This is a genomic window from Acidimicrobiales bacterium, assembly GCA_035546775.1.
Taxonomy (GTDB): Bacteria; Actinomycetota; Acidimicrobiia; order Acidimicrobiales; family JACCXE01; genus JACCXE01.
Map to the genome: position 1 here is coordinate 341649 of DASZWD010000030.1, position 57671 is coordinate 399319.

Consider the following 57671-nt stretch of genomic DNA (forward strand, 5'->3'; position numbering starts at 1 on the left):
GTGAGCGCTTCGGCCTCGTCGAGCACCGCGAGGTCGGCCTGGGTCCACTGCTCCTCGCTTACGCGCGCCGCCGCTTTGCGGGCCAGGAGGTCGCGTTCGTCGGCCGAAAGCACACCGGCGGTGGCCTGCATCAGCGTGCGCTGGTTGCCGTACAGGCGCCGGACGACGTCGGTGGCGCTCACGGTCGGCCAGATCTTGTCGAGCACCGCCTTGAGCCCGGCGCTGCGGCGCACGTCGTGGGTGAACGGACCCCAGTCGGCGAGTTTCGTCGTGGGCTTGGCGAGGTGCGTCTGCCACGCCAGGTCGACGAGTTGGTTACGCAACACGTCGCGGCTCTGGTTGACCGACCGGGCGCTCGCCCGCGAGACCTCGACCAGCGCGGCGACGTCGTCGGCGGGCAGCGTCACCGCGCCGAATCCCGACGCGAAGGTGACGTCGTCTTTGGGGACGCTGACGCGGGCGAACACGGCGCGGCGGACGACCTCGACCATCCGCGGCTCGCCTTTCAGGCGCGCGACAGCGGCCGATTCGGTGGCCCGCACGCGGTACCGAGCCGCGACGAGGCCGGGCAGGGTGAGCTGCACCGCGGCGGTCTCGCCAAGCGAGGGCAGGACCTGGCTGATGTAGCGCAGGAACAAAGGATTCGGCCCGAGGATGAGCAGGCGCTCGCCGCGCAACAGGTCGCGGTGCTCGTAGAGGAGGAACGCGGCGCGGTGGAGACCAACGGCCGTCTTGCCCGTGCCCGGTCCACCCTGCACCACGACGCACTGCTCGAGCGGGGCGCGGATGATCACGTCCTGCTCGGCCGCGATGGTGGCGACGATGTCGCGCATCTCGCCCGTACGCGACTTCTCGATCTCGGCGAGCAACGGGTCGGGCACGTAGGCGCCGGCACCGGCGTCAACGGCGTTGGTGGCGGTGAAATCCTCGTCGAAGATGTCGAGCAGCGCCGGGCCGTCGAGGATGAACCGGCGACGCAGGCGCAGGCCCATCGGGTCGGCGACCGTGGCACGGTAGAAGCCGGTGGCGACGGGCGCCCGCCAGTCGGTTACCACCGCGTCGCCGTTCTCGTCTTCGACGTGGCGGCGCCCGATGTAGTGGCGCTCGTCGTCGCGCCGGTCGAGCCGGCCGAAGCACAGCGCCGTGGGACGGTCGGCCAGCGCGTCGACGCGGCGCTGTTTCTCGGCGTCCCACGCGGCGGCAATATCAGGGTCGACGCCGCCCTCAGTGACGTTGCCGCCTTGGTAGCCCAGCTCCTTGAGATAGATCGCCCGATCCCGCATTCGAGCGAGGTTCATTTGTGCAAAATCGAGGAACGCTTGCTCGGCATGGAGCTCAGGGTGACGGACAAACGAGTCAGTGTTTGCAGGGGCCATTGCCCGGACGGTAACCCGTGAGGAGCAGGATTTCAAGAAAAAGAGGCGCGCCTAATAGGCCTCAATTTTTCCCGTTATGTTTATCCTACGAGCGCCTCATTTGGCGCTTTTGCAGACTGTACCTACCGGCGTTTTGGTGTGCAAGTGACTAAGGTGCCCGGGCGGAGTGCCGGGAAGTCTGGTCGGCGTCGAAAAGGAGCGCGCCACCGTTAACGTCAACCCGTCCCACGCCCGTCAGGGCCTGCTCGTCTCGTTGGCGTCGATCGCGTGGACGGTGATCGCCAGCACGGCCGAGATCGTCCTCGGACTACAGCACCACGTGCTCACCCTGGTGGTGTTCGGCCTTGCCGGCGCGCTCGACGCCGTGGGGTCCTCCGCGCTCGCCGTGCACTTCCGCCACGCGCTGCGCCACGACGTGCTGGCCGAACGGCACGAGCGTCGCGCCATGATCATCGTCAACACCGGACTCGTCGCGCTGGGCGTGGTCACCTCCGTTGAGAGCATTCGCCGGCTCGCCACCGGACACGTCGGTTCGTCGACCGGTCTCGGCGTCGCCGTCGCCGCCGCGGCCGTCGTCGTGCTGGGTGTCTTGGCGAGTATCAAGGTGCGCGTCGCGCGCGACGTCGGCAGCCCCGCGCTCGCGTCCGACGGCTACCTATCGGCTACCGGGGCTCTCCTCGCGGTCGTCGCCGTCGTCGGAGCAACCGTCGGGACGCGCGCGGGCCTCACGTGGGTCGACCCGGCGGCGGCGATGGCGATCGCTCTCGTGGCGGCCGGCGTCGGCGCGGTCGAGATGCGCCGCGGCCTCGCCGACTGACGCCCTGTGACGACCCCGGCGCGCTGGCATTAGGTCGAAAGGTTGTGGACGATCGCCCGTTCGATCTCATGGAGCATGTCGCCGTCCCACACCTTCTCGCCCTGCCGATCGGTCACGTAGAAGGCGTCGACGACGCGCACGCCGAGGGTCTGCACCTTCGCGGAGCGCACGTCGAGGTCGAGCTCGACCAGCGCGCTGGCGATGGCGTAGAGCACGCCGATGCGGTCGCCCGTCTCCACGTCGATCACGGTCGCGCTCGGTGACGCGCCGTTGTCGATGGTGACCGACGACCCGCGCGCCAGCGGGTTGTAGACCTGCCGCCCGTAGGTGCGGGCGCGCTCGGCGACGCGCGCGTGGACAGCCAAGCGCCCGTCGAGGGCGCGTTCGATATCCGCGATGATCCGGGGCCACGGCGTCTCCTCGCGGTACGGGTCGTTGACGCGGAACTCTTCGAGGGCGCGGCCGTCTTCGGTCGAGTACACGCCGGCGGTGAGCACGTCGATGCCGTGCATGGCGAGCACCCCCGTCACGCGGCTGAACAACCCGGGCCGGTCGTTCGCCATGATCGTCAGCACGCCGTCGGCCGCCTCGATGCGCTGCCCCGGCGCCGCCAAGGCCGCGAGTTGCTCGGGTGACGGGAACGTGCGCGCCGGCACCACGATCATGTCGCCGCCCGCCAGCACCGTCCCGGCGCGCTCGACGAGTTGCGACAGCAGGTGCGCCTTCCACGGACTCCACGCCGCCGGGCCGGTGGCGATCGAGTCGGCCTCCGTCAGTGCGGCGAGCAACTCGAGGCGTTCGATCGAGCCGACTGCTTCGGCGACGCGCTCGATCGTCGCTGGGTCGTCGAGGTCGCGCCGGGTGGCGACATCGGGCAGCAGCAGGTGCTGCTCGACCAGGAACACCAGCGTCTCGGTGTCGGCGGCGTCGAAGGCGAGCCGCGGCGCCAGTTGGCGCACGAGTGCCATGCCCGCCTCCGTGTGGTCCCCCGGCAGCCCCTTGCCGAGGTCGTGCATGAACGCACCCATGACCAGCAGGTCGGGCCGCTTCACGCGATTGACGAGCGCGGTGGCGTTGGCGGTGGCCTCCAGCAGGTGCCGGTCGACGGTGAAGCGGTGATACGCGTTGTGCTGCGGCTTGGCCCGCACCGGCGCCCACTCCGGCAGCAACCGCGTCCAGACACCGCGCTGGTCGAGGGCTTCGATGACGCCGATGGCCGGGCGGCCGGTGAGCAGCAATTCGACGAGCAGCTCCCGCGCCTCCGCCGGCCACTGTTCGGACAAGGTAGGTGAGTTCGAGAGCAGTTCGAGCGACTCACGCTCGATGGCGACGTCTTCGCGCGCCGCCGCCAACGCCACGCGCAACGCGGTGAGAGGATCGCGTTCGGCGACCTCGCGCTCGACGTGCAGCTCCTCGTCGCGTAGCACGATGCCGGGGAACAACTCGCGGGCCCGCCGCGATCCGAGACGGCCGATGGGCGTGCGGGCGTTGTAGCGGATGCGCCGCCAGGTGTCGTCGCTCGTCCAGGCGATCGTGCGCGCCGCCTCAGCGATCCGCTTCATCAACGCGTCCGCGTTCTCGTAGCCGAGCGCTTCGGCGACGGGCCGTTGGTCCTGCAGCGCCAACAGGTTGGCGTTGCGTTTTGTCAGGCGCTGCAGTTCGACGCGGGCCGCCAACAACACGTCGTAGGCGGCACCGATCGCCTCGCTGTCGTGCTGCTCGATGACGGGTTCGGCCGCTTCGGCCCAGCGCAGCGCGTGCACGTCGCGCAGTCCACCGCGCCCGTCCTTGAGGTCGGGCTCGAGCCGGAACGCCACTTCGCCCGCGGTCGCGTGGCGCTCCTCGACGCGATCACCCAGCGCCTGCAACCACCGCTTGGATTTCTTGGTCCACTGCGAGTGCGCGCCGGCGGCGATGTCCGCCACGAGCGAGGCGTCACCGGCCACGCGGCGCGCGCTGAGTAGCGCGGTGGCCGTGTCAAGGTCGTCGGCTGCCAGGCCAAGCGCCTGCTTGGGCGTCTGCACGCTGTGGCCGAGGTGGAGTCCGGAGTCCCAGATCGGGTACCAGATGCGATTGGCGATTTCGTCGATGTCAGCGCGACCGGTATGGGCCAGCATCAGGTCGATGTCGCTGCCGGGCGCCAACTCGGCGCGGCCGTAGCCGCCCACCGCCACGAGCGCCACTCCCCGGTCGTCGTCGTCGACGGCGGCGGCGAGCAGCTCGCGCAACCAGCCGTCGACGAGGTCGCTGTAGGCCGCGCACCAGGCCGCGCCGGTCAGCGACGTGTCGGCGAACAGCGACGAGCGATCGAGGGGCACGAGCACAGAGTACGAAGCCGATTCGGCCGCGCCACGCTGGATGCGACCGTTCACATTGTTGAAACGCAACGAGAACGAAAGCGAAATGCCACCTCCCTACCTTGCCGGTCCATGATCCGCCGGCGTTTGTCTCGACTCAGGGAGAAGGACACGCGCAAGCTGATCCTGATCTACGCCACGGGGAAGATGCTCGGCGTCGGCGCCATGTTCGCAGCGATCAAGGGCATCACGTGGTTCCTCCCTCAGGTCGCCGGGGCCGAGGACATGAAGACACTGCACGACGTCACCGCGCAGGTGCACACGTCGATCAGCGCCATCAACACGGCGTGGGTGCTCGTGACCGCGTTCCTCGTCTTCTTCATGCAGGCCGGTTTCATGGGTCTGGAGATCGGCTTCGCCCGGTCGAAGGAAACGGTCAACGTCCTCATGGAGTGCGTGTTCGACACGTGCCTGTGCGGCATCCTCTACTGGGCCTTCGGCTTCGCCTTCCAGTTCGGTGCCGGCAACGCGTTCATCGGCCACAACTACTTCTTCCTGCACGGAGCGCCGGTTGTCTACAACTACGGCGGCGTGGCGGGCGGTGTGTCCTACAACACCGGCGTGGCGTTCCTCGCCTTCTTCCTGTTCCAGTTCGCCTTTGCCGACACGGCGTCAACGGTGACGTCGGGCGCCATGATCGGTCGCACCAGCTTCAAGGGCGACATCCTCTACTCGATGTGCGTGTCGGGCTTCTTCTATCCGATCTTCGGCCACTGGGCCTGGGGCCCCGGCGGTTGGTTGCAGAACTTGCACACCAGCGCCTTCAGCTTCATCCACTCCGACATCTTCTTCCGTGACTTTGCCGGCTCGACCGTCGTGCACACCGTCGGCGGCGTCATCGCCCTTATGGGTGCGATCGTGCTCGGCCCTCGACTCGGGCGGAAGTTCAAGCGAGACGGCGGCGGTCCAACGCCGCCGAGCGATCTCGCGTGGGGCGCCATCGGCGGCGTCATCCTGTGGTTCGGCTGGTACGGGTTCAACCCCGGCTCGACGCTCTCCGCCCTCGACTTCGCCGGCATCGGCCGGGTCGCGGCCAACACCACACTCGCCGCCTGTGCCGGCGGCATGGTCGCCGTCTTCTTCGTCTACCCACGATCGAAGAAGTGGGACCTGGGCATGTCGGTGAACGGCTTCCTCGGCGGCCTCGTCGCCATCACGGCGCCCTGCTACTGGGTGAGTCCCGGCTATGCGGTGCTCATCGGTGCGATCGCCGGTGTCATCGTGCCCCTCGCCGTCGACGCCATGGAGTACCTGCGCATCGACGACCCGATCGGCGCGGTGGCCGTCCACATGGTGGCGGGCATCTGGGGCACGTTGTCCATCGGCCTGTTCGCCAGCGGCGACTTCGGGCCGTTCAAGGGCTTGTTCTACGGCGGCGGGACGCAGCAGTTGTGGGCGCAGGCCATCGGTAGCGCGTCGTGCCTCGCCTTTGTGGGGGGTCTGTCCTACGTCGTGTTCCGCATCATCGCCACGCTGCCCGGCTCGTGGAACCTGCGACTCGAGCAAGAACTCGAACTCGAGGGCATCGACATCACCGAGCACGGCACGCCGGCGTACCACGTCGAGTTCGGTCAGGGCATGACGTACACGACGCCGAGCGGCTTGCCGCCTCGCACCGGCGTCACCACCCCGGCGGCGCCGAAGGTGGAGGTGTAGCCGTGCCGTATCTCATCACCGCAATCATCAAGCCGTTCAAGCTCGAAGAGGTGAAGGAGAACCTGCGGGCCGCCGGCATGCTCGGGCTCACCGTTACCGAAGTGAGCGGCTACGGCCGCCAGGGGGGCAAGACGGAGTCGTTCCGCGGCACCGAATACAAAATGGAGTTCGTGCCCAAGGTCAAGATCGAGGTGCTCGTCGGCGACACCGAGGTCGACAAGGTCATCGATCTCATCGCCTCCTCGGCGCACACCGGCAAGGTGGGCGACGGCAAGATCTGGGCCGTCGACCTCTCCCGGCTCATGCGGATTCGTACGAGCGAGCAAGGCGACGACGCCATCTAAGCGTCGCCCAGTTGGTTATGGTGGCGGAGGCGAGCAGGTCGCCTCCGGTCCGCGGACAGGGCAGAGCCCACCTGTGATGTGCAGCCTGAAAGCGCAGTCGATCCACTCCTTTCAGCTTGGTGATGCGGACCACCGGCGTCGAAAGGAGTCGCGTTGTCGACTGAGCAACCCACCATCCCCCTCCCCGAGCGCCCCAACCTCGAGCAGCTGAAGAAGCGCGCCAAGGAGATCGCGGCGCAGCGGACGATCCCGCTGAGCGAAGCCCAGTTCCAGCTGGCACAGGGCTACGGCTTCGCGTCGTGGCCGAAGCTGAAGGCGCACGTCGAACTCGTGGCGCGTCTGTCGCGTGAACCCGCGGGCGAAGACTTTCTTGCTCTGGCCTGTGTCTTCACCGACGACGCCGCGCCCGGTCGCATCGAGCGCGCCGTCGCCCTGCTGGCCGACGACCCGTCACTGCGGACCCGCGACTCGTGGCACGCCGCCGCGTGCGCCAGCGCGGACGGCGTGCGCCGCGCCGACGCGCGCACCGATGGCGGACCATTCGCGTGGGAACCGCTGCTGTACCTCTGCTACTCACGCATCCCCGCGTCCGAAGCCGACGTGGTGGCCACCGCGACCGCGTTGCTCGACGCCGGCGCCGACCCCAACGCCGGCTACCTGTGGCACGGCATGCCGTCGCCGTTTACCGCGCTGACGGGCGTGCTCGGCGCCGGCGAAGGCGACGAACCGGAACACCCGCACTGGCGCGCCCTGGCGACGCTGCTGCTCGAACGCGGCGCCAACGCCAACGACGCCCAGGGTCTGTACAACCGGCAGTTCCGCCGCAGCGACGACCATCTGGCGTTGTTGTTCGACTACGGCCTCGGCGCGGGTGACGGCGGCCCGTGGCGGGCGCGCCTCGGCGACCAGATGGAGTCGCCCTTCGAAATGGTGCAGCACCAACTGCGCTGGGCGATCCACCACAACCACGTCGACCGCGTGCGCTTGTTCGCCGAACGCGGCGTCGATCTCACGACCCCGTTCGACGGCCGCCCGGCGTGGGCCCACCAGGCGCGGGGCAAGACGCCCGCCGAGTGGGCGCGGCTGTGCGGCCACGACGAAATCGTCGAACTCTTGGCCGCGCACGGAGCGACCGCGGCCGCGCTCGACCCCGTCGACCAGTACGTCGCCGACGTGATGGCCGGGCGGACACCGTCGCCCGCCGCGCGCGACGCGGTGCGCGGCGCCCGCCCGTCGCTGGTGGTGCAAGCGACTGCTACCGGGCGGACCGACGCCGTGCGGGTGGCCGTCGCCGAAGGGTTCGACGTCAACGCCCTCGGCCGCGCCGATGCTCCCGTCGAGCAGCCGTGGCAGACGGCGCTGCACTCCGCCGTCGAGCGCGACGACCACGCGATGGTCGACCTCCTGCTCGAACTCGGCGCCGACCCGACGATCGAGGACGCCCGCTTCCACGCCACTCCCCTCGGCTGGGCCGAGCACTTCGGCAACGAGCCGATGGCGGCCCGGCTGCGGTGATGCGGCCGGGGTACGTCCGCTACCGTCGCGGACGATGGCCAGCAAGCGGACTCCGCCCTCGCTCCGCCAGGAAAGGGCGCTGTGGGACGAGGGCTTCGCCGTCGTCGCCGGCATGGACGAGGTCGGCCGTGGGGCATGGGCCGGCCCGCTGTCGGTGGGCGCGGCGGTGCTCCCGAGAGACAAGCGCGTCTACAACGTGCGCGACTCGAAGATGCTTAGCGAGAAGGAGCGTGAGCGCCTCTTCGACCGCATCGCGAGCTGGTGCGTGGCGTGGTCCGTGGGCCACGCCACCCATGAGGAGTGCGACGAGTTGGGCATGTCCGCCGCGCAGAAGCTGGCGGCCAAGCGCTGCCTCGACGGCCTCGGTGTCGAGGTCGACAAGGTGCTGCTCGACGGCAACTGGGACTTCGTGGGCGGCGGACGCACGATCAAGCTGATCAAGGGCGACGCCCGCTGCCTGTCGATCGCGGCGGCGTCGATCCTCGCCAAGGTGACACGCGACCGCATGATGCGCGCCGAAGCGCCCCACTTCCCCGGCTACGACTTCGAGCGCAACAAGGGCTATCCGTGCCCGTGGCACAAGGCGGCACTGCGGGCGATGGGCCCGACGTCGCTGCACCGGCGCAGCTGGGTGTTCATGGATCACCTGCCGTGGGGCGTCAAGCAACTCGAAGGCGAGAATCCCGCACCCGATCCGACGCTGTTCTGATGCTCGAACCCGACGGCCTGATCGAGCACGGTACGCCCGTCGAGGTGAAGTCGCGCTTCGACGGCAAGTGGTCCCGGGGTTTCACCGTCGAGCACGGCAACGACGACGGCTACACCGTTCGCCGCGAGCACGACCAGGTCTTGTTGCCCGAGCGCTTCCCCGCCGACGAGGTGCGCATCGAGAAGCGGCACCACCTGCGTTTCTGGCGCCACTAACCCGAGCGGGGACAGCACAATGGGGGCATGACGCCGCGCCGGGTCAACATCGTCCCCCACACCCACTGGGACCGCGAGTGGTACTCGCCGTTCCAGAAGTTCCGGATGCGACTCGTCGAGATGGTCGACGGGCTGCTGCCACTGCTCGACGGCGACGCGTCGTACAGCCACTTCCTGCTCGACGGGCAGATGGCGGTCGTCGACGACTACCTCGAGGTGCGTCCCGAAGCCGAAGCCACGCTGCGGCGCCTCGCGGGTGAGGGCCGCCTGGCGATGGGCCCGTGGTACTCGCTGCCCGACGAATTCCTGGTCTCGGGCGAAACGATCATCCGGAATCTGCAAACCGGCCTCGCCCGCGCCGCGCAATTCGGCGGCGCCATGGACGTCGGCTACCTGCCCGACATGTTCGGCCACGTATCGCAGATGCCACAGATCTTCCGGCTCTTCGGCTTCGAGCACGCGGTGGTGTGGCGCGGCGTGCCGAACGCGATCGACCGCACGGGCTTCATGTGGTCGTCCCCCGATGGGTCGACGGTGCGCGCCGAATACCTATGGCGAGGCTACGGCAACGGGGCACGCACGCCGAAGGACTCGAAAGAGCTGCTCGAGCGCATTGCCGAGTACGAGGCGCTCACGCACGCGGCGATGGACGGGCGCAACCCCACGCATCCCGCGCCGATGCTGTGGATGAACGGCAGTGACCACCTCTCCCCCGACCCCTGGCTCGGTCAAGTGATCGCCGAGGCCAACGCGGCCCAGCAGGACTTCGACCTCCAGATCACAACGCTCGCCGACCACCTCAAGACGAGCCCGACGAAGGATCTGCCCAAGTGGACGGGCGAGTTGCGGTCGGGCGGCCGCGCCAACCTGCTGATGGGCGTCACGTCGAACCGCACCGACGTGCGGCTACTCGCCGCCCGCGCCGAGCGTGCCCTCGAACGTCTCGCCGAGCCGTTGAGCGCGCTCTTCCTGCCGGCGGAAAAGTGGCCGGGCGCACTGCTGGCGATCGCGTGGAAGGAAATGTTGCGCAACGCGGCCCACGACTCGATCTGCGCCTGCTCACACGACGACGTGGTCGACGCCGTCATCGTTCGTTTCCAGGAGGCGCGCCACATCGGCGAGGGGCTGACATATCAAGCGAAGCGCGCCATCGCCGCGCAGTGCCCGTCGCCCGGGGCGGTGATCATCAACCCGTCGGCCAAGACGCGCAGCGGGCTCGTCGAACTCGACGTGCCGGGCGAAGGCCCCGCTCCGGGCGCGCAGGTCATCCACGAACGGCCGTCGGTACGCGGTGAGATCACCTTCACGGCCGACAAGGTCGGCGCGCTGCTGTCGCGACTGCGCAGCCAGCGCATCGACGACGAGACGTACTTCACCGAAGTGGTCATCGACGACAACGACGACGCGCTAGAGATCACCTTGCGTGCCAACCCGCAGCTGCGCGAGTGGCTCGAGCTGGACGCCATCAAGCGCGACATCGCGCAGAAGGTGTCGGAGCACCCGGAGCGTCCGATCAGGATGCGCATCACGCAGAACCCACAGCGCCGCATCGTCTCGCGCATCGACGACATCGCCGGCTTCGGCTGGCGGCATTGGACGGGCGAGCCGTCGCACGTCCTGCCCGTCACCGTCGAGGGCGAGTCGATGTCCAACGGCCTCGTGACCGCAGCCATCGACACGAACACCGGCACGCTCACCATCAACGGCCTCGCCGGCTTCGACCGCCTCGTCGACGGCGGCGACCAGGGCGACACCTACAACTACTCGCCGCCCGACAATGACACGCTGGTCGACGCGCCGCGTTCGGTCGAGGTGCGCACGCTCGAGTCCGGTCCGCTGCGGGCGCGCCTCGAAGTGGTGCGCACGTACGAGTGGCCCGATCGCATCGACGACGTAAAGCGCGCCCGCGTCGGATCGCACACTGTCGCCATCACGACCGTCTACGAACTGCAAGCCGGCGAGCGCATGGTGCGGGTGCGCACCACCTTCGACAATCCGGCGCGCGATCACCGGCTGCGCACGCTGTTCCCGCTGCCGGCCGTGGCAACCGGATCGCGCGCCGACTGCGCGTTCGCCGTTCCCGAGCGTGGCCTGCGCAGCGAGGGCGGTACCCACGAACTCGAACTGCCGACGCATCCGGCGAAGCGATTCGTACAAGCCGGCGGCCTGACGATCGTGGTCGACGGCGTCACGGAGTACGAAGTCGTCGAAGCCGGAAAGAAGCTGGCCCTGACGTTGCTGCGCGCGTCGGCGATGTTGTCGCGCATCGAGATGACCTACCGACCCCAGCCCGCCGGGCCGCCCGACGTGTTGCGCGGCTCGCAGATGCTCGGCCCCGTCGAAGCGCGCTACGCCATCGCCATCGGCGACGGCGATCCGTTCGCGCTGGCCGACGACTTTCTCGTCCCTCTCGAAGTGGCGAATGCGCCCGGTGACGGTCCCGGACGCGATAGCGGCCAAGCGCTGTCGGTCACCGGTGCTGAGGTGTCGTCCGTGCAGCGCGTCCCCGGCGGCATCGAGGTGCGCGTGTGGAACCCGTCGGACGAGGAAGCCACGTTGCACATCACCGACGGCGTCGGTTGGGTCGTCGACCTGCGCGGTCGTCCGGTGCGTCCCTTCGAAGGCGACAGCGTGCTGCGGCCATGGGAAATTCTCACCGTGCGCATGCCACACTTGCCGGCTTGAAACGCACTCTGGGGCTTCTGTTCGTCGCCGCGCTCTTGCTGACGGGCGCGTGCGGCAGGTTCAGTTCGAAAAAGGCGTCGACGACGACACTGTTGGGTGACGGCACGGGTGTCGGTTCGGGTCTCACGGTACCGACGACTGCGGTGCCCGTCACCGCCGGTCGCAGTGCGACAACCGGCGTGCCGGCCGCGCCGAAGTGCCCGTACACCGACCCGACATCGGAGATCGTCTACAGCAACCGCATCAGGCTGGCGTTCACCGTCTCCGCGTTGTGCCCCAAGCAGGCCGATGACATCGCGTTCAACCTCAAGGTCACCAACGTGTCGTCGACCGTCGTCCACTACGACAAGAACCAGTCGCAGTTCTTCTCGCTGCTCGCCTATCCGCAAGGGTCGGGCCGCATTCGTTGGGAAGACACCAACTGCCAGCCGAACACCGGCAACGGCCAGACCCCCGCCGGTGATCTCGCGCCCGGGCAGACGCTGTCGTTCGACGGGACGTATCCCGCGGCGAAATCCGTCGGCGACCGCGAGCGCTGCCGGCGGCTCGAAGACGGCGGCTACTCGGCCAACGCCGTGTTCCTGGTCTGCGACGACGACGCCTACACCGACGGCTATTGCGACATCGCCAAAGACAACCAGTTCAAAGCCGAACCCGTCCTCATCAACCTGGGCAGCTAGCCCTCTTCCCGGTAGCCGCCGGGGACGTAACGAAGCCCACCCGCGTCGTCCAGGCACAGCAGCGCTCAGCGAGGAACACGTGGCGTTCGTGTGGCTCCCCACTGATCAACTCGCCGAGTTCTGGAGGCCGCTCACCAACCACGACGCTCTCACCGTCCGACAGCATTGGGAGCCGACCGAGCGCGCCCGCGGACCGGGCACCCGGCGATCCGCCTAGCGCGGCGCGCCGAGCAGGACTTCGCCCGAGGGCTCGGTGCTGGACCAGTCGGGATCGAACGCGGGCGCTCGGACGGAGACTTTGGGGGGCGCTTCCCAGAGGAGCGCGGGGTGGTCGCCGTGCCAGCGGAGGGCGAAGGAGACTGGGCCGCGGTTCGTGGGCAGGTTGGCGACGTCGACGCTCCGGCCGCGCCAGGCGGCGGGATCGGCGTTCGGGAAAACGGTGACGACGCGACGTTGGGTGTCGTCGACGAGTTGGGAGCGCACAGCGCTCACGGTTGCAGCGGCGGCCGCGGGGTCGTCGAAAAGGACGAGGGGATCGGTGATGAGGTCGGGCGCGATGTCGGTGACGATCGGCAGGCCCCGGCGGCGCGGACGGACGCGGGCGTCGACGCGCAGCGCTTCGGCTTCGCTTTCGTGACCGAGCAAGGTGAGCGCGGTCGCGACCGGGGCGCCGAGGGCGCGGTGGCGCAGCGCGCGGATTCCCCCGGCGTGCAGCAGCAGGCTCGCTCGTGCGACGGCCAGGGCGTCGTCGACGGTGGCGTCGCCGGTGACGATCGACGCGCCCTGGCGCGTCATCACGTGCCAGCCGCGGGCGACGGCGTCGAGGGGCGGCAAGTTGTCGGGCGGGGAGGCGCCGATGCTGGCACGCCACAGGGTGGTGTGGGAGACCGGATGCACGAGCAGTTCGACGCCCACGTCGGCGGCGGCCGCACGCGCCGGCGCCGTGAAGTGCAGCGAGGGGCGCGAGCGCGGCTCCGCAATGTCGTCCGGCGCCACGAGGGCGACGCCGATGGCGACGGGAATCGTTGCGGTGTTGTGGAACTCGAGGGCGATGGCGCCGCCTTCGGCGTCCGCGACCGCGGCGGCGCGCCACACGACGTCGCCGCCGGGCACGCGGATAGCGGTCTCCACGACGGGTGAGAGGTCGACGACGCGCTGGCGCCGCGACGTCGAGGCCGCGGGCACGTGCCACTGGTCGTCGCCGCCGACCCACCACTCGACGCGCCAGCCGCCCTCGAAGTGGAGGTAGCCGTATTCGTCGAGAGCCGCCAGCGGGGCCTCACCGGCGACGGCGAGCGGGATCCTCAAGCGATGCCGTGCGACTCGGACTTGGCCGAGCGCGACATCAGGCGCACGATGACGTCGCTGGCCGATACTTCGCCGTCGAGCACGGCCACGACTTGTTCGGCGATGGGCATCTCGACGCCAGCCTTCTGCGCGATCGCCACGACGCTGCGCGCCGTCTTCACGCCCTCGGCCACCATCTTCATCTCGGCGATGATGTCATCGAGCTTGCGACCCTTACCAAGTTGCTCGCCGACGTGACGATTACGGCTTTGACGCGAAATGCACGTCGCTACGAGGTCGCCCATGCCGGCGAGACCCGAGAAGGTGAGCGGATTGCCGCCGAGAGCGACGCCGAGACGTGTCAACTCGGCGAGGCCGCGGGTGAGCAACGCCGCCTTCGTGTTGTCGCCGAAGCCCATGCCGTCGGCCATGCCGGCGGCGAGCGCCATCACGTTCTTGAGCGCGCCGGCAACTTCGCAGCCGACGACGTCGTCGTTGCGGTAGACGCGGAAGGTGGTGGTCGAGAACACCGATTGGAGTCCCTCGGCCACCGACTCGTCGGCGAAGGCAACGACGGCGGCGGCGGGTGAGCCCTGGAGTACTTCCTTGGCGAGGTTCGGACCCGTGAGCACGCCCGCGGGGTGATCGGGGGCGACGTCGGCGATCACTTCGGTCATGCGCAACTGCGTGTCCTGCTCCATGCCCTTCGACAAGCTGACGATGGGAACGCCGGGCGACAGACTCGGGCGCAACTCGTCGAGAACGGCGCGAAAACCGTGCGAGGGCACGCCCATGACGACCACGTCGGCGCCGTCGACGGCGGCGCGGACGTCGCTCGTCACTTCGAGCGAGTTGGGCAGCGGCAAGCCGGCGAGGTAGTCGCCGTTCTGGTGTTCCTTGGCGATCTGCTCGGCGAGCTCGGGCCGGCGAGCCCACAAGACCGTCGACGCGTTCGCCGCGCTCAACGCGGCCACCGCCGTGCCCCAGGATCCCGCACCGATCACCGCTACCCGCTGCCTCGTCTCTTGGGTCATGGTCAGTATTCCTACACTGCGCCGCGTGGAACGCGTTGCCGTGGTCGTGCCGATCCGCAGCTTTCGCGCGGGTAAGGGACGCCTCGCCGGGGTGCTGAGTGACGGCGAACGGGCCGCGCTGGCGCGCACGCTGGCCCAGCGCGTGCTCGACGCCGCGGCCCCGCTCCCGGTGTACGTCGTGACCAATGACGACGACGTGATCGCGTTCGCCAGCGAGAACGACGCCAAGGTCGTCGCCGATCCGGGCAGCCTCGACGCCGCCGCCGACGCTGGTCGCGCCGCGGTCGCCGCCGACGGCTTCGGCAGGGTGATCGTCGCCCACGCCGATCTCAAAAGCCCTGAACCGTTCGCCTGGGTCGCAGACTTCGACGGCGTAACGATCGTGCCCGATCGTCACGGCAACGGCAGCAACGTGCTGGCGCTACCGACCGATGTCGCGTTCAGCTTCGCCTACGGAGACGGATCGCGTCTGCGTCACGAAACCGAAGCGATCACCCGTGGCTTGCGGTTGCGCATCGTGCACGACGCGTCGTTGGCGTGGGACGTCGACGAACCGTCGGACCTGTCGTAACGACCGCGGACGCGAAGAAGCGGCGACCGAAGTCGCCGCTTCTTCGACTACTGCGTCGTTTGGTTAACGCCGACGAGCCGGTGCCTTGCGGGCGGTCGTCTTGCGCTTGGCGGCCGCGGTCTTGCGAACCGGACCCTTCTTCTTGGCAGGCGCCTTCTTGGCTACTGCCTTCTTCCTTGCAGGAGCCTTCTTGGCCGCGGCCTTCTTCTTGGCCGGCGCCTTCTTGGCTACTGCCTTCTTCTTGGCAGGCGCCTTCTTCGCTACGGCCTTCTTCTTCGCGGGCGCCTTCTTTGCAACTGTCTTCTTCTTGGCAGGCGCCTTCTTGGCTACTGCCTTCTTCTTTGCCGGTGCCTTCTTGGCTACTGCCTTCTTCTTCGCAGGAGCCTTCTTGGCAGTGGCCTTTTTCTTAGCGGGTGCCTTCTTGGCAACAGCCATGAAATGCCGCCCTTTCATGTGTGTGGGATGCAAATGCTCGGCCTTGTTGCCGAAACGTAAAAAGTTTCAACTGTTTTGCATGCGAAATCAAGCATCGCGTCGCGCGCGTGCAACGCGCGCGCGTTCATTACGCGCAACACTGCGCGCATGTCGATGCTCGACGATGGTGAATACGACTGCGTTGTTACCGACGTGTCGCGCGACGAAAACGATGTGGTTGTCATCGAACTCGCGATCGCGAGTGGCGCGGCGAAGGGTCACACCGTTCGCTTGCGCAGCGCGATGCAAGACGAACCGATCGAGTGGTTGGGTCTTCCGGGAATGCTCCATGTTGTCGAAGGTGTTCCCCGTTTTCGTCTGGAGACCGCGTGACGACGACCAACTACCTTTGACCCAGTGACGTGTCCGAGCTGCGCTGCCAGTGCCCCTGACAACGCTCGGTTCTGTCCGTCCTGCGGGCACGCTCTGGCCGCTCGCAGCGACGAAAGACGAGTAATTACGGTGCTTTTTGCCGACATCGTGGGTTTCACCACGCTGTCGGAGACCCGTGACCCCGAACACGTCAAGAACCTCGTGGACTCGTGGTTCGCCCGCCTCGCCGTCGACGTCACCAGCCACGGCGGCCGCGTCGACAAGACGATCGGCGATGCGTTGATGGCGATCTTCGGTGCGCCCATCGCGCACGAGGACGACGCGGAACGCGCCGTGCGCTGCGCGCTGGCAATGCAACGCACCGTCACCGAGCTTGCGACCGACAACGAAGCCGCGGTGCGTCTGCGCGTCGGGGTCAACACGGGCGAAGTGTTGATCGGCGGCATGCGCGCCGGCGGCGATTTCACCGCGATGGGCGACGCGGTAAATGTTTCGAGTCGCCTGCAAACTGCGGCCGATCCCGGCACGGTCGTCGTCGGTCCGGCGACCTACGCCGCCACGCGCGGGGTCATCGCGTACGAAGAGCTCGAGCCGTTGCAGGCGCGCGGACGCGAAGAACGCGTGCCGCGCTGGCGCGCCACCGCCACGTTGGCGATGCCCGGACGACGCGCGTCGCAACGCCGCAGCCCCCTCGTCGGTCGCGACAGTGAGGTTGCGTTGCTGCGCGCGGTGATGGCCACGAGCCTGGCGCGCAGCCGCCCGAGCGTTGCGGTGATGTACGGCGAGCCAGGTGTCGGCAAGACGCGCCTCGCCGAAGAAACCGCCGAGATGGCCAAGCGCGAACACGGCGCGCTCGTGCTCGAAGGCCGGTGCGTCCCCTACGGCGAAGCCAACGTGTGGTGGCCCGTCGCCGAAGCGGTACGCGAAGCCGTCGGCCTCGACGCCACGTGTGATCTCGTCGACGCGAGCGTGCGCGGGCGCGTCCGCGTCAAGGTCGCCGAAGTGTCACGGCTCGAGGACGACGACCCCGAGCTCGATCGCCTCGTCAGCGGGCTCATGTACGTCCTCGGTGACGCCGACGCGCTCGGCGGAATCGATCCAGCCCGCGCGCCCTCCGAGGTGCGTCGCTCGATCGAGGCGTTGATTCAAGGCCTCGCCCGTCAGCAACCGTTGGTGATCGGTCTCGCCGAACTGCACTGGGCTGACGACGTGGTGCTCAGCCTGATCGACGACCTGCTCGAGCGGGCCATCGGTTTGCCGGTCTTCGTGCTCGCCACGGCGCGGCCTGACCTCGAGAAGCGGTGGTCGCCGCCGCCGGGTCGGCACAACGCGGTGGCGATGCACCTCGATCCCCTCGACGAGGTGGCCGCCGGCCAGCTGCTGTCGTCGCTGCTCGGATCTGAGGCGTCGCACGAAGTCGTGCGGCTGGTGATGGAGCGGGCGGGGGGCAACCCGCTGTTCCTCGAAGAACTCGCGGGGCTGCTGAGCGACGCCGGCAACTCGGTGGGCGAACTGCCGGCGACCCTGCGCGGGCTCGTGGCGGCGCGTATCGACGGGCTCGACCAGTCGGCGCGCGACATCCTCGACGATGCCGCGGTGATCGGGAGCGATGGACGCGTCGACGCGCTGGCGGTACTCGCCCAGTCGCGGGGCCGCGCCCTCGACGAAGCCGCGTTGGACGAACTCGTCGCCCGTGAGCTGCTCGAAGAAGACGCCGGCGCGTGGTCGTTCCGCTCCGAACTCGTGCGCGAAGTCGCCTACGACACCCTGACCAAGGCCGATCGCGCCCGGCGCCACGCCGCGATCGGCGTGTGGATGGCGGAGCGCCGGCGCAGCCTGGGGCGCGAAGACGACGAACTCGAACCGATCGCGCACCACTTGAGTACAGCCGCGCTGCTGCGGCAGTCGCTCGGCGACATCACCGGCGTGCCCGCCGACATCGGACCGCGGGCGCTGCGCGCCATCGAACGTGCCGCGATGGCGGCCAAAGGCCGCGGCATGCACGCCGGCTCGATCTTCTTGCTGGACCGCGCCCTCGAACTGCTCGACCCGGAGGACCGGGCCAACCGCCACCGCGTCCTGCTCGCCCGCGGCAGCGCCTACGCCACGCTGCGCGTGGTCGATCGCGGCCTCGCGGATGTCGAAGCGGTCGCGGCCGACCTCGGTGAAGGCGAGCTGGCGGAATGGGCGCAAGTCGAGATGCTCCGGGGCGACCTGCGCACGAGCGCGGGCAACAGCGAAGGCGCGATCAGCGCGCTCGAACATGCCCTCGAGCTGTGGCGCGAGATCGGCGATGCGGCCGCCGAAGCCAAGACGCTGCGGCTCATGGGGATGACCTATCTCTTCGCCGGCGACAACGCGGCAGCCGACCGCATGCTCGACGACGCCCTCGCCGCCTTCCGAGCGATCGGCGACCGCCAAGGCGAAGCGTGGGCGTTGCAGAACCGCGCCTGGCTGAGCTTCAACCAGGGCCTGCTCGACGAAGCCGACGCGCGACTGCACGAAGCGGAGGCGTCCTTTGTCGAGATCGGCGATTACGGCGGGCTCGGTTTCGTCCGCGGCATGCTCGGCTTCGTCCGCATGTTCCAGGGCCGGTTCGAGGAAGCCGGCGAACTCGCCGAGAACATCCTCGCCAACGAGCGCGACCGCAACGACAAGTGGGCGCTCGGCATGATCCTGCTGTTGCTGTCGAGCGTGAAGCTGTTCACCGGCAAGCCCGACGAAGCGATCAGCCCGGCGATCGAGGCTGGCGAATTGTTCAGCGCCATCGGCGACAACGAACGATTGCTGCAAGCCCACGCCACGCGCGCGCGCAGCCTCGTCGCCGTGGGCCGCATCGACGAGGCCACGGCGTTGCTCCGCGACTTGTTCGAACGCGAGGAAGCGGACTCCCCCATTGGCTACGGCCCGATCCCGGCCGCCGTCGCGGCTCAACTGGGTGAGCCGGAGATGCTGGCGTCGGCCCTCGGTCACCCCGCGCAGACGCTGACGTCGATGGGTACGGTCGCCGACCACGAGATGACGGTGCTACGCGGCGTGCACGCGCTGCTCAGCGGCGACGCGACTCGGGCGCGCACGCTGCTCGAAACATCCGCGAACAAGGCGACCAACGAAGGCCAGCGCGCCTATGCGTACGGCGCACTCGCCGTCGCCGCCGCAGCCGACCGGCAACCGAAGCTGGCGCTCGAGGCGGCGGACGCCGCGCTGGCAGCCGAAGGCGGAACATACCTCGACGTGCAGTTGGCCAAGACGGCACAGGCGCTGGCGTTCGCGCAGATGGACGACCGCCGCGCGCTCGTCGTCGCCGACGACGTCGTCAAGCGCGCCAGCGAGACCACCGACGCCTTGGCGCAAGCGACGGCGCTGCTCGTGCGCGCCAGCGTGGCGTGCGCCCTGCGCACCGATGACGCCGTCGACCAGGCCGCCGACGCCGACCAGTCGCTCGAAGCGCTCGGCACCGACCTGCCGGCGTGGCGCGAAGTGTTCGCCGCGGCGGCGACACCCGACGCTCGCCTCTGATCCGTCGCGCTGCTACGTTGCCCCTACCGATCGATCGGTAGGGGGCAACCGTTGGAGGTCGCACAGGAGATTCGCCGTCTGTCGGCTCGCGAAGGCGGGCTGCCGGAGGGCGCGGGGCCAGAGGGGCCGCGGCGGCGCATTCTCGAAGCCGCACTCGGGCTGTTCGCGGAAGTCGGCTTCGCCGGAGCGTCGATCCGTGACATCGCCACGGCCGCGGGGATCCGTTCGGCGACGCTCTACGCCCACTACCACGCCAAGGAACAAATCCTCGCCGACCTCGTGCGGATCGGGCACGAGAACCACCACGAGCGCCTGCGCGCCGCCCGCGGTCTCGCCGAGTTGGTGCGGGCCCACGTGCGGTGGCACGCCGAGCATCCACGGCTGGCGGTCGTCGTCAATGCCGAGTTGCACGCGCTGTCGCCGGACCTGGCGGCGCCGGTGCTGGAGATCCGCGACGCGTCGACCCGGCTGCTGTTGGACGCCGCCGGTGGTGACTGGCTCGCCGCCGCCGCCATCGGCGGCATGGGGATTCGGGTCGCCAACTGGTTCATGCCGGGCGGCGAGTACACCGTCGACGAAGTCGCCGACACGTACGCAACATTCGCTTTGAGGATGGCCGGAGGGGAGCCATGATCCGGAAGCTGAGCGCCGCGGTCGCGCTGGTGCTGCTGACGTCGTGCACGGGTGCGCGTCTGCCGAAACAGGACGTCGCCGCGGGACGCCGATCGACGGCGACGACGGCGACGACCGACGCGTCCACTACGTCGTCGACCACCGACGGCGGCGACCCGCTCGCCGGCGTCACGTCACCGACGCTGCCAGCCCTGCCCGGCACGGCTACCAGTACGGCGACGACATTGGTGGCGCCCGACACGAGCCCAGTGCGCTCGACGCTGTTCACGCCGAACGAAGACACCATCGGCATCACCAAGGATTCGATCACGCTGTGCGCCCACGCCGCGCTCACCTACGGCGCCGCGTTCAACACCAGCGCGGACGACCTCAATGTGTTCTGGAGTGCGGTGAACGACGCCGGCGGCATATACGGGCGCAAGGTCATCGCCACCTACGAGAACGACAACTACAAGCCCGACACCGCGGTGCAAGCGGCCAATGCCTGCAAGCAGAAGAACATCTTCTTGCTCCTCGGTGGCATCGGCTTCGACCAGATTCCCGCGGTGCGCAACTGGGCCGAGACCAACCACATGCTCTACCTCCATCACACCGCCACGGTCGAAGGCACGGCGAACCAGCGCTACAGCTTCACCGCGCTGCCATCGACCGAGAAGCTGGGCGAGATGTTCGCGGAACTGGCGGCGACGCGTTTCAAGGGCAAGAAGATCGGCATCATCAAGCGCAACAGCCCCAACTGGGAGCCGGGCGTGACGTCGTTCAAGGCAGTGGCCAAGAAGTACGGCATCGACGTCGTGGCCGAGCGCGCCGTGGAGGAGAACCAGGGCAGTTACGTGCAGGAGTTGTTGTCGATGCGCAACGCCGGCGCCCAGGTGGTGTGGCTGTGGGAGAACGCGCTGGCCTCGACGCAGATCGTCAAGCAGAGCAAGGCGCAGGGCTACAGCCCGCAGTTCCTGCTGTTCCCGTTCAACCTCACGAGCCAGACGCTCAACAACGACGCGCTGAATCCGCCGCTCGTGGGCGTTGCCATGTACCCCGCGTATTCGTATCGGGACTACAGCGGACCCTTCGCCGGCTACGCCGACGACATGAAGGAGTTCGAGGCCGAGTACAAGAAGTACCGGCCGAACGCGGCGTTGTCAGGCCTCGCCGGTGACCTGCTGTTCCTCAACTGGACCGGCATGAAGGGGCTCGCTCTCATGCTGCAGCGGTGCGGACCGAACTGCACGCGCAACAAACTGGTCGACGTGATGACGTCGCTCAAGGTGTCGCGCCCGTTCTCGTCGGCGTGCGACGTCGACTTCACGCGACCCGGCTTCGCTCGCGTGGGCGGCTTCGAGGTCAACGCGATGGAGACGTACCGGTCGCCGTCAGGACCGGTCAACTGGCGCAACACCAACACCTGCGTCGAACACCTGCTGTAGATGGGACAGGTTCTCGTTCTCGGGGTGCTGGCCGGCAGCATCTACGCGCTGTTCGCCGTAGGCATCGTGCTCGTATACCGCGGCACCAAGGTGCTCAACTTCGCGCAAGGTGAAGTCGGCACGGCCGGGCTGTTCGTGGCGACGTGGTTGACCGTCGACCACCACGCGCCGTGGATCGTGGGTGCCGTCGCCGCGGTGGCCTTTGCCGCCCTGATCGGCGTCGCGTTCGAGCGCTTCGTCGTGCGACCGATGGGCGAGGCGCCCCGCGTCGCGGTGGCCGTTGCCACCGTCGGGTTGCTGTTGTTGATCTCGTCGGTCGAGCTGGTGGTGTTCAAGCTGGGCAGCAAGCCCCGCTCGATCAGCGGTCCGATCAACGGAAGGGGCGTGAGCCTCGCCGGCGTCGTCGTCTCGCCGACACAAATCATCTCGTTGGCCGTGGCGCTCGCGGTGGGGATCGCGCTGGCGGTGTTGCTGCGCCGCACGGACTTCGGCCTCGGCGTGCTCGCGGCGGCGCAAGACAGCGCCGCGGCGCGGCTCGTCGGTGTGCCGGTCAACCGCGTCTCCGCATTCGTGTGGGGCACCGGCGCGGCGATGAGCGCCATCGGCTGTCTCCTGATCGCACCGGGGCTGGGGGCGTTCTCCCCCGGCGCCGTGAGCCGCCTGTTCCTCTTCGGACTCGCAGCCGCCGTCCTCGGCGGGCTGACGTCGCTACCCGGGGCGTTCACCGGTGGTTTGCTCGTCGGCCTGGTCGAGGCGGGTGCGGGGCGGGTGTTCGAGAACGCATCACTGCCGGGCACCAAGACACTGGCCGTGTTCGTCTTGCTGCTTGTCGGGTTGCTCGTGCGCCCGAACGGATTGTTTGTGAGGAACACTTGAAGAATCGCCCCGGTCTGCGGGTCATCGTGGTCGGTACCGCCGCGTCACTGGTCGCGCCGGCGCTCGTACACCTCGGCCTCGTCACGGAATACGCGGCGTTCGTGATCGGCACCGGAGTGGCGTTGGCCGCGGCGGCCATGTCGCTCAACCTGCTGATGGGCTACGCCGGGCAGGTCAGCCTCGGGCAGTACTCATTGCTCGGCGTCGGCGCGTTCATGTCGGGGTGGTTCACGCCGGCGACACGCCTCGGACTGCCGTTCCTCGTCGCGCTTCCGGCCGCGGCGCTCGCAGGCGCGGCCGCGGCGTTTCTCGTGGGCCTCCCGGCGCTGCGGCTACGCGGGCTGTATCTCGCAGTGGTCACGATCGCGTTGTCGTTCGCCCTCACCGAGTCGATTTTCCGGGCGCGCTCGATCGGCGGCGGATCGGCGGGCATCGCACTCCCCCGCCCGCAGGTGAACAACTTCATCTTCACCAACAACGGCGACTACCTGGGCGTGCTCGTGGCGTTGTTCGTGCTGGTGTGGTGGTTTGACACCAACGTCACCCGCACGACGCTCGGACGGGCCTTTCGGGCGATTAAGACCGACGAGTCGGTGGCCGCCAGCTTCGGCGTCGAGGTGACGGCGTACAAACTCGGGGCGTTCGCCTTGTCAGGCGCCATGGCCGGTATTGCCGGAATGATGTACGCCCACCTCGTCGGCACGGTGAACTCCGAGTCGTTCCAGTTCGAGAAGTCGCTGCTGCTCGTCGTCGTGGTGGTCGTCGGCGGCCTCGGTAGCCGCGTCGGCGTGCTATCCGCCGCGTCCTTCTACGCGCTATTCCCCGTCGTCATGCCGACACTGTTCGGCAATCGCGTCCTCGGTTACGACCTCGTGATCGGCGCGTTCGTACTCATCGTCACGATGGCGCGTAACCCGTCGGGGTTGGCGGGCACGCTGCGGCAGCTATTCGACGAGCGACGCGAGCGCGCTCGCGTCGACGCCGTCAACCTCACGACGATGCCGCCGTTGCCGGTGCTACCGCGACCGTCCGCGCTCGGCCACCACCACGACCATCTCGAGATCGGCGGCGCCGTGCTCGAGTGCACCGAAATCCAGGTCCGCTTCGGCGGTCTTGTGGCGGTGGACGACGCGTCGCTCGTCGTGCCGCGCAACCGCATCGTGGGACTCATCGGCCCGAACGGTGCCGGCAAGACGACGCTGTTCGACGTGTTGTCGGGTCGCCGCCGTCCGGACTCGGGGCGCGTCGACCTGCTGGGCAACGACGTTTCGTTGTACGGCGCGGCGCGCCGGGCGCGCGCCGGCCTTGGCCGCACGTTCCAGAACATTGGTCTGGTCCGCGACCTCTCGGTCACCGAGAACTTCCTGCTGGCCCAGCACAGTGTCGCCGGCTACGACCCGTTCTCGGCGCTGCTGTACACCCCGCCGGTCGCCCGCGGTGAGCGCGAGCTGCGCGAGCGCGCCGCAGCGGCGATCGAGGCGCTCGGATTCGAGCGCTACGCCCGCACCCCCGTCGGCAACCTGTCGATCGGTCAGCAACGCATCGTCGAGCTGGGCGCGGTGTTGCTCGGCGCGCCCGAAGTGGTGCTGCTCGACGAGCCGGCGGCGGGCATGTCGCCGGCGGCCGCCGAAAGCCTGGCGGCGCGCCTGATCGATCTCCGCGTCTTGCTCGGTCGCACCGTCTTGCTCATCGAGCACAACATCCCGCTGGTGATGGCGACGTGCGACTACGTCTACGTGATGGCTGCGGGACGCGTCATCGCCCACGGCTCGCCGACCGACGTCGTGCGCGACGACCTCGTCGTCGAGGCGTATCTCGGCGGTGCGGTATGACGGATCCCGTCCTCGAGGTCTCCGGCCTCGAAACCGGTTTTGGTGCCAGCCAGATCCTCTTCGGCATCGACCTGGCCGTGCGGCGCGGCGAGATCGCCGGCGTGCTCGGCCTCAACGGCGCCGGCAAGTCCGTCACCATGAAGGCGATCGCCGGCCTGGTGCCGGCCTGGCGCGGCAGCATCCGGCTGCGGGGCGAGGACATAACCCATCTCCCACCCGAGGCGCGTGTCCGCCGCGGCATGGGCAACGTGCCGCAGGGCCGGCAGGTCTTCCCCGATCTGACGGTCGAGGAGAACTTGCGACTGGGGGCCTACACGCTGCGACGGCGCGACAAGTCGCGCTACGCCGCATCGCTGTCCACCATGTGGGATCGCTTTCCCAAGTTGTACGAGCGCCGGGCCCAAGCGGCGGGGACGATGTCGGGCGGCGAGCAGGCCGCGCTCGCCGTCGCCCGCGCGCTCATCAACGAGCCAAGCGTCATCCTCGTCGACGAGCCCTCGGCCGGCCTCGCCCCGATCGTGGTGGAGGACGTGTTCGCCACGCTGCGCTCGGTCGCCGAGACGGGCGTCACGATGCTGCTCGTCGAACAAAACGTGTCGGCGGCCCTGCAGCTGGTCGACACGGTGACGCTGCTGCAGACCGGCACCGTCGCTTGGTCCGGGCCGGTCAAGGATCTCGACCGAGCAATGCTCACCGAGCGACTGGGGATCGGAAAACTGCTCGCCCCGAAGCGACGGCGGGCGCCGGCAAAGAAGAAGGCCGCTCCCGCAAAGAAGAAGGCCGTCGCCAAGAAGGCACCCGCACGAAAGCAGACACCATGAACTTCGAAACTATCGGCGTGCCGGTCATCGGCGGCGAACTGAACGTCGGCGTCCACGAAGGCGCACAGGGCGCGCCCGCCGTCGTGCTCATCCACGGCATCACTGCCAACCACCACACGTGGTCGCTGGTGGCGGATCACCTGTCCGATCTCACCCTGCTGGCGCCCGACCTGCGGGGCCGCGCCGGCAGCGCTTCGCTCCCCGGTCCCTACGGGATGCGCAGCCACGCCCGCGACATCGTCGCCATCCTGGACCACGTCGGCGTCGACACCGCCACCATCGTCGGCCACAGCATGGGCGGCTTCGTCACCGCCGCGTTCGCCGTCGACTACCCCGACCGCGTCGCCGGCCTCGTGCTCGTCGACGGCGGCGTCACGATCGCCGAGGCGCCGGCGGGCACCGACATCGACGCGGTGCTCACCCAGATCCTCGGTCCGACGATGCAGCGGCTGTCGATGACCTTCGAGAGCGAGGACGCGTGGCTGGCGTTCTGGAAGCAGCATCCGTCGCTTCAGGAATGGAATGACACGATCGAGGCCTACGTCATGGCCGACATCGTGGGCGAGCCGCCCAACCTGCGGTCGGGCTGCAACGTCGAGGCCATTCGCGCCGACGGCGCCGACACGCTGGGCGAGGGCGGCTTGCTGTTCCGTCGGGTGCAGCGGCCGATGCCGTGGCTGCGGGCGCCGCGCGGCCTCCTCAACGCCGAGCCGCTCTACTCCGACGCCGTCGCCGCGCAAATGGTGGCCGAGTACCCGATGCTGCGCGACATCCTCGTCGACGACGTCAACCACTTCACCATCACGGTGAGCGAGCGCGGCGCCCGGGCGGTCGCTGAGGTCATTCGCACCCAGGTGCCCTAACTTGGCGGTGTGAGCGCACACGACGACTGGGTCAAGCGCGATGCCGCCGTGGTGTGGCACGGGTTCACGCAGATGTCGACCTACGCCGACAACCAGCCCGTCATCGTCGAGCGCGCCGAGGGCCGCGAGCTCGTTGACGTCGACGGCAACCGCTATCTCGATGCCATCTCGTCGCTGTGGGTCACGACGCTCGGCCACCACGTTGCCGAGTTGGACGCTGCCCTGCGCGACCAGATCGACAAGGTCGCCCACTCGACGCTGCTGGGCAACGGCAACGTCGCCGCCGTCGAACTGGCGGAGGATCTGGCGGCCGTGCTGCCGGTCGACCGCCCGCACTTTTTGTTCGCCAGCGATGGCGCCGCCGCCGTCGAGCAAGCGCTCAAGATCGCCTTTCAGTACTGGACCAATCGGGGAGTCGCCGGCCGGTCGTCCTACATCGCCTTCGGTGGCGCGTACCACGGCGACACCATCGGCTCGCTTTCAGTCGGGTCAGGCGGCTTCGGCACCGACGTGTTCGACCCGTTGCGCTTCCCCGTCCTACGGGCGCCGCGCGTCGACGAGCCCGGAGCCTTCGACACCGCGGTGGAGATGGTGCGCGACAACGCGTCGACGCTGGCGGCCGTCATCATCGAACCCCTCGTGCAGGGCGCCGAAGGCATGCGCCTATCGCCGCCCGCCGGCGTGCGCGCCCTGCGCGACGCGTGCCGCGACCACGACGTCTTGTTCATCGCCGACGAAGTCGCGACGGGGTTCGGCCGCACCGGCACGCTTTTCGCCAGCGAGCAGTGCGACATCACGCCCGACATCATGTGCATCGGCAAAGGCCTCACCGGCGGCTACCTGCCGATGGCGGCGACGGTCGCCAGCGGTGCCGTGTTCGACGCCTTCCTCGGCCCCGACCTCAGCGAGTTCACGCTTTATCACGGTCACTCGTTCTCCGGGAACGCGCTGTGCGCCGCCGTGGCACGCCGCCACTTGCATCTGTTCGCCGAGTGGGACGTCCTCGCCAACGTGCGGGCGCGTGCCGCGCAACTGGCGACGCGACTCGAAGCCGTGCGCGCCCATGCACACGTGCGCGACGTCCGCCAGCAGGGACTCATGGTGGGCGTCGAGTTGGCGCCGCCCGCCGACGGGCTGCGCTGGGGTCGGCGCGCATGCGCGGAGGCGGTGCGTCGCGGCGTGCTGCTGCGCCCGCTCGGCGACGTCGTCGTCCTCATGCCGATCCTCACTTCGACCGCCGACGAGATCGATCGCATCGTCGACACCTTGGTCGCCTCCATCGATGCCTTGGACTGAGTGGGTCGACGCCCAGCTCGACGCCATCCGGCGCGCCGACCGCTGGCGCGCCCCCGTACCGCGCGACGGCATCCGTAACTTCGCCTCCAACGACTACCTCGGACTGAGCCAGCATCCGGCGGTCATCGCCGCCGCCCACGACGCCCTCGACAAGAACGGCGCCGGCGCGGGATCGGCGCGCCTCGTCGTCGGGTCACGCGCCGACCACCACGCGCTCGAAGACGACCTCGCAGAGTGGAAGCACACCGAGCGCGCCGTGCTCTTCTCGACGGGCTACCAGGCGAACCTGTCGGTGCTCACCACCTTCGGCGACGCCAACACCCGCATCGTGTCGGACGAGTTGAACCACGCGTCGATCATCGACGGCTGCCGACTGTCGCGCGCCGAGGTCGTCGTGTACCGCCACGGCGACGTCGAGCACGCGGCGTCGCTCGTCGCCGGCGCCGCGCGCGCCATCGTCGTGACCGACTCCGTGTTCTCGATGGACGGCGACGTCGCGCCGCTCGCCGAGCTCGACGCGCTGTGCACCCACACCGGCGCGCTGCTGGTCGTCGACGAGGCGCACGCCGTGCTCGGCCCCGAGGTCGCGCTGCAGACCACGCACGTGCGCGTCGGCACGCTGAGCAAGACGCTCGGTTCTCTGGGCGGGTTCGTCGCGTCGAGCGCGTCGCTGTGCGACCTGCTGGTCAACCGGGCGCGGCCATACATCTTCACCACCGCGTCGACGCCGGCCGACACCGCGGCGGCGCGGGCGGCGCTCGCGGTGTTGCGATCCCCCGAAGGCGAGGCGCTGGTGGCGCGGCTGCGCGACCACGTCGCCCGGGTGCGTCCGGGACACCCGTCGCCCATCGTGCCGGTCATCCTCGGCGAGGAGCAGGCGGCCCTCGACGCGGCCGCGTTCATGGCCGAGCGGGACTTGCTGGTTCCGGCGATCCGGCCGCCCACGGTCGCCCCCGGCACGTCGCGGCTGCGGGTGGCGTTGAGCGCGGCCCACTCCGACGACGAGATCGACCGGCTCATCGCCGCGCTGGCGCAGCTGTGAACGTCGTCGTCGTCGCCGGGACCGGCACCGAGATCGGCAAGACGTTCGTCGGCGCCGCCGTGATCCACGCGTTGCGGGAGCAGGGCCACACGGTGATCGCCCGCAAGCCGGCGCAGTCGTTCGAAGAGACCGACACGTCGACTGACGCGTCCGTCCTCGGCGCCGCCAGCGGCGAAGCGGCCGAGGCCGTGTGCCCCAAGCACCGCTGGTATCCCGTGCCGATGGCACCGCCGATGGCAGCCGTCGCCCTCGGACGCGACCCGTTCAGCATCTCGGACCTCGTGCTCGAGACGAAGCGATCGTTCACGACGGCCGACGTCGCCCTCGTCGAGACCGCCGGCGGCTCGTGGTCGCCCCAGGCGAGCGACGGTCTGCACGTCGGCGACTTCGCCGCCCAGTTGCGCGCCGACGCCGTCTTGCTCGTAGCCGATGCGGGGCTCGGCGTCATCCACGCCGTGCGCGGCGCCGCCGCCGCGTTCGCCGACCCGCCGATCGTGTTCCTGAACCGCTACGACTCCGGCAACGGTCTCCACGTCGAGAACCGCGCCTGGCTCGCCGGCCACGACAAGTTCACGGTGGTGACCTCGGCCGCCGAAGCGGCGGTCATGCTCGCCGCCATCTAGCGTTTGTCGCGTGACAACCGCAGCACGCGCCCTGTTGGCCTCCGCCGCCACCGCCCTGCTCGACGAGCGCCGCCAGCTCACGATGGACGAGCTCGCCGCCCTCGCCGCCTTGCCGAGCGAACAGACCGCCGCCCTCGCCGCCCTCGCCCACGACGTGCGGCTGGCGTGGTGCGGGCCGATGGTCGAGGTCGAAGGCATCCTGTCGGTGAAGACGGGCGGCTGCTCGGAGGACTGCTCGTTCTGTAGCCAGTCCGCCCAGTTCGACTCGCCGGTCAAGGCGACGCCGCTGCTGTCGATCGAGGAAGTCATCGCCGCAGCGGAGGAGACGAAGGCAACGGGCGCGACCGAGTTCTGCCTCGTGCTGGCGCTGCGCGGCCCCGACGAGAAGGTGATGCGCTGGCTCGAGGAAGTCACGCCGATCATCGTCGAGCGCACCGGCATGCAGGTCGCCGTGTCCGCCGGCGTGCTCGACGAAGAGCAGGCGGCGCGCCTGCGCCGCGCCGGCGTGCACCGTTACAACCACAACCTGGAGACGGCGAGGTCGTTCTTCGGCCGCATCGTCACCACCCACTCGTGGGAAGAGCGGTTCGAGACGTGCAAGATGATTCGCGCCGAGGGCATGGAGTTGTGCTGCGGCGTCCTCTTCGGCATGGGTGAGTCCGACGAGCAGCGTCTCGAACTCATCGGGCAGCTGCGCGACGTCGAACCGGCCGAGGTCCCGGTCAATTTCTTGAACCCGCGACCGGGCACGCCGCTGTCGGAGCGTCCGCTCGTCGGCGCCCTCGACGCCATCAAGTGGATCGCGTTGCTGCGCCTGGCGCTGCCGACGGTCATTCTGCGCCTCGCCGGTGGACGCGAGGTCACGTTGCGTGACCTGCAGGCGATGGGCATGACGTCGGGCATCAACGCCCTCATCGTCGGCAACTACCTCACGACGCTGGGCCGCTCCGCCGAGCAGGACCTCCAGATGCTCGAGGATCTGAAGATGCCGGTGGGGGCGCTGTCGGCCGCGCTGTGATGGAGCGGCGTCACTGCACGAGCTGCGGGCGACGGCTGGAGCTGTGCGACAACCAGTGCGCCCGCACCCTCGACCCGCCGCGCTTCTGCCCCCAGTGCGGCCGGCGGATGACGGTGCGGGTGACGCCGGCGCACTACGTGGCGCGCTGCCGTGACTGTGGCGAGTACTCGGCCGCTTCCTAACCGCGTCGCCCGCGGCCTACGGCTGCTCGTCTGCGGCATCAACCCGTCGCCCGCCTCGGCGGGCGCCGGCATCGGCTACTTCCGCAAGGGCAACCGCTTCTGGTCGGCGGCGCAAGCGGCGGGGCTGGTGAGCGTCGACCGCGATCCGGAGCACGCGCTGCGCGTCGACCGCATCGGCTTCACCGACTTCGTGGCCCGCGTCGAGGCGGACGCCGCCAAGCTCGGGCGCGACGAGCTGCGGGCGGGCGCGCTCGAGGTCGACGCGCTCGTGCGGCGCTACAAGCCGTCGGCGGTGCTGTTCACGTCGATCACCGCGTTTCGCACCGCCGTCGACCGGCGGGCGCCGATCGGCGTGCAACCCGCATCATTCGGTGGACGGCCCGCCTACGTGATGCCGTCGACCAGTGGCCGCAACGCGGCGGTGTCGCTGGCCCAGTTGACCGACCACATGCGCGCCGCCGCGACGCTCGCCGATACTGCGGCCGCGGCGCTCGCCAACGCGAGATGGTGCCGTGAGCAGGGCGGCGTGGGCGGTCGGTTCACCGACACCTACTGGTACGCGCCGCGGCGCACCGCCGAGTTCTACCCCGACGCCGTCACGCTGCACCCCCACGTGAACGTCGACGCCCTTCTGGCGCGCATCGACCTGTCCCCCGGCGCCTCCGTAAAGGACAGCTTCGCCACCCTCGACCTCGCCCCCCACGGCTTCGAGGTGCTCTTCCGCGCGCGGTGGTACCGCCTCGCCGACGGCACCACCGACTGGTTCAACGACGGCGACGCGCCTGCAGATGCCGTGCCGTTCGCGCCACTCACGATCTGGAAGAAGCCGTGAGACGCGTGGCCGCGGCGCTGGTCGTGCTGGCGGCGTGCACGCATGCTCCGTCGCAGACGGCATTCACGGGTCACGGCCTCACCTTCCGTGCGCCCGGTACCTGGAAGGCGCAAGCGTTCGCCAGTGAGCCGCATCTAGTCACGTATCTCAGCGACGCAACACTGCATGATCCGTGTCACGCCAGCTCGTGTGCCGATCCGATCGATACGTTGCCGCGCAACTCGGTCCTCGTCGCCTGGTACGACGGGCCCAACGGGCGCGTCGCCAAGGAGAACCTGCGCGTCGGCGGGCAGCCGGCGCACAAGACGTATCGCCGCAACGGGTGTCCCGGCATCGGCGACGAGGAGATCACCGTCCGCTTCCACAACGCGGCGCGCACGACGACCTACACGATGAACGCCTGCCTCCGTGGCCCCGACCTCAACCACCTGCGGGCCCAGGTCGACGACATGCTCGCCTCCCTCCGCCTTCTGTGAAGGATCGTCCGCCTACAGGACGGAAATTCCTTCACAGAAGGTGGGGGCGCGTCAGTTGACGAGTTTTTCGCGGCCTTCCCAGTAGGGCTGGCGGAGCTTGAACTTCTGGAGCTTGCCGGTGGCGGTGCGGGCGAGTTCGGTGCGGAACTCGATCGACGTCGGGCACTTGAAGTGCGCCAGCTTCGAGCGGCAGTGTTCGATCAGGCCGGATTCGTCGACGGAGGCATCCGGGCGCAGCACGACGAGGGCCTTGATCGTCTCGCCCCACTTCTCGTCCGGCACACCGATGACGGCGACCTCGGCGACGTCGGGATGCTGGAAGAGGCAGTCCTCGACTTCGATCGACGACACGTTCTCGCCGCCGGAGATGATCACGTCCTTCTTGCGGTCGGCGATGACCGTGTAGCCCTCGTCGTCGATGAAGCCGCCGTCGCCGGTGTGGAACCACCCGTCGACGATCGCCTTCGCCGTCTCCTCGGGCTGCTCCCAGTAGCCGGCGAACACCTGGTTGGTCCGCGCCAGCACTTCGCCGTTCTCGTCGGTTGCCATGCGCACGCCGATCGTCGGCAGGCCGGCGCGGCCGAGCTTCTGGGCGCGCTCGAAGGGCGACAGCGCGTCCCACTCCGACGGCGCGCGGTTCATCACCAGCAGCGGCGACGTCTCCGTCAGCCCGTAGATCTGGATGAACTCCCAGCCGAGTTCGGTGTCGACGCGTTCGATCGTCTTGGTGGGCGGCGGGGCGCCGGCCACGACCATGCGCACGCCGCGTCCCGCTCCCGGAACGGTCGCGCCCGCGTCACGACGCTTCGTTCCCGCGTCGAGAATGGCGGCGACGACGGCAGGCGCGCCGCACAGCAACGACACGCCATGCTCCTCGATGCGCGACAGGATCACTTCGCCGTCGACCTTGCGCAGCACGACCTGCGGCACACCCATCGACGTGAGCGCGTACGGCATGCCCCATCCGTTGCAGTGGAACATCGGCAGCGTGTGGATGTAGGTGTCGCGATCGGACACGCTGGCGTGCCACCCGAACGTCGTGGCGTTGAGCCAGATGTTGCGGTGCGTGAGCTGCACGCCCTTGGGGCGCGCCGTGGTACCCGACGTGTAGTTGATGGACGCGGTCGCGTTCTCGTCGGGCTCCCACGCCTTGGGTTGCGCGCCCGCGGGTGCGGGCGCGAACAATTCGGCGTCGGCGACGCCGTCGAGCACGATGCGGTGCTTGCACTGCACCCCGGCAAGCGCCGGTTCGACCTCGGGGTCGATCAGCAGGACCGTCGCCCCGGAGTGCTCGACGATGTAGGCGACCTCCTCGGCGTTGAGGCGGAAGTTGACGGGCACGCACACGCGGCCGAACGCGCTGACACCGAACAGCGTGATCATGAACTTGGCCGAGTTCGGGCTGACGATGGCGACGCGCTCACCCTGGTCGACGCCCATCTTTTCCAGCGCCAGCGCCAGGCCGCGGGCCCGCGACTCCAGTTCGGCGAAGGTGATGGAGCCCAACGCGCCCGGAATACCGGGCTCGTCGATCACGGCGGTGCGGTCGGGATAGGCCAGCGCTCCCCGGTAGAGAAAGTCGCCAACGGTCAGCGGTACGAGCATGGAGGCGAGCGTAGCGAGCCTCCCAAAGAGACAGGGTGGGCGGGTGGCGCATTCTGCCTGCTCAGGGCCGAGTTGAGCGTTGAATGCTTGGTCGTGTTACACCCCTGTAGTACAATGCTAGCTACCGTTTAAACAACGCTGGCTGTAGTTAGCGCTTGGTGCTTCTACAGAATTGGTGGGCTGGGTGCTCCGCTGTCGCTTCCCCGAACGTTCTGTTCGCTCGCGTGCCTGGTTCTTTCCCCCCACCGCCTTCCTATTGCCTATCGAAGGGGACTTTGTTCAACCATGTTCCAACGCGTACTGGCCGGGGCGATGCTCGTTCTCGGTCTTTCCGGCTACATCAGTCTTGGGTGTCGCGCACTCCCGAGTGCGAGCACGACACCCACTCCCCGAACCCAACGTGTCCACCTGGCCTCCGCGGTCAGCGCCGAGACGATTCCCCCCACGACAACCACGACGGCACCTCCGCCGCCCCCCACGATTCCCCCTCGGGCCTCCCGAGCCGCAGTGCGGCCCCGCTATGTCGGGCCGATCAACGACGACACGTTCATCCGCCTCTCCTGGTGTGAGGCCGGAGGTCGTCCAGACGCCGTTAGCCGGAGCGGCAAGTACTTCGGCGCCTTCCAGTTCTCTCTCGCCACGTGGCACTCGATGGGCATGGCTGGCAGCCCCGTCGACTACCCGTACGACACCCAACTCAACGTCGCCAAGGCGCTCCAGGCGCGCTCGGGTTGGGGCCAGTGGCCGGTCTGCGCCCGCAAGATGGGCCTGAGGTAAACACTCCTCTGTGAATCTCGAGGCGGCGCTCGACGCGATTGACGCCGCCAACGCGCAAGACCCGCGCACCCTCGTGGTGCGCGGGTCTTCGCGTCCGTGGGCCCTCGGCGAAGGCGAGCTCGCGTCGCAGTGGCTCGCGACACTTTCACCCGACGCGTCCGACGCGTTGCGCATTGCCGTGCGGGCCCATCACCTCCGCCGCTGGGAGACGCCTCGTGCGTCCTTTCCCGAAGGTCGCGCCGGCTACCTCAAGTGGCGCACGCACCTCTACGACGTCGCCGCGCAGCACGCGGCCGACGCCATGCGCGCCGCCGGCTACGACGACGAAACCATCGCGCGCGTCGCGACGCTGATGCACAAGCGCAACCTGCGCACCGACGACGAGGCACAAACGTATGAAGACGTGTTGTGCCTCGTGTTCCTCGAGTCGCAGTTCACCGAGTTCGCGCAGCGCACCGATCCCGAGAAGCTCGACGGCATCGTCACCAAGACGCTGGCGAAGATGAGCGACGCGGCGCGCGCCGCGTGGCAAAACTTCGCAGCGTGATCGCCGCTCGCATCGTCGTCGCGCTGATCGGCGCCTTCGTGCTCGTACGCACGCTCGTATCGGCGGTGCGCTCGTTCGTCGTCCCGCGCGACGAGCCGACAGCGTTGACCCGCGCCGTGTTCCTGGCCCTGCGCGTGCCCTTCGTCGCTGTCGCCCGCCGCCGCGATCACGCCACGCAGCACCGCATCATGCGCGCCTACGCCCCCAGTGCGTTGCTCTTGCTGCCCGTCATCTGGATCTTCCTGTTGTGGCTGTGCTTCGGCACGTTCTACTGGTCCCTCGACCACACAACGGTGCGCCGCTCGCTCGAGATCAGCGGTTCGGCGGTGACGAGTCTCGGCACGTTCCCCGCCCGCAGCTTCCTCGCCGGCGTGTTGTCGTTCGGCGAGGCGGCCCTCGGCCTTGGCCTCGTCGCCCTCCTCATCACCTACCTACCGACGATTTACGCCGCCTACCAACGACGCGAACGTGAAGTGTCGCTGTTGTCGGTGCGCGCCGGCACACCACCGTCGGCCGTCGAGATGATCGTGCGATTCCAGCGCATCGACTTCCTCGATCGCACCGAAGAGATCTGGAGCGGTTGGGAGGAGTGGTTCGTCGACGTAGAGGAGAGCCACACGTCGATGGGTTCGCTCGCCCACTTCCGTTCGGGGTTGCCCGACCATTCGTGGATCACGGCGTCGGGCGCCGTGCTCGACACCGCCAGCTTGCTGTTGTCCAGCGTCGACGTTCCCTACGAGCCGCGCGCCGCGCTGTGCATCCGCTCGGGCTTCCTCGCCCTGCGCCACGTGGCCGACTACTTCGACATCACCTACGACCACAACCCGGCGCCCACCGATCCGATCGCGGTGACGCGCGCCGAATACGACGTGGCACTGCAACGCCTCGCCGACTCGGGCGTGCCGCTGAAGGCCGACCGCGAGGTGGCCTGGCGCGACTTCGCCGGCTGGCGAGTCAACTACGACCAAGTGCTGCTGGCGTTGTGCGCGCTGGTGTGGGCGCCGTCGGCGCCCTGGAGCGGTGACCGACCCGCCGCATTCCGGCGACCACCACTCACCCGCCGGGGTGGCCGCGGGTACGGCACCCGCACGGCGCACCAGCGCACGCGGTAACCGCCGCGGCGGCCACGACCGCCGCCGTTTTCCGCGCCACTTTTTGGCGGCCATTTCACGACGTCGTCGCGATATGGCCGCCAAAAAGTGGCTTAGGACGAAGCCGCGCTAGCGACCGTAGGTGCAGTGCACCCAGTCGCTGTAGCCGCTCGGATCTGACTTCGGATCGGGTTCGTCGCCGCAGTTGCCGTTGGTGGTCGGCGGACTCTGCGTCGTCGTGGGGCCGCTCGGCTGCGTCGTCGTGGTGTGCACGGTTGTCGTGGTGTGCGGCTCGGTGGTCGACGGCGCCTTGGTCGTCTGCGTCGAACCACGCGTGGTCGTCGTGTGGCGGGTCGTGGTGGTGTGCGACTTGGAGGACTTCGAGTTCGACGTCGAGCCGCCGAGGTCCTCGATCGTCACGTCGGTGCTCTCGGGCGTGGTGGTCTCGCCGGTGACGGTGACGTCGGTGCTGTCCGTCGTCGTCGTGCCCCCGCTGCAGTGGCCCGCTCCCGACTTGGCGTTCGCCGGCACGGGATCGGACTCCACCCCTGGGGGCAACACGCCCTCCGCGTTGATCGACACCGACACCGTCGACTCGCCGACCGCGCCCTGCGGGTCGAGCGCCTGATACTCGATCGTGGCCGAGTCGGGCGCCGGGTCAGCGGGCGTGAACAGCACACGATCGTCGCTGGCGTCGGTCGGGGTGCCGCCGTCGTCGATGGTCGAGTCGCCGCCGGTGGTGCGCAGGATCTGGAACACGAGCGGGTCGCCGTCGGGATCGGTGTCGTTGGCCAGCACGTCGATCGAGATCGGCGTGCCCGGCTTGGTGGCGACGGCGTCGGCGCGGGCGACGGGCGGGCAGTCCCGCGGCTGTGAGGTGTCGACGTTGGCGCCGTTGTCGCCCCGGGACCGGATGGCGAACAGGCCGATGATCACCACCGCAAGAACGATGGGCGCGGTGAAAAACAGACGATTACGCGGCATGAGGCCGATCAGGTTACTTGGCCGATTTCCAGATCTTCGTACAGGGCCGTCAGGACCGGCTGCGTGCGGCGGTGATTCGCTGGCTCCCCCGGCATCCCATTCGCCGCGAAAGCGACACTGAGGCCGTTCGCCGGGTCGGCGAACACCACGCTCGACTGCCGCCCGCCGTGGCCGAAAGCGTCGGCGCCGGCGTGGTCGCCGTAGCCGTAGAACGCGGGTTTGTGCTGGTACTGCCACGAATTGACCATCACGCCGAGGCCCCAGTCCATGACCATGCCGAAGGTTTCGTCGCGCATCCCAGCCCGGCGGCGCTGTGTCATCTGTACCACCGCCCGCTCCGACAGGATCCGTTCACCGTCCAGCTCGCCGCCGCGGCGCAGCGCCTCGGCCAGGCGCACCAGATCGCGCATCGGCCCGATCCCCGAACCCGACGGCTCGACCCAGCCGAACCCTGTCTCCGTCTCGAACCGCGGGATGGGACGGGGCGCGCCCGTGGTGTCGTGCATCACGACGATGCGTTCGCCGTAGGCGCGCACGCGCTCAGGGGTCAGCGCCAGCCACGAGTCGGCCATGCCGAGGGGCTCGAAGATCTCCTCGGCAACGAAGTCCTCGAACGCCCGGCCGTCGAGGCGGCGCACCAACTCGCCGAGCACGTGAAAGCCGGTGACGGGGTGATAACCGGCGCGCTCGCCCGGGACCCAGCCGTCCTCCCGGGGGGCGTCGTAGATGCGCGCCAGCAGTTCCTGCGGCGGGATGCCACCGATGAACAACTCGTCGGAACCGCGCAGGTAGCGGAAGCCGCCGGTGTGCATCAGCACCTGCGCGACGGTGATCGTCTCCTTGCCGTGGGCCCCGAACTCGGGGATGTACGCCGCGACCGGTCGGGCGAGGTCGAGGCGGCCGCGGTCCCACAACTGCATGACGGCGGTGGCTGTCACCAATTTCGTGCCGCTGAACCACGGCACGAGCGACGCGTCCGTCATGGCAACACCGGGGCGGGCGATGCCCTCGGCGATCGAGGCGACGGGAACGCCGTTGCGCCACACGGCGAGCTGCACGCCGACGTGCCAGCCGCGGTCGAACCCGACGGCGATGGCCGCGCGGGTGCGCTTAACCGGCGGCCTCTTGGGCGCTGGCCGCCGACTGCATCTTCACCAGGAGGTCGCGCAGCTTGCGCTGCTCGGCCGCGCTGAGCGCGTGCATCGACGCCGGCGCCTTGTGCAGCACCCGTCTGGCCTTGGCCTGGGCCGCTAGCCCCGCCCTGGTGATGACGATGGCGCGTACCCGCCGGTCGGTCGGCAGGATGCGGCGCTCGACGTAGCCGTGGCCCTCGAGGTCGTCGACGAGCGCGGTGACCCACGAGGCGTCGCAGCGCAACTTGTCGGCGAATACCCGCATCGGTGTGCCCACCCCTGGCTCCATACCGAGCAGCAGCTTGAGGGCGGGCGGGCCGACGTCGATCGCCTCGCAGGCGGCGTGGAAGCGCGAGTGATTCTCGTCACTCATGAAGATTTCGGCCAATACGGCCCATGCCTCGTCACCCGGTGTTGCCACGTACCAGATCTTAACCGAATTTTCTGCTCGGTAAATATTTGACCTTCGTCAACCTTCAAGTGGTACGGTGCCGGGCATGAACTCACCTGCTATCGCGACAGAACAGATCGTGAAGCACTTCGGTGGGGTCGAGGCAGTTCGGGGGGTCGACCTGCAGGTTCCGGCCGGAACCGTCTTCGGGCTCTTGGGCCCGAACGGTGCCGGCAAGACCACCATCGTCCGAATGCTCACCACCATTCTCAAACCCACGTCGGGGCGCGCCACCGTGCTCGGCGTCGACTGCGCCAACGAACCCGAACGCGTCCGCCACATCATCGGCCTCGCCGGCCAGTACGCGGCCGTCGACGAGAACCTCACGGGTTACGAGAATCTGCGGATGGTCGGTCGCCTGACCCACCTTCCGAAGGCGACGATCAAGCCCCGCGCCGACGAACTGCTCGAGCGCTTCAACCTGGCGCACGCCGCCAGTCGCCCGGTGCGCACGTATTCGGGCGGCATGCGGCGCCGGCTCGACCTCGCGGCCGCGCTCGTGCACCGGCCCACGGTGCTCTTTCTCGACGAGCCGACCACCGGGCTCGACCCCCGCAGCCGCAACGGCTTGTGGGGCGTCATCGAGGACCTGGTCAAGGACGGCACCACCGTGCTGCTTACGACCCAGTACCTCGAAGAGGCGGACCGCCTGGCCCAGGACCTGGCAGTGATCGACAACGGCGAGGTGATCGCCCGCGGCACGCCGGCGCACCTCAAGTCGAGCTTCGGCTCCACGATCGCCGAGATCGGCTTTGCCGCCCCCCGCACGGCGCAGCGGGCCCACAAGGCGCTCGCCAAGCACGCCCCGGCCGACCTGCTCGTCGACGGCCTCACGGTCGAGGTGCGCATCGACTCGGGTGCGGAGGGCGTCACCGCTCTCGTGCGCGCCCTGGACGCCGCCAAGCTCAAGCCACAGCGCTTCATCGTGCGCGAACCCACCCTCGACGACGTGTTCTTGAGCTTGACGGGTCACGCCGCCGAGGCGATCCCCGAGGTCGCCGACGACGAGACCGAGCGAGGTGCGGCATGACCGCCGAACTGACGATCCCGTCCTACGAGGCCAAGGGCCTCGACAAGGCGCGCTGGGCGGCGCAGGACATCATCACCGTCACGTGGCGCAACCTCGTCGCCATGCGGCGCGTGCCGCAGGTGCTGGTGTTCTCCACCATCCAGCCGATCATCTTCGTGTTGATGTTCCGCTACGTGTTCGGCGGGGCGATCTCGCCCGGCGCCCAGTTCGCCAAGTATCCCTACGTCGACTTCCTGATGCCGGGCGTGTTCGTGCAGACGATCACCTTCGGTTCGATCCAGACGGGCGTGGCGCTGGCCGAAGACGTCGGCAAGGGCCTGATCGAGCGCTTCCGGTCACTGCCCATGGCGCGTTCGGCGGTGCTGGCTGGTCGCACGATCGCAGATCTGACGCGCAACGTGTTCGTGTTCACGCTCATGACCCTCGTCGGCTTCGCCGTCGGGTTCCGCATCCACACGAACGTCTTCGCCTTCCTCGCCGCCCTGGCGCTGCTGCTGTACTTCACCTTCGCGCTGGCGTGGATCTTCTCCTACATCGGCTTGGCGATGAAGAACGCCGAGGCGGCGCAGGCCGCCGCCTTCCCGCTGGTGGCGCCGCTGGTGTTCGCCAGCTCGGCGTTCGTGCCGCTGTCGAGCCAGCCCGGCTGGCTGCAGGTGTTCAGCGCCCACCAGCCCGTCACCCTCACCGTCAACGCCATCCGGGCGCTGTGCATCGGCGGGCCGACGCTGACGCCACTGCTCCAGAGCATCGGCTGGTCGACCGCCATCATCGCCGTCTTCGCGCCGATCGCCGTCCACCGCTACCGCGCCACGGCGTAACGCTCGACTGCGTCCGCGAAGCGCGCTACACCCGATCGCTACCGTGGCGCCATGGATCCCTGGCAGGTGCTCGACACGCCGCGCTCGGCCGGCGTCGAGGGCGCCAAGCGCGCCTGGCGTGAGCTCGTGGCGTTGTACCACCCCGATCATCACGCCGACATGCCGCCGGGCGTCCAGGCGCGGGCCGCTGCCGGACTGCGCCGGGTCAACGAAGCCTGGACGACGATCCGCGACGCCGCCGGGGCGGTTCGTGCGGCCGACGACACCACCGCGCCGCCACAGGACGAGCCGGGGGTGATCTCGGTCGAAGGTGCGCCCTTCGACGCCAAGCGCCGTATCAAGCAGGCGGCCAAAGCGGCGAATCTCACCGTGAAGACGGCCGCCGACGCGACCCTCGTCGTGACCCGCGGATCGTTCGCCTCGAAGAACGGACTCGTGCTCGAGTTGACCGATCAGGACGGCACGACGGAAGTGCGCGTTGCCGACGGCCCGCTCAGCCTGGCAGAGCCGTTGTTCGCGGCGCTCCGCGGCGACGGGTAGCCGCGCGGTCACGGCCGAAGGCGGGCGCCAGCCAGTCGATGCGCTGTAGCGCTTCGTTGACCACAAGTGTGGCGGCGGTTGCCGTCACCAGCGTCACCGCGAACTTCACCGCGATGGGCCACGACGCCGCGATCACGAGCGCTCCGAGGCCCACGACAAACCCCTGGTGGACGAGATACACCCCGAAGGCACGGTCGCGCGCCCAGGCGTGCAGCCGCCCGCTGCCGGTGAACGAGCGGCGCGCCCACCCGAGAATGCCGATCACCATGCCGACGCCCGCCACGGCCGACAGCGTCATTTCGACCAGATAGGCCAGCCAGTCGGACGCGTCGTTCACGACGACGACGCGAAGGAAGAACGGCAGCATGAGCAGCTCTGCCGCCAACCCGATGCGAAGCATCACGACGCGGTGCTCGTCGACCAGGCGGTCGACGGATTCGAAGCGGCCCACGTAGAACCCGCCGATGAAGAACGCCGAGTAGTAGGCGAAGTTCGCCCAGTCCCACACCAGTGTCTGCTGCCCCGGCCACGCCCAGCGCAGCAGCACCTGGATGGCGATCATGAGTCCAACGAAGCGAACAAAGGAGCGCCGCGTGACGACGGGCTCATCCCTGCGGGCGTTCGCCTTGGCGAAGTGCGGCAGGTACAGCAGCGCGAACGTCAGCAGGTAGGCGAGGAACCACAGGTGTGACCACGTGACGGCGACTCCGCCGATGTGCACCGGCGACCCGTTCGCGGCCACCGTCCGGTCGTGGGCGTGACGCACCTCGATCCAACCGATGAAAACGCACTCGGTGAGGCCGAACACCAGCAGCGGGATGCCGAGGCGCCGCCAGCGCTCGTTCCGAACCTCCTCGGGGGTGCGACGCTTCAACGCCGCGGCCATCGACCAGCCGGCAAGCACGAAGAACAACGGCATGTGCCACTGGTGGACGAAGAGGGCGAACACGTCGAAGCCTTGGAACGAAGCGGCGTTCTTCACGTGATACGCCGGTGTGTAGTCGAAGATCATCGCCGTGTGGAACGCCAGCAGCAGAAAGCACGCCGCGGAGCGCAGGTTGTCGATGTCGGGACGACGGTTCATGCGGTTCCCCCGGAGATCGCACGCGTGATGAGTTCGACGGTGGTGGCGCGCACCGCCTCGGCGTCGAGCCGACCGCCGTCGGGATCGCCGAAGCGGTGGCGCGCCATCCACGTGATCGACTCGACGATCCAGCGCGCGGTGACCGCCGCGTCGAGTTGCGGGGCGCGTCGCGCGACGTAGGTCGTGAGGTCGCGCAGCAGCCCTCGACGCACGTTGTCGTAGAAGAGCGCGGCCACGTCGGGCATGTCGCGAGCCGAGCGCTCGAGGGCGTCGAGCCCCCGCCGATGGTCGCCGATGAGGTCGAACAGTTCTTCGACGATGCGGGTGCACTCCTCGACGAAGTGGGCCGGCGGCCCCTGGCGTGCCAGCGCGGCGTCGAGCGCCGGCAGCTGCGTGATGTCGTCGAGCGCCTGACGCAACTGGGCGAGAAACCGCGGCCGCGACGCCACGGTGAGCGGCTTCGGACCTCTGGTCGCCTCGTCTGGGTCGAAGGCGTACAGCGCGCACAGCAGCAGCAGCGCCTCCTTACCCTCGACGTAGTTGTAGAGCGTGCCGACCGATACGCCGGCGGCCTCGGCCACGTCGGCCATCTGCGCCCGCGAATAGCCCAACCGGCCGAACACCTCGAGGGCGGCGTCGACGATGCCGCCGACCCGATTCGGAACCGCCACCCGCGCCACGGCTCAATAATGAATGAACGGTTCAGTTATTGCAAGGGTCGGCGGGCGTAGGCCGCCGCGAGCTCGACGCGCGACGACAGGCCCAGCTTGGCGAAGACGTGCGACAGGTGCGTTTCAACGGTCCGTGGCGACACGAACAGCTCCGTCGCCACCTGCGGATTGGTGCGGCCTAGGGCGACCAGGGCGACGACCCGCAACTCCGTCGGCGTGAGCGCCTCCCAACCTGTCGTCGGGCGCTTGGCCGGCCGCGGCGCGGCGCCGCGGGGCTCGGCCTGCTCGACGGCGGCGGCGAACTGCGCCCGCCGTGGGCTGTCGGCCAGCAGGGCGACGGCCTTTTCGGCGAGCGCTGGATTGGCCTCTACCAGCGCCTGGCAGCGCAGCGACGCCGCCACCGCGCTCGGCACGCCGCCCGAGCGTGCCGCACCGACCGCCGCGTCCTCGGCCACGGCCGTCGCCACCTTCGGATCGTCGGCCTCCGTCGCCCAACCCACCAGATCGGGCACGATCAGCGACCAGCCGAGGAAGTACTTGGCGTCGCCCAGCGCGTTCCACACCATCTGCATCAGCGACGCGGCGCCCGCGACGTCGCCCTCCTCCGCCCGCCGTGTGGCGTCCGCCCAGAAGAACACGTCGATGCCCGCCTCAGGCCCGTGCGACGCGAAGCGAGCGCGCCCCGCCTCCAGTTCGGCGCGCGCCGCCGCCGTGTCGCCGCGATGCAGGTGAATACGCGCCGCCAAGCCGCGGGGCAACAACAAGCCAACCGGTGCGCCGACGCCCTCGGCCACGAAGGCGTCGCCCGACTCGATCTCGGCGAGCGCGTCGTCCCAGTTGCCGGCCACGTACTCCAACCCGGCCAGCGCCCAGTGGTGCATCGTGGCCGCGGTGGGCTCCCCCTCCTCCAACTCGTACCGCCGACCGTCGGCGAGGGCGCGCCGGGCCTCGTCGACGCGGTCGGCGGCGAGCAGCGCCAAGCCGTAGGGGAACTCGGCCGGGATGCGCCGCGCCAGGCGCAGGTCGGCCGCCATGGCGTTCTCGCCATGGCGCAGCGCCGAAGGCACGTCGCCGGTACAGACCGCGGCGAGCGTGGCCACCATCAGGTTGCGCGCCCGCACCCGGTCGGCGCCGGTCAGCGTCTCGGCGACTGCGAGGTTGGCGGCCGCCATCTCCGCGGCGCGCCCGGCCGCCCCGTCGAGCACGAGGGCCAGCGCGAGGTCGGTCCGGCGGTCGAGGCGTTCGGCAGGTTCGAGGTCGGGGCGCTCGGCCAGCGCCGCCAGCTCGTTGACGTCGTCGTGGCTGCGGCCCGAGCGCAACAGCGCCTGCGACAGCGCACCGCGCAGGCGCGGCCCGAGCCCGGCGTCGTGCGTGCGGTTGAGCACTTCGCGGGCGATGCGCTCGGCGTCGCCCAACCGCCCGATGGCCGTGAGCGGCATGGCCATACCGGCGAGGAGCGCGTCGCGGCCCGCGGGATCGCGCGTGGCGCTGAGGGCGCGTTCGTAGAGCCGCACGGCCGGGCCCGGTGCGATGTCACGCACCTCTTCGGCGACCTCGCGCACGAGGTCGAGGGCGTGCGCCGCGCCCAACTCCGTGCTGAGCTCCAGGTGAGGCACGACCTCCCCCGCGGGCGCACCCGCGGCCCGCAGGGCGACAGCGGCGTCGAGGTGCATGGCGGCGCGGACCGACGGCGAGACGCCCGTATAGATCGCCTCACGGATCAGGTCGTGACGAAAACGCAGTCGGGTGCCGTCGTCGGCGAGGATGCCGGCGTCGACGGCGGCGGCAAAGTCCGGCAGTACCGACGCCACCGGCCGCTCGAGGAGGCGCGCCGCGTCACCCGGCGCAAACGCACGACCGAGGATCGACGCCACCCGCAACAAGTCCACCGTGGCGGGCGACAGCGTCGACACGTGCCGGCTGATCATGTGGGCGAGACCCGGTGGCATCGAAGCGCCGCCCTCGAGTTCGGCGAGTTCGCCGTCGGCGTGCACCAGTCCGTCGGCGTCGAGCGAGACCAGCAGTTCGTGCAAGAACAGCGGGTTGCCGCCGGCGCGGGCGAGGTCGGCCGCCAGCCGCGGTCCGCACGCAACACCGAGGACCGACGCCGCGATCTCGACGACCGACGCGTGATCGAGCGGGCCGACGCGCTCGTACGTGGCCGTGGGCAACAGTTCGTCGACCAGGCGCGCCAGTTCCGGAGCCCGCGGCACCGATCGGAATGCCAGGACGATTGCGACGGGCAGGTCGCGCAGCCGGCGACACGCCATGCGCAGCGCCCGCACGGTGTCGACGTCAGCCCAGTGCACGTCGTCGAGGGCGAGGACGACGGGCGAGTGCACCGCGATCTGCTCGACGACGCTCACGAGACGATCGGCACCGCGATAGCCCGGGACGTCGAAGGCGTCGGGCAGACCGAGAGCGTCGACCAGCGCCCGGAACGGCCGATGGCGTTCGAGGTCGTCGCCGCGGCCGGCGAGGACGGCGGCGCCGCGGGCGCCCGCGGTGGAGCACACCGACGCCAGCAGCGCTGACTTGCCGATGCCCGGCTCCCCTTCGACGAGCACGACGCGGCCGTCCCCGGCCAACGCGGCCGCCACCGCGTTGTTCATGCGTCCGACGAGCGCGTCGCGCCCGACGAGCGAGGGGTCGCCCATAGGCCACAGCCTCGCGCGCCGGGACGCGCTCAGAGCACGATCTGCAACGGCTGGCTCTCCCCCGTTTCGGTCCAGTTGCCCGCCTCGTCGCTGGCGATGACCCGGTAGTAGTAGGTGCCGACGCCGAGGAACCCGGTGAGGCTCTGATCGGTGCCGTCCCACTGCACGGAGCCGTTGTACGTCGTACCGGGCGCCACCACGATGGTGCCGGCGTCGATCCGGCGCACCGCGTCACCGAGGGCGTCGTGGACGATCACGATCACGTGGAGGTTCCGGTGTTCGTTTTCGACCTGAAGGCCTGGCAGTTTCGGATCCATCACCGAATAGTTCAGCTTCACGCTCTTGGGTCCGAGCCCGAGCAGCCCGAGGTGGCGCAGCCAGATTTGCGGTGAAGTCGTGAGCGCTTTCGCCACCGGCGACGTCACGTCCACCGCCACACCGAAGCTGTGGTCGGGCGTCACGTGCCCGACCCGATCGACGGCGCGGTAGGTCACCGTCGAGCGACCCTCGGGCAGCTCGAAGGGAGCGGTGTAGGTGACGAAGCTGCCGGCGTTACCGATGCGGTACTCGATGTGGTCGACGCCGGAGCTCTGGTCGCCGTCGTTGGCGACGAGCGCCACGCGGGGCAACCTTCGATACCAGCCCGCTTGCGCGGGATCAGGCGGCAGGATGCGGTGACTGACCGTGGGCGTCGACAGGTCGACCTGGAACGTCGAGAGCGCGACGGCCGAGTAACGCCCGGCGTTGTCGCGCACGCGGGCGCGCACGTCGTGGATGCCTTCGGGGATCGACTGCGAACCAGTCGGCGTGAACAACGGTCCGCCGTCGACCGACACGACGAGCGACGTGGGATCGACACCCGCCGTCGTGTCGGTCGACGACACGCTGAACGTCGGGCTCGCGGTGTACCACCCGTTCGTGTCGGGCGCGGCGGGCACCGCCGCGATGGCGACGGACGGGTCGTGCGTGTCGACGTTGAACGTCTGGCACTGCTGGCTCTCCGCGTTGCCGGCGACGTCGACCGCGCTCCAGCACACCGTGCTCGCACCCTCGCCGAGCTTGAACGGTGCGGTGTAGGCCGTCGGCGTGCTGCCGTTCACGCTGTAGAAGATGCCAGTGCCGGTGCCGCCCGACAGGCCGGATCCGTCGAGTTTGTCCGTGCCGAGGAACGTCACCCACGGAGCGGTGACGAACCAGCCGTGCTCGCCGTCGGGCGCTGCGGGCGACGACAGCAACGCCGTCGTCGGCGCCACGTGGTCTACCTTGATCGGCGCCGAGTTGAACATCGGCGAGGGCGTCGCCGGGTCCTTGTCGTCGTAGAGACGGTTCTGGACCCGGTCGATGGGCGTGAAGTGCACGACGTGGACGCCGCTGGCCGGGATCTCGCCGAACACGCTGCACACGTTGAGATCGGGGCACGGCTTCTCGTCGTTGCCGTCGACGCGGTACGCCCACGCCGGGATATTGCCTCCCGAGCCCTCACTACCGTCGCTGTTGAACCCGTCGAAAGAACCGATGAGCGAGAAGTTCGGCGGTGTCTTGTACCACCCGTTGGCACCGTCGGGATCGGGGAACACGTTGATGAACGACTGACTGCCCGGAGGCGTCTGGTCGAGGATCACCGTCGTGTCGAGCGTCGACACGTTGCCGGCGCGATCGACGGCGAACACCCGGATCGTCTTGGCGCCGTCGCCCGACGTTTGCAGGTGGAATTCATGAGGTTGCCCGTCGTTGACGCAACTCGACAGCACGAAGTCACCCAGGGAATTCCCGTTTGCGTCGGCGTGCGACTCGGCGCAACCCAAATACGACAGGTTCGCCTTGTCCGTCTGGTCGACAGCGCTCGTGGCGATGGTGATGTCACGCGTGCCGGTGAACGACACGTAGTGGTCGCCGCCGCTCGCCCAGCGGCCGCCGCCCACCACGATCGGATCGGTAACGACCGGCGCGGTGTTGTCCACGCCGATGAGGTCGTCGGCGAACGACGGCGCCGGCTCGTAGCGGCACTGACTCGGCGGCGACCCGCTGGTCGGCGGGCACGCCTGGCCGGCGACGCTGCTCGACCCGGCAGAGGTGAACAGGACCCACTCACCCTCGGTCATGTTGGTGAGTTGCACGAGGGCATGGGAGACGCTCGTCGCGTTGGTCACCTGGAGCGCGCCGAGCACCGGGATGTGGGCGCCGAAGCGTGTGCCACACGGATTGGCGTCGCTCGCCGGGCCGACGCCGTCCATGGCGTGCGGATCGTCGATCGGCTGCGGGTCGGTGCCGTCCGGCTGGTCCTTCTTGAAGCCGCACACGTTCACCGTGAAGGTGCTCGTCGGCGCCTGCGCCGTCACGTAGGCGTTGACGACCCCGCTGTGCCAGTACGAGGCGAAGGGATCGAGGTCGCTCTTGCCGGCGAACGTCGCCTCGACCAGACCAGGCTGACCGGGGAACCCGGGCTGGGCCAGGGACGGGTCGAGCACGATCGAACTGCAGTCGCTGCCGGCGCCGGGCTGCGGCGTCGGCGGCGTCGGCCCGCTGAGCAGTCCGGCGATCACTTTCACGATGCCACCGCCGCCACCGCCGCCACCGGTGTAGGTGGCGAAGTTGCCGGGGATGGTCTCGCCGCAGCCGCCGTTGCCTCCGTTGGCGTGCACACTGCCCGACCCGAGGTCGACCTGTTCGCCCATGAGCACGACGGCGCCGCCGCCGCCACCGCCGTAGGGATAGGTCGTCTGGCTATCGGGTCCGTTCGTGCCGTCGGCGGTCACGGCGCCACTCACCACGAGGTGCTTGCCGCTCAGCGTGACGGCACCGCCCCCTCCGCCCGGCAGGACGAACGCCTGCTGCGGTCCGTTGCCATTGGCGCCGGCTTCCGTCGTGGGGTCGTTCGCCGCGATGTTGCCGAACGACGACCCACCGGGGAAGTGATTGCCGTCTTCGCCGCCCTCGCCGATATGGCCGCCACCGCCGAAGCCGTTGGTGCTGCCTGCCGTCGTCGACGACCCGTTGGCGTTGACCGCGCCGGCGACCCGGAGATCGCCGAACGTGTCGACTTCGAGGTTGCCCTTGTTCATCACCACCTGACCGCCCGGGTCGACGGTGAAGCTGTCGGCGAACAAAGTGACGTTGTTGTTCCCTTCGATCTTGCCGCCGGGGTAGATGTGGACGTCGTCGGCGAAGAGGTGGGTGTCGCAGTTGACGGTCTTGAGCGTGCCGTGAATATCGAGGCTCGTGTATCGCTTCAGGCAGCCGTCGACGGTCACCGTCTGGCCGGCCTCGATCGAGCTCGGCACGACCGGGATCGGATCGCCGGCGCCCTCGTCGACGTTCTTCGACAGCGGCACGTCGGGAATCGCGTGGCCGGCGAAGGGCAGCGGATCACCGGGATGGAACTGGCCGATGAGGTCATTGGTCGGCACCTTCTTGCACAGCTGCCAATGCTCGACGATCGACATGAGCGGGCCCGCGGGCGAGATCGGGAAGAAGCCGAGCACGTCGATGACGAAGGGCGACGCCAGCCCGTCATCGGGCATCGTGAGCACGGTGGCACTTTCGCCCGGATGCACCGTTAGCGCGTCGGGCGCAGCGTCACTGATGAGATCGGAGATGAGCGCACCTTCCACGGCGAAGCCCGACGTGTCGTTGAAGTAGTCGCCGTGGTTGGTGACGGGCGCCGGGTTGTCGTCGCAGGTCGAGTACTTCATGTTGACGAGGTCTCCGGTACCGCCGATGTACTTCACGCCTATCAGCGGAATCGTGCCGATGTAGACGTCGAGCGACACGTTGGCGTTCAGCGAATCGAGGTGCAGCAGGGGAATCAAACGCACGCTGCTATCGGGCAGGCCCGCGACGCGCTGCACCCCGAGGTTGGCACCAACGCCGCGAATCTTCACGTCCGACACGCGGTCGAGCAGCATCACCGGAGTCAGCGTCGACTTGATCTCGGTGTGAATGTTGAGGACGTACTCCTCCTGGTTCTGGACGATGTTGAACGGGTCGAGCTTGGCCAGCACCTGTGCCGTCACGATGCCGTCGGGCGTCGCGTCGTCGGGCGGGTTCACGTCCTTGAATGCCTGGATGGCGACGCCCGTCGTCGATCCGTCCTGCTCGAACACCGCCTTCACGAAGCGGGCGCCGACGGTGTTCGGTGGCGCGAAGTTGAACACCGCCTGGAGGTCGTCGAGCGCGATGTTGTTCTGCACGCAGCCGTGGTCGGTGAAGAAGCCTCCGCACTCGTCGGGCTTGGGCGGCGGATCACCGGGTTGCGCGTCGCCGGCGCGCAACATCTCGGCGCGCAGTTTGAAGGTGGGCGACCCGTCGTCCGCGCTCCCGGGCGCGGGCCCGGGCAGGTTCACGATCGACGCGTCGACTCGCAGCGGATGCTCCGGGCGCTGGTTGAGCAGCGTCGGGAGCGACTCGAAGATGTTGGTCGGCTTCGGCTCCTCCTCGGGAGCGTTCTGCATCTGCAGGCGCAGGTTGGTGTTCTTGTTGACGCGCCCGACGACGTTCACGAACGTGCTGCCCCATACCTTCTGGCGCCGCAGGTTGACGGTGACGTCGAGCTCGCCCGGTATGGCCGACGGAGGCAGGTCCGTGTAATCGGTGCCGCCCGCCGGCTGCTTCAGCTGCGCGGCCGCGGTGTCGGTCAACAGCGTCTGGTTGCCGGCGTCGTCGATGTAGAGCACCGCCAGGCGGCCGAGGTCCTGCACGGCGCCGCCCGGCGTGCGGGCGACGTAGCCGACGCGCAGGTCGCGCCCGCTGCCGACGATCGCCGGCGTGTCGCCCTGGCGGGGCGTGTTGACCTCCTGCTGCCACGACTGCACCGGGTACACCGTGACCGAGCCGGGCAGCGGTAGGCGCAGGGCGGCGCGCACGGCGGGATCAGGCTCCGTGCCGACGGTGGCGATCTTGGCGCGCAGGCCTTCGAACGTGGTCCCATCCGACCAGCCGTTCTGATTCGGCGTTGCGTCGATCTGCTGGTCGTCGGGTACGAGCGTCGCCGCCACCCCGCCGAGTCCGGCGATCGATCCTTCAGTCCCCTTGTCGAGCACGCCCCAGAGCACGGCGTTCGGCGCGCCGGTGGCGTCGAAGCGCAGCTGCGGCGGCAAGCAGGCGTTGTCGTCGCGGGCGCGCGTGCCCACGGTGCCGCAACGTTCGCGCAGTGGTTCGTTCGGGTCGTTCGCCTTCGGCACGGTCGTCGACGTGTCGACCATCGTCACCTGCACGTGGTCGGGCACATTCGACAGGCCGGCGTCGTGAAGCGCGACGCGCGAGCCGTCGGCCTTGTCCTTGATCAGCCCGATGGCGATTGGATCGGCGCCGCCGATCGGCTGGACGTCGAGCTGGGCGCAGGTATACGTCGTGGCGTACGACGGGTTGTCGCGGTAGTCGGGGTAGTCGTCCTTGCCGGCGGGCTGCGGACAGTACGTGTTCGACAGCGACAGCTTCTTGAGCTGTGACCCGGGAGCGCCGCCCACTGATCCGAGACGAGCCCGGGCTTCGAAGCCGTCGCCGCTGGCACCGATCTGGACCTGCTGCCCGGCGACGTCGGCTACCGGGAACGGACCCTTCGGCGGGGCCATGCGGAAGAACGGTCGATCGGCGTCGCTCCAACCCTCGTCGTTGATGTCGAAGGTGGCGAAGTGGGCGTCGATCGTGCCGAGCGCGTCCGGCAGCGCCTGGACGACGGCGGTCGTGTCATCGTCGATCTGATCATTGCCGTCGTTGCCGTCGCCGATGACGCCGTCGAGCTCGTGCGGCAGCGCGTCGACGTCGAGGCGACCGGACATCACTTTCGCTTCGCTGTCGGTGCTGCTGCGGAAGAAGGCGTGAACCGACGGGCGGATTCCGCCATCGGGCGTATCGCTCGTCAACTGGAACGCACCCTTGTCGCCCGCCGCGCTGTCGCAGTACGACGCGGCGTCGGGGTGGGCCACGGGGTCGACCGGCACCTGGCCGCGGAAGCAGGCCGTGAGGTCGCCCGGCAGGTTCTGCGCGGTGAGGTCGACGATGGTGCGGTCGGCGCGCGCCGCGCCGTTCTCGGTGTTGGTCGTGGCGCTGCCGGTGTCGATGTAGGCGCGCACGCTGCGGCCGGCGCCGAGGCGCAGGTCCACGAAGTGCGACGGGTAGCGGAAGCCGTCGGTGTCGACGCCGGTGCGGTAGCCGATGCCGCTGAAGTCGGTGACGTGGACGTCGCTGCGCAGGGCGTCGCCCGCCTGCAACAACGTGACGGTGTCGAACGACGGATCGATCGCGGGCAGCCCGGCGCGCTGCGCCGGGGCGCCGTCGGTCTCGAAGGGATCCGGACCGAGGTAGGTGCGCACGTGGGCGTCGATCGCGTGGATCGGCGGCGTGGCGGTGAAGTCGACGGCCAGCGGCGCTTCGGCGGTCTTAGGCGCGTCGTCGGGCAGGGCCGGCGCGTGCAGCGTGCCGGTGAGCGACTTGCCGATCTGCTGCACGTCGGCGGTAAGGACGAGTACGTTGGCCGTCGCCGGCGCGTCCTTGTGATCCTGGCGCTCGACCGACGACATCTGCAGTCCGTTGACGTCGATGAGGCGATCGGTTGTGACGGAGAAGTTGTCGGTTGCCTGGTCGGGGTTGTAGTCGAGGCGCAGTTTGCCCGGCGCTTCGGGCACGGTGACCGTGGCGCACGTGGCGTGCTGCCCCTCGGCTGGAATGCGCGGGTCCTCGCACTGCAGGTCGCCCCACAGGTCTTCGAAGTGGGCGTGCAGGTTCCCCGGCGGGTCGAACCCACCGGTGTCGAACTGCGCCGCCAGCGGGTTCTTCTTGGTCCGCGGCGGCAGCACGAATACGTTCAGCGCGCGCGGCACCGCGTCGGCGCCGAAGGACCCGTTGGTCACGTGGTCCTGTGCGAGCGTGTCGCCGATCTCGCGCACGTGCACGTTGCCCTCGATGTGGTCGATGGGCGCGCTGGCGCGGTAGGCGATCGACAACGGCGACTTGTCGAGTTTCACTTCGGGGTCGAAGGGCTGCTTGTCGACGCACGGCGTAAGCGTCGGGTTGTCGACCGGGTAGTCGCCGGGGTCATTCGACAGCCCGTCGGGGCGGAAGCAGATGTCCAGCGTCGACGGCACCTGGTGCACGAGGGCGTGGCCAACGACGTCAACGCGCTGGTCGGCGCTCGAGGCCACGTTGCGGGCGTCCACGTCGACGTTGAGGTCGGCGTTGCCACCGACCTGGGTGTGGAGACCGAAGAGGTTCTTGTCGTAGTAACGGAACCCGCCGACGTCGACAAGGCGACCGATCGCCTCGAAGTCGACCACGCCGGAGTCACGCCCGCGCGCGGTCACGCGGGCGCCGTTGCCGTCGATCGGCAGCGACGGCGGGATGTCGGCGGGGCGGTGCGCCGCCAGGAAGTCGGCGACCGAGAACGCCAACACCTGGATCGGGTTGTCGGTGTCGAAGCTCGCCTGCTCGACGGTGCCGTCGGCGCCCTTGGTGAACACCGCGTGCATGGCGGAGGAGACGCCGAGGGCGTCGAGGTGCGCCACGATCGGCCGGGCGTCGGCGGCACCGTTGTCGGCACCGTGGGTCACGTCGGCCACGATGTCGGGCGCCTGGCCGCTGGGCTGGGGCAACTCGACGTCGACGTTCATCTGCGGGCCCGCCTGGGCGACGCGCGTTTCGATATGAGACGGCACCTGACGCACGCGCAGGTCGGCGCACGTGGTGAACGCGTCGCCGCACACGGCCGTCGTCGCCGCGTCGGTGTCGTGGAACTCGAGCGCCGCCTGCACGTCGACCGGCGTGCTGGCGTCGTAGGTCACGCTCATCGGATCAGCCGTCTCGTCGCTGCCGGCCTTGCGCACGTGGACGTCGATGGCGCTCGGGAGCTGCGAGATCAGGCTCGACGCTTCGACGAACTGGTCGCCGCGCTCGCTGGCGTGCAGCTGGAGGGGCCGCCCGCCGGTCACGGATCGGAAGCTGGCGTCGAAGCCGCGGTCGACTTCGTCGAAGGCGACGCGGCTGATGCTCTCGACGCGCCCCGTGATGAGCTTCTCGTCGCTCGTCTGCTGGAAGTTCACGTACTGCGACTCGGTGGGCACGAACGGCGTGAGCGTGGGGTGGTCGCTGTCGTTGACGGTCGCCTCGACCGCGCCGATGCCGTCGGGTGCTTCGAAGCGCAGGCGCGCCTTGCCCTGCGGGTCGGTGTCGGGCGGCAGCGCCCATTCGCCTTCGATATGGCTCGGCACGCCGTCGATCTCGGCGCGCGCATTGAGCAGCCGATCCGAGGTCTTGCTGTGCATGTTGACCTCGACGTCGGGGAGGCGGCCGTCGGGGTTGGTGGTGAGGGCGAACGCCCCGCTCGAGTCCGCACCCGACTTGAGGTCGAGCACGGCGTTGCGCGGCAATCGGTCGATGCGCCCGACGATGTGGGTGACGTCGTCGCCGTGGTTGCTGACCTGGTCGAGCGTGGTGGTCAGGTCGACGTCGGTGTGGAGGCCATGGCTGTAGGTGATCCGCCGCCCGCCGTCGGGCAGCGACTCGAGGCCGACGCTCACGTTGTTCGGGAACGGCGAGTAGGCCAGTTGCAGCGCGGTGGTCGACGGGTTCGCACCAGTTTCGTCGAAGCCGGTGAGCAGCGTGAGCGGGCCCTGGTAGTGCGTCGGGCCGGGGTCGGCGCCGCGGATGGTGCCCTTGGTGTCGATGTTGACCGTCATCGGGTCGAATCCCGACGTAAGGCCCTGCACGACGGCGGAGAACGTTCCGGGGATAGAACCGCTCTTCGCCGTGTCGTAGCCGAACTTGAACGTGCTCGCCGGGTTGCCGCCGGTGACGTCGACGAGTTGCAGGTTGGCGGTGATGCGCAGCGGCGGCGACGGCTTGTTCGTCAGCACGGCCGTGAGCAGACGGTCGATGCGGATCGTCGGCGCCAGAATCTGCGGGCTCGGCGGCACGTTGACACCGCCGATGTCGACCAGGTTGACCGACACGGCGACGTCGGGCAGCAGGTCGCCGTCCACGTCGACCGGCATCGGCGCGACCGGCGCGCCCGGCTGGCCCAGCGGAAGGTTGAGCAGGCTGGCGTGGTGCGAGCCCGACACGGCGTCGATCGAGTACAGCGGCAGCGGTACGTAGACGGCGCGCTTGAGTCGCGGCCCGTCGCCGAGCATGCCCAGCGCCAGCGCGATGCCGAGCGTGGTGAGAATGGCCGCGGTGATGGGGCGTTGCAGGCGCTGCGTCATGGCAGCAGCGGCGCCGTCGCCGCGGTGTCGATGGACGGGGCGGGTGCGGCGCTGACGTCGAGCGCGTCGGGCACCTGGAACGTGAGGCGGGCCTGCACCACGCAGCCCACGACGAGGAGAGCGCAGGGTGGATTGGCCGTCGTCGTGGTGTAGGTGACCGAGACCGACCGGCTGGCGCCTGCCGCGATGTCGCCGACGCGCCGGCTGCTGCCCGGCGCGAACTGCGCGGTGACGCCCGGGGTGAGCGATTCGACGCCGATGAGGTTGACGCCGAAGGCGTCGCCCGGCCCAGTGTTGGCGACGGCGTAGGTGACGGTGAGGACGCGCTTGAGGTAGTTGAGGTGCAGCGAACCGTCCCAGTGGGCGGTGGCGCCGGGCACGCTGATCGTCGGTTGCAGCACGGCGATCGACCCGAGCATGTTCAGGCTGAAGGCGTTGTCGGCGCCCGGGCCGACCGCCGCGCGCATGACGAAGGTCCCGTTCCCCGAGGCGTTGCGGTAGGCGCCGGTACCGGCCGCCACCACCCAAGCGCCCGCCCCCGACGCCGTGGTGCCGTCGAAGTCCAGGGGCGAGTCGGCGCACGTGCCGCTGCCGGCGGTCATGGCCAGGCGCAGCGCGCCGTGGGCGTTTGTGAGCCAGGTGTCGCTTTCGGAACGGAGCAGGAAGGCGTGCGAATACGTCCGCGCCGGCGTCAGCGTGTCGGGTTCGGCGTGCAGGTTGAGACCCAGGCGCACGTCGGCGGGCAGGGTCGCGGTGAACACTCCCGCAGGGACCTTGGCGGCGTACGAGTAGTGCCAGTTGTCACCCGACCCGCCATCGGCACACGCCACGCCGGGCACTTCGGCGGTGCCTGTCCCATTGGCGCCGCTTATGCCCAGCGATAACCCATTTGGCCCCGCGGCCTGCGTCGGCGCATGCGTCCCCAGCACGAACACGACGATGGACAGAACCCCGAGAGCCTTCGCGCGTCGTCCCACCCGAAAGCTCCTCTGTTATTTGTGCGTGCCCCGCAGGAGGAGAACGTAAGACAACGGGCTTTGTTACGCATCCGGGAGGTCCCGGATATTTCGGGTTAACCGACGCCGAGACGTTCGTACTGCTCGCGGGGCGCGTCGACGGCGTCGAGGGCCGCGACGAGCATGTCGACCATCTCCTTCTCGACGACGCTCCCCGCGCCCGCCAGTTCTTCGGTCTCGGCCGGATCGTTGTCGAGGTCGAACAGGTGGTGGCGGTCGACCGGTCCGGCGACCCAGAACGGCAGCATGTCTCCGGGCTGGAACGGTTGGCGGATGACGGGGACGTCGGAGTGCGGCATGAAGTCGAGCACGGCGCGGCGGTCGGGCTTGGGCAGGCCGACGTTGCGGAAGTGCGTCGGCATCGTCGACCAGCGGTTCGACCACATCGACAGCGGGAAGTTGGACTCGACCGCGCTGCGGGCGTACTTACGACGGCCGTCGGTTACCTGCACCCAGTTGCCGTACACGCCGCCGATGGCGCAGTCCCGTGTGGTGGCGCGGCCGCTCTCGCCCGCGCCGTCGAGCAGTGGCACGAGGGAGACGCCGTGGGTCGGGTGCGGCGCATCGGCGCCGAACACGGCGCGCAGCGTGGCGTGGATGTCGACCGTCGTCGTGAGCGCGTCGACCGTCTTGGCCTCCATGTCCGGCCACGCGATGAGCAGCGGGATGTGGCCGAGCGTCTCGTACTGCATCACGTTCGGCTTGCCGAACAGGTCACGCTCGCCGAGGTAGTGGCCGTGATCGGTGCACACGACGAGCATGGTGTCGTCCCACAACTGGTGCCGGTCGAAGGCGTCGAGCACCTTGCCGAACCAGTGGTCGATCATCGACAGCTTCGAGCCGTAGTTGGCGCGAATGTGGCGGGCTTCGCGCTCGGTGATGACGCCCCGCTCGACGGCCTTGGTGGCGTACGGCGGCCAGATGATCAACTCGTCGTCCCACTCGGGGTCGTACCGGTTGGCCCACGGCTCGGGCGTGTCGAAGGGTTCGTGCGGGTCGAACTCGTCGACGAAGAGAAAGAAGCGGTCGTGGCGCCCCACGTTGGTGTCGAGCCAGTCGACGGCGGCGCGCATCACCTTGGGACCGGGAAAGTCCTCCTCGGCGCGGAAGTACGTGCGCGACGCGTCGTAGAAGCGGTCGGATCGGCGTCGCGCTGGCAACGCCGGCGTGCCGATCCAGGACGGGTCGGGCGCCGTCTTCCACGGGTCACCCTCGTGGCCGCGCTCGTAGGACCACGCGTGGAAGTCGACGTGGTAGTTCTCGCCGCCGGTCTCGAACAGGTGCGGGTGATCCGACACGAGCATGGTGGTGACGCCGGCGTCGTCGAGGTCGACCGTGATCGGCCGTTCCCACAACTCGATCGAGCCCCACGGGCGCCACAGGAAGTCGTAGGCGCCCACCAACAAGTCGTGGCGCGCCGGCATGCAGGGCAGCGATCCGGTGACGTGGCGCGTGAAGCGCGCGCTGCGCGCCGCCAGCCGATCGAGGTTCGGCGTAGCGAATTCGTCGCCGCCATATGCGCCGAGCATGTGCCGGTTCAAGCTGTCGAGCAGCACGACCACCGCGTTTTTCGGATTCACCCCGTCATTCTCTCGTCCAGAATCGGCGGGTGCCGCGAACCGGAGCCCGCAGCCTGTGGTGGCAGGTCGCCATCTCGTCGACGGGCGACGGCATGTTCCTCACCGCCTTCCCGCTGCTCGCCGCGTCGCTGACGCGCAACGCGGTGGCGATCGCCGGCGTCACCGTCGCCAGCCGCGCCCCGTGGCTCGTGTTGTCGTTGCCGTTCGGCGCCGTCGCCGACCGCGTCGACCGGCGTCTCCTCATGGTCCTCGCCGACAGCGTGCGCGGCGTGGTGGTCGCGATGCTCGCCGCCCTCGTGCTGGCGCACGACGCGCGGGTGTGGGCGCTCTACGCCTGCGCGTTTGTGCTCGGGTCGGGCGAGGTACTGCATGCCAACGCGTCCCAGGCGCTGATTCCTGTGGTCGTCGGCCCCGAAGGGATCGTTCCGTTCAACTCGAGCACGCAGGCGTTGCAAGCAGCCACCGAGACCTTCATCGGTCCCCCGATCGGCTCGACGCTGTTCGCGGTCGCGCCGTCGATGCCGTTTCTCGCCGACGCCGTGTCGTTTGGCGGATCGGTCATCCTCGCCGCACGGCTGCCCTACGACCATGCGCCGCCGCCGACGCGCGCCCGCTTGCGCGACGACATCCGTGACGGCGTGCGCTACCTCTGGCACGACGCCGTGCTCAAGCGACTCGCCCTCCTCATCGCCGGCCTCAACATCTGTTGGTTCGCCGCCGAAGCCGTGCTCGTGCTCTACGCCTTCGAACGCCTGCACGGCGGCAAGGCGACGTTCACCGCGCTGTTTCTCGCCGGCGCCGTCGGCACCGTGGCGGTGCAGCGCTTCATCGGTCCGCTCCAGCGTCGCTTCGGTGTGCGCGGCAGCTTCGCGGTGATGTTGTGGATGTGGGCGCTCGCCACCCTCGGCCTGGCCCTCGCACCCAACGGCGGCGCCGCCATCGCCTCGTTTGTGGTCATCGGGCTGGGCGACGGGTTGTGGCGCGTGCTGGCCACGTCGCTGCG

46 protein-coding genes (2 of these 46 cut by a window edge) are annotated in these 57671 nt (G+C 69.2%); 31 read left to right on the top strand and 15 right to left on the bottom strand.

Translation table 11 applies throughout. The features are described from left to right. Positions 1–1283, bottom strand: the 5' portion of a protein-coding gene (locus VHC63_07525; protein HVV36440.1) for a hypothetical protein. The gene continues 697 nt to the left of window position 1, outside the view; 1283 of the gene's 1980 nt are visible here — the first part of the coding sequence; it begins with the start codon at positions 1281–1283; its stop codon lies off the left edge, out of view. Between the two features lie 259 nt (positions 1284–1542). On the opposite strand from VHC63_07525, the gene VHC63_07530 reads away from it, so the two are divergent. Beyond that, a complete protein-coding gene (locus tag VHC63_07530) occupies positions 1543–2193 on the top strand; it encodes a cation transporter (protein HVV36441.1) in 651 nt (216 codons plus the stop codon). 29 nt (positions 2194–2222) lie between these two features. Here the strand turns inward: VHC63_07530 and VHC63_07535 are convergent, their stop codons facing one another. Then, the gene (locus tag VHC63_07535; GenBank protein HVV36442.1) at positions 2223–4511 is read right to left on the bottom strand and encodes a [protein-PII] uridylyltransferase; all 2289 of its coding nucleotides are present in this window, start codon (positions 4509–4511) and stop codon (positions 2223–2225) included. 111 nt (positions 4512–4622) lie between these two features. Between VHC63_07535 and VHC63_07540 the strand changes: the two genes are divergently transcribed. The 7 genes from VHC63_07540 (at position 4623) to VHC63_07570 (ending at position 12354) form a co-directional block, all read left to right on the top strand. Beyond that, positions 4623–6206, top strand: a complete 1584-nt coding sequence (locus tag VHC63_07540; GenBank protein HVV36443.1) for an ammonium transporter — start codon at positions 4623–4625, stop codon at positions 6204–6206. 2 nt (positions 6207–6208) lie between these two features. Next, positions 6209–6550, top strand: coding sequence for a P-II family nitrogen regulator (locus VHC63_07545; protein ID HVV36444.1), 342 nt, complete (start codon positions 6209–6211; stop codon positions 6548–6550). A gap of 153 nt (positions 6551–6703) precedes the next feature. Further along, complete coding sequence (locus VHC63_07550) at positions 6704–8065, top strand: hypothetical protein (protein HVV36445.1); 1362 nt, start codon at positions 6704–6706, stop codon at positions 8063–8065. Between the two features lie 34 nt (positions 8066–8099). Further along, entirely contained in the window at positions 8100–8774 is a 675-nt protein-coding gene (locus tag VHC63_07555; protein ID HVV36446.1) for a ribonuclease HII, read from the top strand. After that, positions 8774–8989, top strand: coding sequence for a hypothetical protein (locus VHC63_07560; protein HVV36447.1), 216 nt, complete (start codon positions 8774–8776; stop codon positions 8987–8989). Before VHC63_07555 ends, VHC63_07560 begins: the two co-directional genes overlap by 1 nt. A 27-nt stretch (positions 8990–9016) precedes the next feature. Beyond that, the gene (locus VHC63_07565) at positions 9017–11674 is read left to right on the top strand and encodes a glycoside hydrolase family 38 C-terminal domain-containing protein (protein ID HVV36448.1); all 2658 of its coding nucleotides are present in this window, start codon (positions 9017–9019) and stop codon (positions 11672–11674) included. Beyond that, positions 11671–12354, top strand: a complete 684-nt coding sequence (locus VHC63_07570; GenBank protein ID HVV36449.1) for a hypothetical protein — start codon at positions 11671–11673, stop codon at positions 12352–12354. The genes VHC63_07565 and VHC63_07570 overlap by 4 nt, the downstream gene beginning before the upstream one ends. A 213-nt stretch (positions 12355–12567) precedes the next feature. Here the strand turns inward: VHC63_07570 and VHC63_07575 are convergent, their stop codons facing one another. Next, on the bottom strand, positions 12568–13662 hold the full coding sequence (locus VHC63_07575) for a hypothetical protein (GenBank protein ID HVV36450.1): 1095 nt from the start codon (positions 13660–13662) through the stop codon (positions 12568–12570). After that, complete coding sequence (locus VHC63_07580; GenBank protein ID HVV36451.1) at positions 13659–14675, bottom strand: NAD(P)H-dependent glycerol-3-phosphate dehydrogenase; 1017 nt, start codon at positions 14673–14675, stop codon at positions 13659–13661. The genes VHC63_07575 and VHC63_07580 overlap by 4 nt, the downstream gene beginning before the upstream one ends. Positions 14676–14700: 25 nt before the next feature. Here VHC63_07580 and cofC point away from each other — a divergent pair, with 25 nt between their 5' ends. After that, positions 14701–15246 (top strand): 2-phospho-L-lactate guanylyltransferase, encoded by a 546-nt coding sequence (gene cofC, locus VHC63_07585; GenBank protein ID HVV36452.1) that lies wholly within the window; start codon positions 14701–14703, stop codon positions 15244–15246. Between the two features lie 63 nt (positions 15247–15309). Here cofC and VHC63_07590 read toward each other — a convergent pair whose 3' ends face one another. Further along, positions 15310–15681: a hypothetical protein gene (locus tag VHC63_07590; GenBank protein ID HVV36453.1), complete on the bottom strand. Its 372-nt coding sequence runs from the start codon at positions 15679–15681 to the stop codon at positions 15310–15312. 147 nt (positions 15682–15828) lie between these two features. Here VHC63_07590 and VHC63_07595 point away from each other — a divergent pair, with 147 nt between their 5' ends. Genes VHC63_07595 through VHC63_07665 form a run of 15 tightly spaced genes read left to right on the top strand, consistent with a single transcriptional unit; the run spans position 15829 to position 31490 of the window. Next, entirely contained in the window at positions 15829–16053 is a 225-nt protein-coding gene (locus VHC63_07595) for a hypothetical protein (GenBank protein ID HVV36454.1), read from the top strand. A gap of 24 nt (positions 16054–16077) precedes the next feature. Next, positions 16078–19572 carry an adenylate/guanylate cyclase domain-containing protein gene (locus tag VHC63_07600; protein ID HVV36455.1) on the top strand — a complete coding sequence of 1165 codons (3495 nt, stop codon included), beginning with the start codon at positions 16078–16080 and terminating at the stop codon, positions 19570–19572. A 51-nt stretch (positions 19573–19623) separates the two neighbouring features. Further along, positions 19624–20205 (top strand): TetR/AcrR family transcriptional regulator, encoded by a 582-nt coding sequence (locus VHC63_07605; protein ID HVV36456.1) that lies wholly within the window; start codon positions 19624–19626, stop codon positions 20203–20205. Next, on the top strand, positions 20202–21629 hold the full coding sequence (locus tag VHC63_07610; GenBank protein HVV36457.1) for an ABC transporter substrate-binding protein: 1428 nt from the start codon (positions 20202–20204) through the stop codon (positions 21627–21629). Before VHC63_07605 ends, VHC63_07610 begins: the two co-directional genes overlap by 4 nt. Further along, positions 21630–22505: a branched-chain amino acid ABC transporter permease gene (locus VHC63_07615; GenBank protein HVV36458.1), complete on the top strand. Its 876-nt coding sequence runs from the start codon at positions 21630–21632 to the stop codon at positions 22503–22505. It begins immediately after the preceding gene. Further along, complete coding sequence (locus VHC63_07620) at positions 22502–24337, top strand: branched-chain amino acid ABC transporter ATP-binding protein/permease (GenBank protein HVV36459.1); 1836 nt, start codon at positions 22502–22504, stop codon at positions 24335–24337. Before VHC63_07615 ends, VHC63_07620 begins: the two co-directional genes overlap by 4 nt. Next, positions 24334–25158, top strand: a complete 825-nt coding sequence (locus VHC63_07625; GenBank protein ID HVV36460.1) for an ABC transporter ATP-binding protein — start codon at positions 24334–24336, stop codon at positions 25156–25158. Before VHC63_07620 ends, VHC63_07625 begins: the two co-directional genes overlap by 4 nt. Beyond that, positions 25155–26021 (top strand): alpha/beta hydrolase, encoded by an 867-nt coding sequence (locus VHC63_07630; GenBank protein HVV36461.1) that lies wholly within the window; start codon positions 25155–25157, stop codon positions 26019–26021. The genes VHC63_07625 and VHC63_07630 overlap by 4 nt, the downstream gene beginning before the upstream one ends. Before the next feature lie 9 nt (positions 26022–26030). Further along, positions 26031–27317, top strand: a complete 1287-nt coding sequence (gene bioA, locus VHC63_07635; protein ID HVV36462.1) for an adenosylmethionine--8-amino-7-oxononanoate transaminase — start codon at positions 26031–26033, stop codon at positions 27315–27317. After that, positions 27304–28359, top strand: a complete 1056-nt coding sequence (locus VHC63_07640) for an 8-amino-7-oxononanoate synthase (GenBank protein ID HVV36463.1) — start codon at positions 27304–27306, stop codon at positions 28357–28359. The genes bioA and VHC63_07640 overlap by 14 nt, the downstream gene beginning before the upstream one ends. After that, positions 28356–28982 carry a dethiobiotin synthase gene (locus VHC63_07645; protein ID HVV36464.1) on the top strand — a complete coding sequence of 209 codons (627 nt, stop codon included), beginning with the start codon at positions 28356–28358 and terminating at the stop codon, positions 28980–28982. The genes VHC63_07640 and VHC63_07645 overlap by 4 nt, the downstream gene beginning before the upstream one ends. A gap of 10 nt (positions 28983–28992) precedes the next feature. Beyond that, entirely contained in the window at positions 28993–30000 is a 1008-nt protein-coding gene (bioB, locus tag VHC63_07650; protein ID HVV36465.1) for a biotin synthase BioB, read from the top strand. After that, entirely contained in the window at positions 30000–30182 is a 183-nt protein-coding gene (locus VHC63_07655; GenBank protein HVV36466.1) for a hypothetical protein, read from the top strand. Before bioB ends, VHC63_07655 begins: the two co-directional genes overlap by 1 nt. Further along, on the top strand, positions 30151–31014 hold the full coding sequence (locus tag VHC63_07660; protein ID HVV36467.1) for a mismatch-specific DNA-glycosylase: 864 nt from the start codon (positions 30151–30153) through the stop codon (positions 31012–31014). Before VHC63_07655 ends, VHC63_07660 begins: the two co-directional genes overlap by 32 nt. Before the next feature lie 5 nt (positions 31015–31019). Beyond that, positions 31020–31490, top strand: coding sequence for a hypothetical protein (locus VHC63_07665; GenBank protein HVV36468.1), 471 nt, complete (start codon positions 31020–31022; stop codon positions 31488–31490). A gap of 51 nt (positions 31491–31541) precedes the next feature. On the opposite strand, the gene VHC63_07670 is transcribed toward VHC63_07665, so the two are convergent. Then, on the bottom strand, positions 31542–33095 hold the full coding sequence (locus VHC63_07670; protein HVV36469.1) for an AMP-binding protein: 1554 nt from the start codon (positions 33093–33095) through the stop codon (positions 31542–31544). Positions 33096–33602: 507 nt separating this feature from the next. On the opposite strand from VHC63_07670, the gene VHC63_07675 reads away from it, so the two are divergent. Genes VHC63_07675 through VHC63_07685 form a run of 3 tightly spaced genes read left to right on the top strand, consistent with a single transcriptional unit; the run spans position 33603 to position 35531 of the window. Next, positions 33603–33872: a transglycosylase family protein gene (locus VHC63_07675; protein ID HVV36470.1), complete on the top strand. Its 270-nt coding sequence runs from the start codon at positions 33603–33605 to the stop codon at positions 33870–33872. Positions 33873–33882: 10 nt separating this feature from the next. After that, complete coding sequence (locus VHC63_07680) at positions 33883–34419, top strand: DUF4202 domain-containing protein (GenBank protein HVV36471.1); 537 nt, start codon at positions 33883–33885, stop codon at positions 34417–34419. After that, positions 34398–35531 carry a hypothetical protein gene (locus VHC63_07685; GenBank protein ID HVV36472.1) on the top strand — a complete coding sequence of 378 codons (1134 nt, stop codon included), beginning with the start codon at positions 34398–34400 and terminating at the stop codon, positions 35529–35531. Before VHC63_07680 ends, VHC63_07685 begins: the two co-directional genes overlap by 22 nt. A 108-nt stretch (positions 35532–35639) precedes the next feature. Here VHC63_07685 and VHC63_07690 read toward each other — a convergent pair whose 3' ends face one another. The 3 genes from VHC63_07690 to VHC63_07700 are packed head-to-tail and all read right to left on the bottom strand — an operon-like array spanning position 35640 to position 38000. Continuing rightward, positions 35640–36494, bottom strand: coding sequence for an Ig-like domain-containing protein (locus VHC63_07690; GenBank protein HVV36473.1), 855 nt, complete (start codon positions 36492–36494; stop codon positions 35640–35642). A gap of 8 nt (positions 36495–36502) precedes the next feature. Next, the gene (locus tag VHC63_07695; GenBank protein ID HVV36474.1) at positions 36503–37588 is read right to left on the bottom strand and encodes a serine hydrolase domain-containing protein; all 1086 of its coding nucleotides are present in this window, start codon (positions 37586–37588) and stop codon (positions 36503–36505) included. Between the two features lie 16 nt (positions 37589–37604). Continuing rightward, complete coding sequence (locus VHC63_07700; GenBank protein ID HVV36475.1) at positions 37605–38000, bottom strand: MarR family transcriptional regulator; 396 nt, start codon at positions 37998–38000, stop codon at positions 37605–37607. Positions 38001–38124: 124 nt separating this feature from the next. Here VHC63_07700 and VHC63_07705 point away from each other — a divergent pair, with 124 nt between their 5' ends. From VHC63_07705 to VHC63_07715, 3 genes are read left to right on the top strand one after another with little or no spacing between them, the layout of a single operon-like run. Continuing rightward, positions 38125–39108, top strand: a complete 984-nt coding sequence (locus VHC63_07705) for an ATP-binding cassette domain-containing protein (protein HVV36476.1) — start codon at positions 38125–38127, stop codon at positions 39106–39108. Beyond that, the gene (locus VHC63_07710; GenBank protein HVV36477.1) at positions 39105–39926 is read left to right on the top strand and encodes an ABC transporter permease; all 822 of its coding nucleotides are present in this window, start codon (positions 39105–39107) and stop codon (positions 39924–39926) included. Before VHC63_07705 ends, VHC63_07710 begins: the two co-directional genes overlap by 4 nt. Positions 39927–39977: 51 nt before the next feature. After that, positions 39978–40466 carry a J domain-containing protein gene (locus tag VHC63_07715; protein HVV36478.1) on the top strand — a complete coding sequence of 163 codons (489 nt, stop codon included), beginning with the start codon at positions 39978–39980 and terminating at the stop codon, positions 40464–40466. Here the strand turns inward: VHC63_07715 and VHC63_07720 are convergent. From VHC63_07720 to VHC63_07745, 6 genes are all read right to left on the bottom strand, one after another. Continuing rightward, complete coding sequence (locus VHC63_07720) at positions 40420–41550, bottom strand: acyltransferase (protein ID HVV36479.1); 1131 nt, start codon at positions 41548–41550, stop codon at positions 40420–40422. The genes VHC63_07715 and VHC63_07720 overlap by 47 nt on opposite strands. Then, positions 41547–42221 carry a helix-turn-helix domain-containing protein gene (locus tag VHC63_07725; protein HVV36480.1) on the bottom strand — a complete coding sequence of 225 codons (675 nt, stop codon included), beginning with the start codon at positions 42219–42221 and terminating at the stop codon, positions 41547–41549. The genes VHC63_07720 and VHC63_07725 overlap by 4 nt, the downstream gene beginning before the upstream one ends. 35 nt (positions 42222–42256) lie before the next feature. Further along, a complete protein-coding gene (locus VHC63_07730; GenBank protein ID HVV36481.1) occupies positions 42257–44878 on the bottom strand; it encodes an AAA family ATPase in 2622 nt (873 codons plus the stop codon). 29 nt (positions 44879–44907) lie between these two features. Beyond that, on the bottom strand, positions 44908–54072 hold the full coding sequence (locus VHC63_07735; GenBank protein HVV36482.1) for a hypothetical protein: 9165 nt from the start codon (positions 54070–54072) through the stop codon (positions 44908–44910). Next, positions 54069–55049, bottom strand: coding sequence for a hypothetical protein (locus VHC63_07740; protein HVV36483.1), 981 nt, complete (start codon positions 55047–55049; stop codon positions 54069–54071). Before VHC63_07740 ends, VHC63_07735 begins: the two co-directional genes overlap by 4 nt. A gap of 95 nt (positions 55050–55144) precedes the next feature. Further along, positions 55145–56668 carry a sulfatase gene (locus VHC63_07745; GenBank protein ID HVV36484.1) on the bottom strand — a complete coding sequence of 508 codons (1524 nt, stop codon included), beginning with the start codon at positions 56666–56668 and terminating at the stop codon, positions 55145–55147. Positions 56669–56697: 29 nt separating this feature from the next. On the opposite strand from VHC63_07745, the gene VHC63_07750 reads away from it, so the two are divergent. Next, positions 56698–57671: the 5' portion of an MFS transporter gene (locus tag VHC63_07750; protein ID HVV36485.1), read on the top strand. It continues 214 nt past the right edge of the window; the window shows 974 of its 1188 coding nt (coding positions 1–974); the start codon lies at positions 56698–56700; the stop codon falls past the right edge of the window.

Excerpts from the sequence above, each read along its gene's own strand:
- VHC63_07715 (HVV36478.1), top strand. The coding sequence starts at position 39,978 with ATGGATCCCTGGCAGGTGCTCGACACGCCGCGCTCGGCCGGCGTCGAG.
- VHC63_07560 (HVV36447.1), top strand. The coding sequence starts at position 8,774 with ATGCTCGAACCCGACGGCCTGATCGAGCACGGTACGCCCGTCGAGGTG.
- VHC63_07705 (HVV36476.1), top strand. The coding sequence starts at position 38,125 with ATGAACTCACCTGCTATCGCGACAGAACAGATCGTGAAGCACTTCGGT.
- VHC63_07610 (HVV36457.1), top strand. The coding sequence starts at position 20,202 with ATGATCCGGAAGCTGAGCGCCGCGGTCGCGCTGGTGCTGCTGACGTCG.
- VHC63_07590 (HVV36453.1), bottom strand. The coding sequence starts at position 15,681 with ATGGCTGTTGCCAAGAAGGCACCCGCTAAGAAAAAGGCCACTGCCAAG.
- VHC63_07625 (HVV36460.1), top strand. The coding sequence starts at position 24,334 with ATGACGGATCCCGTCCTCGAGGTCTCCGGCCTCGAAACCGGTTTTGGT.
- VHC63_07735 (HVV36482.1), bottom strand. The coding sequence starts at position 54,072 with ATGACGCAGCGCCTGCAACGCCCCATCACCGCGGCCATTCTCACCACG.
- VHC63_07730 (HVV36481.1), bottom strand. The coding sequence starts at position 44,878 with ATGGGCGACCCCTCGCTCGTCGGGCGCGACGCGCTCGTCGGACGCATG.
- VHC63_07720 (HVV36479.1), bottom strand. The coding sequence starts at position 41,550 with ATGAACCGTCGTCCCGACATCGACAACCTGCGCTCCGCGGCGTGCTTT.
- VHC63_07630 (HVV36461.1), top strand. The coding sequence starts at position 25,155 with ATGAACTTCGAAACTATCGGCGTGCCGGTCATCGGCGGCGAACTGAAC.
- VHC63_07690 (HVV36473.1), bottom strand. The coding sequence starts at position 36,494 with ATGCCGCGTAATCGTCTGTTTTTCACCGCGCCCATCGTTCTTGCGGTG.
- VHC63_07655 (HVV36466.1), top strand. The coding sequence starts at position 30,000 with ATGGAGCGGCGTCACTGCACGAGCTGCGGGCGACGGCTGGAGCTGTGC.
- VHC63_07640 (HVV36463.1), top strand. The coding sequence starts at position 27,304 with ATGCCTTGGACTGAGTGGGTCGACGCCCAGCTCGACGCCATCCGGCGC.
- VHC63_07670 (HVV36469.1), bottom strand. The coding sequence starts at position 33,095 with ATGCTCGTACCGCTGACCGTTGGCGACTTTCTCTACCGGGGAGCGCTG.
- VHC63_07540 (HVV36443.1), top strand. The coding sequence starts at position 4,623 with ATGATCCGCCGGCGTTTGTCTCGACTCAGGGAGAAGGACACGCGCAAG.
- VHC63_07710 (HVV36477.1), top strand. The coding sequence starts at position 39,105 with ATGACCGCCGAACTGACGATCCCGTCCTACGAGGCCAAGGGCCTCGAC.
- VHC63_07565 (HVV36448.1), top strand. The coding sequence starts at position 9,017 with ATGACGCCGCGCCGGGTCAACATCGTCCCCCACACCCACTGGGACCGC.
- VHC63_07615 (HVV36458.1), top strand. The coding sequence starts at position 21,630 with ATGGGACAGGTTCTCGTTCTCGGGGTGCTGGCCGGCAGCATCTACGCG.
- VHC63_07555 (HVV36446.1), top strand. The coding sequence starts at position 8,100 with ATGGCCAGCAAGCGGACTCCGCCCTCGCTCCGCCAGGAAAGGGCGCTG.
- VHC63_07700 (HVV36475.1), bottom strand. The coding sequence starts at position 38,000 with ATGAGTGACGAGAATCACTCGCGCTTCCACGCCGCCTGCGAGGCGATC.
- VHC63_07595 (HVV36454.1), top strand. The coding sequence starts at position 15,829 with ATGTCGATGCTCGACGATGGTGAATACGACTGCGTTGTTACCGACGTG.
- VHC63_07580 (HVV36451.1), bottom strand. The coding sequence starts at position 14,675 with ATGACCCAAGAGACGAGGCAGCGGGTAGCGGTGATCGGTGCGGGATCC.